The organism is Lentzea alba (assembly GCF_047445655.1).
In the GTDB taxonomy this organism is placed as follows: Bacteria; Actinomycetota; Actinomycetes; order Mycobacteriales; family Pseudonocardiaceae; genus Lentzea; species Lentzea alba_A.
The window spans coordinates 1-55,980 of sequence record NZ_JAJAEG010000003.1 but is presented as its reverse complement, the minus strand read 5'-3'; the positions used below and the strand labels follow the sequence as shown (position 1 = coordinate 55,980).

Below are 55,980 nucleotides of genomic sequence, written 5' to 3'. Positions count from 1 at the left end.
CGACCCGTCCGAGAACGTCACCCGCCCGTCGTCGATCACAGAAACCGTTGTCCCGTAACGAATCGGCGCACGAACGTCATCGCGGATCACCTCGGCCAGATCGCCGCGCAACAGGCTGATCACACCGTCGGCCACCGCCTCGTAGGCCTCGGTGGAGATCTCACTCCGCTTGCGCCCGCGCGGATCCACGCTGGTGACCGACGAGATCGGCGCCCGGCGCGCCTCCAACGCCGGCAGCAGCCCCATCCGCCGCGCCACCTCGTGACCCGGCCCGAAGAAATCGATCATGTAGCCGCCCGCGCGGAACACCGGCGCCTTCTCGACAACCAGCACTTTCCAGCCAGCCCGTTCGAGCCACCACGCCGTTGCCAACCCGGCGATCCCTGCTCCTACCACCAACGCTCGTTGGGCGTTCGACTTAGGCATATGCCCAATCTACTCACGGATGCTTCTTGCTGCTACTCCTCCCGCTGCTCCAGAACCACAGACCGGCCGCCACCGCCACCAGCACACCCAGGCTGAGCAGGCCATCCGGGATGCCGTCGCCGTCCTGCTGCTGGTTCTGCGCCACGACTTGCTGCCGAGGAGCAGGCACGGCGGGAGGCGCCGACGACGGTTTGGCCGGTGCCGCGACCAGCGCGATCGGGATCGCCTCCGTGTCGCTGAAGTCGACCATCCCGGTGACTTCCAGGACCGTCATGTGGTCGAGCACGGTGTCCATGCAGACCTTGGCGTAGTCGCGGATCGCGGTGTTGCGCGTGCCGGTCCGGACCGCGGCGAGGAACTTGTAGACACCACCGTGCGCCGCGCGCAGGCGGTTCGCGAAGACCCGGTCGAACTCGGCGCTGCGCGCGGGCGCGGCCTGCATCTCGTTCAGCCAGCCCTGCTGGTCGGCGTTGGGCTGCGTGGGCAGCTGCACGTTCAACGTGCGCGCGAGCTCGACGGTCCTGCGGTCGAGGTCGGCGTGTCCGTCGATCAGGTGCCGACCGGCCTCCTGGACCAGCGGGCTGGCCGACTTCTCCAGCCCCATCCGCCCGGCCGGCCCCTCCCACAGCCCGGCGAGCGCCACCTTCTGCAACAGGTCGCGCCCCGCCGGCCCCATCGGCCCGAACGGCGTCGGCGTGAAATCAGGTCCCAGGTTCGGCTGGGCGAACGCGGGTGGCGCACCTACCAGCACGATCATCAGGGTGATGAGCAGTTCCGCATGCCGGGAGGTACGGACGAATCGGGCGTCGCCGACCGTTGCACAGTGCAATGTTTACCGTTTCGTCATGTTCGGCCGACCCTGTAGAACTAGGCGGGTGAGCGATGTCGACGACCTGACCGACGCGGTCCTCACCGCGTCCCGCCTGCTGATCGCCGTGTCGGCACGCTCACTCGCGGCCGTCGAGGAGACGCTCACGCTGCCGCAGCTGCGCATGCTGGTGCTGCTGGAGAGCCGCGGCCCGATGAAGCTCACCGCGCTCGCGGATCTCCTGGAGGTCAACCCGTCCACGGCCAAGCGCATGATCGACCGGCTGATCACCTCCGGCATGGTCGACCGCGAACCGAACCCCGCCACCAAGCGCGAGGTCGTCGTCGTCGCGAGCGAGGCAGGCCAACGGGTCGTGCGCGAGGTGATGACGCGCCGGCGTGCCGAGATCAGCACGATCGTGTCGCGCATGCCGGAGCACCTGCGGCACGGCCTGGTCGAGGCGCTCGACGCGTTCGCCGCGGCCGGCGGCGAACCGCGCTGGTCAGCCCGCGACGAGACGCCGGAGCGGAGCCGCGACCGCGTGGAAGTCGACTGACTCGTCCAACGCGCGATGCAGCACCAACCCGTCGATGGTGGCGCCCAACAACAACGCGACCGCGTCGGCGTCCTTCACCCCGGCGTCCTGCAGCCAGGAGGCAACCCGCGACCGGAAGTCCGCGACCAGCGCGGCCAGCGACGCCCGCAGCTCGGGCAGGCGGTGCGCCGCCAGGAACGCCTCGGCCAGCAGCAACGACTCGGGGTCCGTGCCGGTGTAGCGGGACAGCTCCCCCAGCACCCGTCCGATGCCGTCAGCCGGTTCCGAACCCCGCAACACCTCCGCGGACTCGGCCAGGACCCGTTCGGCGAACTGCAGCGCGGCCGTCGACAGCAGCTCCGGCACCGACGAGAAGTGGTAGTGCACGAGCGCCGCGTTGACGCCCGCGCGTTCCGCGACCAGCCGCGTGGTCACCGCACCCCAGCCGACCTCGCCCACGAGTTGGGCGGCGGCGTCGAGCAGCTGTTCACGGGTGCGGCGACCGCGGTCGGCTGATTTTGGCACGCGCTTAACTTAGCTTTCGGCCTTCTTCTTGAACGCCTCGAACACCTGGGGCCACCCACCCGCGTTGTCCTCGTGCGCCTTCGCCCGCAGCTCCTCCGAGCCGGCCAGCGACGCGAACCCGCTCTCCACGACGCGCAAACGCGTCCCGGAGCCCTCGGGCGTGAGCGTGAACTCCACCAGCGTCGTGATGCCGTCCCGCAACTCCTGCCCCTCGAACGCGCTGGCCCAGCGGTAGGACACGAAGGTCCGCGGCGTCACGGTCTCGACCCGCACCGGGTAGTCGCCGTACTGCTCGTTCTTGCACAGGGTCGTCTCGCCCTCGACGGCCGTGCCCGACGGCTCGGAGGCCACCCACCAGCCGGGCTCGGTCACCAGCTGCCAGACCCGCTCCAGCGGTGCCTCGATCAGGGTTTCGCGTTCAATCCGGTCCACGGTCACGACAAGCTCCCAATGTCCGCCAACAAGTGCAACCACAGAGTTGCACATCCCTCAGCGATCTGCAACCCCAGGGTTGCATGACGGATCAGATCTCGCAGCCTCAGATCTCGGTGGGGAACGGATACCTGGCCGCGAACTCCGGGGCCGTCATGCCGAACAGCACCACGTCGTGATGGCGGCCGGCGAAGAACTCGTGGTCACGCAGCCGGCCCTCCTCCTGGAAGCCGAACTTGCGGTGGAACGCGAGAGAGGGCTCGTTGAACGCCCAGACACTCGCCTCGCACTTGTGGAACCGCCGCTCGGCGAACATGAAGCTCAGCAGCAGCCGCAGCGCGTCGGACGCATAGCCACGTCCTTTGTGGTCATCGCCGATCGCGATGCCGTACATGAACCGTCCGGCGCGCTGGTCGGCGAGCGCCGTCGTCAGCATGCCGGCCAGCGCCCCGTCGGCGAGCGACTCGATCGCGAGCATCAGCTTGTCGTCGTTCTGGTCCTTGAGGGCGGTCTTCTGCGCCCACTCCCGTTGCCCGGCGGCCGAGCGCGGCGGGTGGATGCGGTCCATCCTCCGCATGTCGGTGGTGTTCTGGTCGAACCGCTGGAAGTCCTCCCAGTCCTCCGGTTCCACGCCACGCAGACGGACGAGATCGCCGACCCATGCTGAGCTCATCCGCTGATCAAACGACCACCCGATCGTGTCCGGCAACCGGATTACTACTATCTGACCGGTGACCACCTACGACGATCTTGAGCACCTCGACACGTCGGTGCTGCCGGAGCGCCAGCAGAAGATCCTGGTCGCCATCCGCGACTGGGTGGTCGAGCACGGCTACTCCCCCAGCACCCGCGAGATCGGCGACGCGGTCGGCCTGCGTTCCTCCTCCAGCGTCTCCAAGCACCTGAGTGCGTTGGAGGACAAGGGTTTCCTCAAGCGCGGCGCGTCGGTGACGCGGCCGATGGACGTGCGGATCTTCCTGCACGAGACGACGTCGGCGCCGGTGTCGGAGGACTCGATCTCGGTGCCCGTCGTCGGTGACATCGCCGCCGGCACGCCGATCTCCGCCATCGAGCACGTGGACGACGTGCTGAACCTGCCGCGCGGCCTGGTCGGGCGCGGCAGCAACGTGTTCGCGTTGCGCGTGCGCGGTGACTCGATGATCGACGCCGCGATCTGCGACGGCGACATGGTCGTGGTCCAGCAGTCGCACGAGGCGTACAACGGGCAGATCGTCGCCGCGATGATCGACGAGGAGGCGACCGTCAAGGTGTATCAGCGCAAGGGCGGCCACGTGTACCTCGAACCGCGCAACCCCGACTACCCCGTGATCGACGGCGACAAGGCCGTCATCCTCGGCATCGTCGTGTCAGTGCTCCGGAGCGTCTGAGAACAGCTGCTGGGCGACGGTCGCGCACGCCTGGGCGCCGTAGTAGTAGCTGTTGGGGCGGTTCTGGAAACGGGTCAGGACCGCCAACGACCACCCCGCCCACACCGCGAGGCACGTGACCGTCCAGGTGTTGCCGTGCAGGGTCCAGCCGTTCTTGATCGAGAGCGGCTTGTCCCGCAACGCCGGCGCGTCCGGGATGCCGAACCGGCCGTCCGGGGAGATGTCGCGCATCATCGCGAGCAGCCGGTCCCTCCACTCCGGACTGATGCCGGGCCCGTTCATCAGGCACTGCCCGAGTCTGGCCGCGTCCGTCGCGCTGACCTGGGTCTTCGACCACCAGTAGGGCGTGATCGAGGTGTCGGTCAGGCCGCACGTGCTGATCATGCGCTGCACGCTCGCCCCGCCGCCGAGGTCCTGGTAGAGCCGTTGTGCGATCTGGTCGTCGCTCTCGCGGATCATCTTCGCCAGATCGGCCTCGTCGCGCCGTGACACCACCGAGCGTTTCGACGCGACGTGGTCCAGCGCGAGCCACGCCTTGATCATCGACTCGGTGTTCGTGCGCACCGTGCCTCCGCTCAGCACGAATCCGTTGCCGCGCAACGCCCACGCGTGCTCGCCGTCGAACTGGACCGACACCTTCGCCGGGTCCGGCTGCCACTTCCGCTCGACCACTTTGGACGGTGGCGCGGCGACCGGGAGCTCGGCGACCGGGAGCTCGGCGGCCGGCGCGGCCTGGCAGGCGGTCAGGACGAGGGCGAGAACGATCAGTCGCTTCATGCCGGCGATGCAATGCCGGTCGCGATGAAGAACCGACGAAGAGCCGGTCGCGGGGCCGTTCGATCGGGCGATTTCACGCCGCCCGGACAGCGGCTTCATCGAACCTTCACAGCCTTGCCGCACCATTGAGCGGTGAGCGCACGCATCCTCGTGGCCGAGGACGACCCCAAGCAGTCACACCTGATCAGGGCGTACCTGGAGCACGAGGGCCACCGCGTGCTGGTGGCGCGGGACGGCAGGGCGGCGCTGGACCTCGCCCGCTCCCGCGAGCCGGACCTCGTGGTGCTCGACGTGCTGATGCCCGAGGTGGACGGCCTCGACGTGTGCCGGGTGCTGCGGGCCGAGTCGCGGGTGCCGATCCTGATGCTGACCGCCCGGTCGACCGAGGCCGACCTGCTGCTCGGGCTCGATCTGGGTGCCGACGACTACGTGGTGAAGCCGTACAGCCCGCGCGAGCTGGTCGCGCGCGTGCGGGCGTTGCTGCGGCGGTCCGGGGCGGCAGAGGACGACGGCCCCATTCGGGTGCTCGACGTCGAGGTCGATCCCGCGCGGTTCGAGGTGCGGGTCGGCGGTGAGCTGGTGCCGTTGACGGCCAAGGAGTTCGAGCTGCTGCGGGTGCTCGCGTCCGCGCCGGGCAGGGCGTTCACACGGGGCCAGCTGCTGCAGGAGACGTTCGGGTTCGACCACAACGTGCAGGAACGGACCGTGGACGCGCACGTGATGAACCTGCGGCGCAAGATCGAACCGGATCCGGCGGCACCGCGGTACGTGCTGACCGTGCCCGGTCGCGGCTACAAGTTCGCCGGATGAGCCGCTTCGCACTGAAGGTCGGCGCGCTGGTCGTGGTGACAGTGGTGACCGCGGTAGCGGCCACGGCATGGCTGACGCTGCGCGAGACGACCAAACAGGTCGAGCAGTCCGCCGAGATCGCGTTGCAGGAGCTGGACGCCGTGGTGCAGGACATCACCGTCTACGGGCTGCTGCGCGGATCGTGGGACGGTCTCGACGCGCAGTTACCGGCGCTGGCGCAGCGGCTCGGCCAACGGGTGCGCGTCGTGCTGACGGACGGCACGGTGCTAGCCGACACGTTGCCGGGTACCGAGCCCCGGCAGAGCGTGCCGGTGCAGACCCGGTTCGACCTGCCGCACCTCGGCGCGACCGTGGCCGCCAAGTGGATCTACAACTACCGGGGCGAGCTCGAACTGGGCCGGTGCCTGCGGGACCACGGCGTGAAGGTGCGCGTCGTCACCCGTGAAGGCGGCGGGCTCGGCTTCGAGCGCGCGCAACAGCAGCAGACGGCCTGCAAGCCCCCGGACGGGCGCGTGTACAGGAGGGCTGACGAACTTCCCTGCCAGGAGACGGATCGCGACTGCGTGCAACGCGAGTTCACCTCCCGGCTCGCCGCGCTCACCCCGCCGCCGGTGCTGGTGCAGGCCGGCACGGTCGGCCAGCCGCAACAGGCGAAGATCGCGGCGCTGCCGATCCTGATCGGTGCCGGGCTGGTCGCCTTGCTGGCGCTGGTGGCGTCGTTGCTGATCACCCGGCGGGCGTTGCGGCCGATCAGTGCGCTGGCGGCGTCGGCGCGCCGGCTGGGTGCCGGGGATCTGTCCGGGCGGGTGCCGGAGAAGGGCAGCGGTGACCTGGTCGAGCTGACCCGCGCGTTCAACGCGATGGCGGACTCGTTGCAGCGCAGCCGCCAGCAGCAGCACGACATGATCGCGGACATCGCACACGAGCTGCGGACCCCGCTCGCGAACATCCGCGGCTACCTCGAAGGCGTGCGGGACGGCGTGCTGACCGCGGACGCCGAGCTGTACCGGTCACTGCACGAGGAAGCCCTGCTGCAACAACGGTTGATCGACGACCTGCAGGAGCTGGCACTCGCCGAGTCCGGATCGCTGGTCTACCACCGGTCCACTGTGGACCTGGCGGAGCTGCTGGCCACCTACCGCACGCCCGGCGTGGTGGTCGACGCACCGGAACCCGTTGTGGTGCAGGCGGATCAGGACCGGTTGCGGCAGGTCGTCGGCAACCTGGTGGCCAACGCGCTGCGAGCCGGCCCTTCTGTGATCACGTTGCGGTGCCGCGTTTCCGAGGAGTGGGCGGTGATCGAGGTCGTGGACGACGGCCACGGGATCGCCGCCGAGCACCTGCCGCGCGTGTTCGACCGGTTCTGGCGTGCGGACACGGCGCGCGGACGTGACACAGGTGGACGCGGGCTCGGGCTGGCGATCGCGCGGGAGATCATCACCGCGCACGGCGGCACGATCTCGGTCACGAGCACGGTCGGTGCAGGCACGACGTTCACCGTGCGGTTGCCGCGCTAGAGGACTCCCCAGTCCCGTGACTTCAAGTGCTCGACGACGCTGTCCACGAGTGGAGTCGACCCTCGGGTGACCACGTAGAGGGTGTTGAGCGGTGGGATCTCCGGGTGGTGCAGCAGTTCGACGGAACCGGCGGTGAGGGCGGGTTCGGCGAGGTAGCGCGGCAACGCGGACACGCCCGCCCCGGCGATCACGGCGGCCAGCACCGCGCGCAGGTCCGGCACGATGACAGCGGTCGGGTTCTTCGGGCGCTTGCCGAACTCGCTGCGCCAGTACCGGCGGATGATCGGCAACTCTTCCGAGTAGGCGACGAGCGGAAGGTGTTCGAGAGCGCGCGCCGGGTCTTCGCCGAGCAGGTCCTGGTCCACGGTCCTGGCCAGGATCGGCGGCCCGACCAGCTGGAACTCCTCGTCGGTGAACGGCGTCGCGGTGAGACCCGCGCCGGGGCGGACCGACGACAGCACGAGGTCGAGCTGTCCGGCCTTGAGGGTGGCCAGCAGGTCGTTCGCCAGGCCCAGGGTGACCTCGAACCGGATGCCGCGCTGAGTCAGCGGGACGAGCGCCGGCAACCCGCGAGCCGTCATGAACTCCGCCGCTCCCCCGATCCTGACCGTGCCTTCGAGAGCGGGCACGGGGTCGAGTGCGGACCTGAGCTGGTCGACGTGCGGCCCAGCGCGACGGGCCAGTTCGTCGGCTCTCGTCGTCGGCGTGACCCCGCGACTGCCCCTGACGAACAGCGGTTCGCCGAGCTCCCGTTCCAGTTTGGCGAGCTGACCGCTCACCGCCGGCTGGGTGAGGCCGCGCCTGGTCGCGGCGGCGGTGAGCGAGCCGCCGCGGTAGATCTCCAGGAACGTCGCCAGCAGATCCAGGTCTGTCAACCCCTCGGCCATAAGACAGCTTATAGCTCCGCCGACACGTTCTGCGGATTCGTGATGGAGTGAACGTCATGAAGAAGCTGCTGATGATCGTGTCCGGCGCCGACTCGCTGACGCTGGCGGACGGCACGAGCCACCCCACCGGGTTCTGGGCCGAGGAAGTCGTCGAGTCCGTGCGCGTGCTGCGCGAGGCCGGCATCGAGGTCACCGTCGCGACGCCGGGCGGTGTCGTGCCGACCGTCGACAAGGCGAGCCTGGACGGTAAGTTCGACCAGGCGGTCGAGGAGCTGGCCGACCTGCGCACGCCCGCGACGCTGGCTGAGCAGAAGGCCTCCGACTTCGACGCGATCTACCTGCCCGGCGGCCACGGCCCGATGGCGGACCTGGCGTTCGACCGGGCGCTGGGCTCGCTGCTCGCGGACTTCCACGACAACGACAAGCTCGTCGCGGCGCTGTGCCACGGACCGGCCGGCCTGCTGAGCGCGGTCCGGGCGGACGGCACGTTCGTGTTCGCGGGCAAGGAGATGGCCGTGTTCAGCGACGATGAGGAACGCCAGGGTGGCCTCGCCGTGCCGTACTCGGTGTCAGACCGGCTGGCAGAGCTGGGCGCGCGACTCGCGTCAGGTGAGCCGTGGTCGAGCACGGTGGTCGTGGACGGCAGGCTCGTCACCGGGCAGAACCCGCAGTCCACTGTGGCCACCGCGACCCAGGTCGCCGCGCTGCTCTAACGCAGTGCCGCGGCGACCTCCTGGAGCAACGCGAGCTCGTCCGCCTTGGTGACCGGCAGCTCCGTCGGCGCGTTGTCCCAGTCGATGTCGTCCATCTCCAGCACGGACTTGCGGTCGAAGTCGTACGCGCGGTCCCGCAGCTCGGGCAGCAGCAGATCGATGACGAGCCCCGTGTTCACTGTCGTGTGCCGCGCGAGCAGAGCCGCGTCGTACAGGTCCTTCGCCTGCGGGTAGGCGTCCGTCATGAGCCACTGGAGCTTCCACGCGAGCGACAGCTCCTGGTTCGCGGCGAGCAACGTCGCACCGGCGATCCGCACGGGCTCCGGGGCGAGCGGCAGGTCCTCCTCGAAGACCAGGTCGATCTGGATCCCCCCGTACGGCAGGCCCTTGACCTGGAACGGGCACGACAGCCGCAGACCCGGCACCCGTTCGTAGGTCCAGATCGGCTCGCGTTCGACCGGGCCGGGGCACAGCACCGGACCCGAGTCGGCGCGAACGGCGTCGCTGATGTCGTCGATCAGCTTTTCCGCCTGCGGGCTGCCGAACGCGATGTCGCGCGGCGTGACCACGAAGTCGAGGTCGCCGGGCTCGCGCGCGGCGTCGCCGAACCACTCCCGCATGACCGTGCTGCCGCGCAGCACGAGGTTCTCGGACCACGGCGACCTGGCGACGAGGTGCAACACGCGTGCCATCGCCGCGCGACGCCCGTTGCGCCAGCGCTCACCCTGCACGGGGTCACCGAACCGCGGGTCACCTGCCCGAAACGCGTGCGGGTACTGCTTGAGCGCCGGGTCGAACACGGCGCGCTGCTCGATGTCCTGGCCCGGCTTCACCTTGAGCGGGGTGTAGCTCAGCGGGAAGCCCCGCACGTTGTCGGGCGCCCGCCGCAGCCGTTCGTCGCGGCTGCGGTCGCTCGTCTTGCCGTGGATCCAGCCGTTGTCGATGTGCAGCGCGTCGTCGTCGACGACGTACTCCTCCTCGACCTCCAGCACCTCGAACTCGTGCAGGTCCGCCAGCAACGCCTCCAGCTTCGCCTTCGCGGTCTCCCGGCCCACACCGAAGCACCGCTGCGTGATGAACCGCTCCTGCGACCCGTCGTCGTACCTGCGCCGGGCGTTCCGGGAGATGTGCGCCTCGTGCCCGTTGATCGCCCGATACACCTGCGCGTGCCAGGTGTGCCAGTTCCCCACCATCAACACCTTGACGTGGTGCTCGAAGTACAGCTCGGGGTCGGCGTCCTCATCGGACCGGGGCACGCCCTCGTTCCACGGCGCGGCTTCGATCTTCACGCGCACCAGGTAGAGCTCGGCCTCGAACATCCTCGTGCGCCACTGCTCGACGACCGCCCGCACCTCGTCGATCGTGCCGTTGGCCCCGATCGTCAGCATCGGCTGCGACGGCACCTCACCGCCGTTCAGCTCGATGTGGCTGAACTTCACCTGGTGCTGCTCGGCGAACTTCGCCAGCTCGTCGACCTGCCACTCGGACCCGGTCAGGTGCAACTCGAACTCACCCGCGAACATGGCCGCAGACCTTAGCCGAGCACGACCTGCAAGACACACAACAAATACAGCAGCACCGGCCCGCGACTCAGCTGCAGCACCAGCCCAAGCGGCACCGGCCCGAGCACCCCGAAGTCGATCGCCGCGACGCCGTAGTCGAGCGGCGGCCGGGTCGCGATCCGGTAGGTGACCGCCACCGCTCCGATCGCTGACACCACACCGTTGAGCAACTCGACGTGCGGCGTGAACGGCACAGTCACCGCACACCACACCACCGCTCCGACGGTGGGCACGACGAGATGCGCGAGCCGCAAGGTTCTGTCCGGCACACCGAGCATCCGGCGGATCGACGCCGATCGGCACACCGCCTTGAGCCCGGCCGCCAGCCGATCCGTGGCGACGAACGCGGCGATCAGGTGCACGGCGGGTACCCAGTCGACCTCACCGCCGAGCGCCACCAGCGCGGGCAACGGCAGCAACCCGGCCCAGACCAGCAGCGCGTTCGGTGCTCGACGGACCCGCAACAGGTCCGTCCACACCAGGACGGTCAGTGGTGATCCGCGCAGCCGCGCTGACCGGACCCGGCCGATTGCGCGGGCGCGACGTTCGGCGAGGATCGAGCCGAGCAGCGCCAGGTCGAGCCACGCCACCGACACCCGCACGACTGCGGCCAGCGAGGCGCCGGCGGCCAGGTCGTTGCGGTTCAAGCGGCGCAAGGACGTGGCGGCGAGCACGACCAGAAGGACCGCCACCGGGGTCAGCCAGACCGCCTCGAACGTGACGGGTCCGGGGCGGAGGAACAACGCGACCACGGCCAGTCCGGCGAGAACGGTGAGCCAGGTCTGGGGGGACGCCCAGGTCCGAGGTCCCAGCCGGGTCCTCGGTCCCACTCCAACCGGCGGCCCGACTCCAGCCGGCGGCCCCACATCAACCCGCGGCCCCAGACCAGCCCGCAGCCCCGACCCGACCTGGGATCGGCCCAGCCAGGCGCCCTGCAGCACCACTGCCCCTGCCACCACCGCGACCCCAACCACCGCCGAGCCCGCAAACACCAGCGGCCCCTGCAGCGAGGTCACCGCACCCGGCACGCCCGACGACGGGGCCGCCCCCACCACCCCGAAGACAACCGCGGGCCACACCGCACCCACCGCCGCACCGAACCCGAGCAGCCCGAAGAACCTCGGCCGCAACAACGATCCCCGGTCCACCGGCGAGCTCAACACCCAGAACATCCGGTCCCGCCCCACGAACACCGGACCGAACGCCAGCAACACCTTCAGCAGCACGACCGCCGCCAGCACGGACAGCCACAACGCCGTCCACTCGCTCGCGCCGGACTGCCCGGTCTTCTCCAGCGCCTTCATCGCGACGCCCCAGCCGATCGCCCCCACGATCGCCACGTTGACCAGCCGCTCGTACAGCCGAGCAAGCCGAAACCGCCACGGCGCAGGAGGCCGCCTCAACCGCCGCCGAACATCCCCAGCCGTAGGAGTCACAGGACCACAGACCGGTCCGCGACCGCCTCCACGAGCTCCTGGTCGTGCGAGGCGAACACCACCGCCACCCCGGCCGCCTTCTCCGCCTTCAACCGCTCCCGCAGCCACGTCCGTCCCTGCACGTCGAGCCGCTGCTCCGGCTCGTCCAGCACCAGCAGCCCACGCGGCCGCACGAAGCACGAGGCGAGCCCCAGCCGGTGCCGCTGCCCACTCGACAACATGGGCGGCAACTGGTCCGCGACCTCGGACAGCCCCAGCTCGTCCAGCACCTCGGCCACCGAACCCTCCGACGAACCGTGCAGCCAGGCCTGCAGCCGCAGGTGCTCCACAACGGACACGTCGGGGAAGTAGTCGGCGTCGTCCAGCAAGGCAGCGGTCAGCGCGCGGAACGAGGCAGCGCTCTCATCCCGCACCACACCGTCCACCAGCACCGAGCCGGAGTCGTGGCGCTCGGCCCCGACCAGGCACTTGAGCAGCGTGGACTTGCCGGACCCGTTGCGCCCGATGATCGCCACCGCCTCACCGGCCGCAACCGTGAAGCTCAGCCCTGTGAGGACGGGGTCGTCGCCGTAGCTCTTGCGGACGTCCCGCACCTCCAGCATGTGATCAGCGTAATGGGAATAGCTCGCGGGCCTGTGCGTTAAGGTAGATGCAAACGCATAGAACTTGAGAGAAGAAGGAGGCGGGTGCCGTGCAGTTCGGAATTTTCTCGGTGAGCGACATCACCAGGGATCCGGTGAGCGGCGAGACCCCCAGCGAGGCCGAGCGCATCGACGCGATCGTCCAGATCGCGCAGAAGACCGAGGAGGTCGGGCTCGACGTCTTCGCGATCGGCGAGCACCACAACCCGCCGTTCTTCTCGTCCGCGCCCACGACGCTGCTGGCCGCCATCGCGGCGACCACGAAGAGGCTGATCGTCAGCACCGCGACGACGCTGATCACGACGAACGACCCGGTGCGGCTCGCTGAGGAGTACGCGATGCTGCAGCACCTGGCGAAGGGCCGCATGGACCTGATGCTGGGCCGCGGCAACACCGCGCCGGTCTACCCGTGGTTCGGGGCCGACATCCGGCAGAGCCTGCCGCTGGCGCTGGAGAACTACAACCTGCTGCACCGGTTGTGGCGCGAGGACGTCGTGGACTGGGAGGGCAAGTTCCGCACGCCGCTCCAGGGCTTCACGAGCACTCCGCGGCCGTTGGACGACGTGCCTCCGTTCGTGTGGCACGGCTCGATCCGCACGCCGGAGATCGCGGAGCAGGCCGCCTACTACGGCGACGGCTTCTTCGCGAACAACATCTTCTGGCCGAAAGAGCACTACATGCGGCTGATCAAGTTCTACCGCCAGCGGTACGCGCACTACGGCCACGGCACGGAGAAGCAGGCGATCGTCGGTCTCGGCGGTCAGGCGTACATCGCCAAGAAGTCGCAGGACGCGCTCAACGAGTTCCGTCCGTACTTCAACGAGGCCCCGGTCTACGGGCACGGGCCGAAGATGGAGGACTTCATGGAGATGACGCCGCTGTCGGTCGGCAGCCCGCAGGAGGTCATCGACAAGACGCTGACGTTCCGCGAGCACTTCGGTGACTACCAGCGGCAGATGTTCCTGATGGACCACGCCGGGTTGCCGCTCAAGACCGTGCTGAACCAGCTGGACCTGCTGGGCGAGGAGGTGGTTCCGGTGCTGCGCAAGGAGATCGAGGCTCGCCAGGACCCGGAGACCGCCAAGCCGCCGACGCACGCCCTGCGCGTCAAGGAGAAGTACGGCGACCAGCCCGCACGTCAGCCGAAGCCGAACGCCAACCGTGGCGACAACGTCACCGGAGGCTCGCCTTACCAGGACAACCAGTGACGCGTGCGAACGAGGCGTGGGAGTCCCTGATGAGGGCCTACGCCGTGCTGATGAAGCAGTTCGCCGCGGAGGACGTCTGGGGCGACCTGACGATGCGCGAGTACGACGTGCTGTACACGTTGTCCAAATGCGACGGTCCGCTGCGGATGAGTGAGCTGAACCGCCACGTGCTGCTGAGCCAGCCCGCGCTGTCCCGCATGGTCGACCGCCTGGTCGACCGCGGGCTGGTGGAACGCTGCCCGGATCCCGGTGACCGCCGGGGTGTGCGCCTGTCGCTCACCCCGGCCGGCCGCAAGACCCAGCTGGAGATCGGCCGTCCGCACGCCCGAAGCGTCACCAGGGCGCTGAACGTGTTGACGCCAGTGGAACTCGAGCAGCTCGCCGCGATCACCGCGAAGCTGGCCGGAAACGAGGAGAAATGACCACTCAGAAGCAGCTCGTCATCGTCTCGGCGGGCACGAGCGACCCGTCGTCGACGCGTCTGCTCGCCGACCGGGTCGCCCAGCGCGTCGCCACGCTCGGGATGCAGAAGCAGCTCACCGTCGGCATCCAGACGATCGAGCTGCGCGAGCTGGCCGGCGAGATCGCGAACGCCCTGGTGTCCAACCACATCGGCCCGAAGCTGCAGAAGGCGATCACCGCGCTGCAGCACGCGGACGGCATCGTCGCGAGCACCCCGGTCTACAAGGCGGGCGCCAGCGGGCTGTTCACGTCGTTCTTCCAGATCCTGGACAACGACCTGCTGATCGCGAAGCCCGTCGTGCTCGCCGCGACCGCCGGCACGGCCCGGCACGCGCTCGTGGTCGACGACCAGATGCGCGGACTGTTCGCCTACCTGCGGACCGTCGTGGTGCCGACGTCGCTGTTCGCCGCGACCGAGGACTGGACCGACCCCGCGCTCAACAAGCGCATCGATCGCGCGGCCCTCGAAGTCGTGGCGCTCATCGCCTCCGGGTTCGAGAAGCAGGTCCGCGACGAGTCGTGGGGCCGCTACCAGCACGAGTTCGGCAGCGCGGGCGGCACCGAGCTGTCGATCGACCTGGACTCGGACCTGATGCGGCTGGCCGCAGGCGGTCAGGCGTAGGGCACGACCTTCTTTTCGAGGTAGGCCAGGCCGTAGAACAGCGCGACGCTGATCACCGCGAGCAGGGCCATCGCCGCGAACGCCAGTGAGGTGTCGGCGCTCGCACCGGACGTGTAGATCACGTAACCCAGTCCGGCGCGGGCGCCGACGAACTCGCCGATCACCGCCCCGATCACCGCGAGCGAGATCGCCACCTTCAGCCCCACGAAGACCTGCGGCAGTGCGTGCCGGAACCGCAGCTTCAGGAACTCCTGCGGGCGGGTGGCGTCCAGCGACCGGAACAGCTCGACCAGCTCGTGCGGCGTCGACTTCATCCCGGACGCGGTCGAGATGACGATCGGGAAGATGCACACCAGCACCACCATCAGCACCTTCGACTCGATGCCGAACCCGAACCACACCACCACGATCGGCGCGATCGCGACCTTCGGCACGGCGTTGAGCGCCACCAGCAACGGGTAGAACATCCGCTCCAGCAGCTGGGAACCGACGATCAGCAACGCGATCGGCACACCGACGACAACCGCCAGTCCGAACCCGAAAACCGCCTCCCACAACGTGATCAGGGTCTGTTCGAGCAGATGGCCCGGCAGCTCCAGGAACGACGCGACGACGTCGGCCGGTGACGGCACGAGGAACGGCTCGATCCCGAACACGATCGTCGCCAGCCACCACACGCCGATGATCGCCAGCAGGCCGAGAACCGGCAGCACGACCTTCACGCCGTCACCTCCCCCAGCAGCCCGCGCAGCTCCCGGCTCACCTGGTCCAGCTCGACCCGTCCGAGCGCACGCGGCCGGGCCAGGTCGACCTCGACGATCTTGTGGATCCGGCCGGGCCGCGGGCTGAGCACCACGATCCGGTCGGCCAGCAGCACGGCCTCGTCGATCGAGTGCGTCACGAACACCACCGCGCGGGGAAGTTCCAGCTGAACCCGTTGCAGCTCCTCGGAAAGCTCGGTGCGGGTGATCGCGTCCAGTGCGGAGAACGGCTCGTCCATCAGCATCACCCGCGGGCTCTGGATGAGCGACCGGCACAGCGACACCCGTTGTTGCATGCCACCGGAAAGCTCGTGCGGCAGCCGTTGCTCGAACCCGCCGAGCCCGACCAGCTCCAGCAGCTCGTGCGACCGGTCCCGGTACTCGCGCCGGGCGAACCCGAAGATCTCGATCGGCAGCAGGACGTTCGACAGCACCGACCGCCACGGCAGCAAGGCCGGCTGCTGGAACATGAACGAAACGTCACGCCGCGGTTTGGTGACCGCTTCGCCTGCCACTTCCACGTGTCCGGCAGACGGCTTGAGCAGCCCGGCGATCAGGCGCAGCAACGTGGACTTGCCGCAGCCCGACCGCCCGATCACCGCGACGAACTCGTGCTCGCCCACCTCCAGGTCGATCCCGCTCAAGGCGTCGACGCTGCCGAAGCTGTGCGAGACCTGCCTGATCGTGATCACTTCGGCGTGAGCCCGAAGTTCACGAGGTCGTCGGGCCGCACCGACCCGGCGGGGACCGCACCCGCGTCCACGAGCTTGCCGATGATCTTCTCGACCCGCGGCTCGGTCAGCTCCCCGATCGGGCCGAGGAACGCGGTCGGCTTCACGTAGGGCGCCATCAACGACATCTCGGCGCTGGCCACCGTGGAGTCCTGGGTCGGCTGGTAATTCTTCAGGATCGGCCCCACCTCGTCGGGATGCTCGATCGCGTACCGCAGGCCCTTCAGCAGAGCATCCCTGAACGCCTGCGCCTGCTCGGACTTCGTGGCCGCGAACTCCCGCGAGGTCACCAGCGCGTTGCCGTACAGGTCGGGAACGAAGTCGCCGTAGGGCAGCACCACCGCCTTCTTGCCCTTGGCCGCGGCCTCGATCAACGGCGTGCCGACGACGAACTGCCCGATCCCGTCGACCTGCCCGGCCGCCAGCAGCTGCGGCAGCGCGGGCGGTGCGGACGGGACGAACTCGACCTTGGCCGGATCGATGCCGGCGGCCTTGGCGTAGACCGGGAACATCACCTGGTTCGTGGAGCCCGGCTGGTCGCCGATCTTCTTGCCCACGAGGTCGGAGGGTTTGCTGATCCCGTTGCCCTCCAACGCGACGATCGCGGCGAGTGAGCGCTGGTGGATCGCCGCGATCGTGGTGACCGGCAGCTTCTCCTTGGCCGTGGTGATCGCGGTGGCCGTGAAGTCCGCGATGCCGAAGTCCGCCCGGCCGGCCGCGACGAGCTTGAGCACGTCGACGCTGCCCGTGCCGGGAGTGATGGTGACCTTGAGCTTGGCCTCGTCGAAGAAACCCCTCTCCTGCGCGACGTACACGTACGCGTCGCGGCCGAAGGTGTTGAACGACGTCAGGTAGCTGACCTCGGTCGTCTCCGTCGAGATCTGCGGTGGCGTGCCGCAGGCCGTGACAGCCAGCAAGACCGCGACCGCTGAAATCGCTTTCCTCATGTTCCCTCCCCCGAAGGCGCCCTCTTCCGAGAACATAGAGGTCGGGGAGGACTTCATGAACACTCTGCCAGTCGCGGTCATCGGCGCGGGCCCGATCGGCCTGATCACGGCGCTCGGACTGGTCGCCCACGGAGTCCCCGTCGTCGTCTTCGAGGCCGGCGACGACCTGTCCGCCGAGACCAAGGCCGGGACGATCCTGTCGCGGACGTTGGAGGTCCTGGACCGGTACGACGCGCTGGGGCCGGTGCTGGAGGCGTCGCTGCGGCTCGACGAGATCGGCGAGCTGGACCGGGCGACCGGGACGTCGACCGGGAGCGTCCTGACCTCGGCGCTGGCGGGCGAGACGCGGTTCCCGTTCGTCGTCAACATCCCGCAGCACGAGCTGGAGCCCGTGCTGGCCGCGGTGCTGGAGGAACGCGCTCCGGGCGCGTTGCGGATGCGGCACCGGCTGGTGGACTTCTCGCAGCACTCGTCCGGCGTGACGTTGCAGTTGTCGACTCCGGACGGACCGGTCTCGGCGGAGGCCGCCTACGTGCTGGGGTGCGACGGCGGGCGGTCGACCGTGCGCGAACGGCTGGGTGTTCCGGTCACCGGGCACACGCTGGAGCAGCGGTACGTGCTGGTCGACCTCGTGTGCGACCTCGACGTCGGCAACCCGCGCGACTACCCGTACCTGGCTTACTTCGGCGACCGCGAGGAGTGGATGGTCCTCGTCCGGCAGCCGCACTGCTGGCGGTTCGTGTTCCCGCTGAGCGGACCTGAGCCCTCTGCGGACGAGCTGCGGGACAAGGCACTCCGGTTCATCGGCGAGGTCGACGAGCTGAAGGTGCTGGGCAGCAACGTCTACACCGTGCACCACCGCGTCGCCGAGCGGTGGCGGGACAGCCGGGTGTTCCTGCTGGGCGACGCCGCGCACCTGATCACGCCTATGTGGGCGCTGGGCCTGAACACCGGCGTGCTCGACGCGTCGAACCTGCCGTGGCGGCTCGCGTGGGTGTACCGCGGGTGGGCTTCGCCTGCGATCTTGGAGGGCTACGAACGCGAGCAGAAACCGGTGGCCGTCAACGGTTCCGGCGAGCTGGCGGAGGCCGCGCGGGCCGTGATGGACCGGCGGCTGGAGTCGGTCGCGGGCTGGAGTGACGCGATGACCAGGACGTTGCTCGGGGTGCGGCTGAGCGATTCGACGATGGTCCGCGCGCCCGGTCCGCTCCAGGTCGGCGACCGGGTCCCGGACCTGCGGGTCTTCGGTCCACGCGGCCCTGTGCACCTGCACGAGCTGTGCCGCGACTCGTTCGTGGCGTTGCACGTCACCGACGCGCGCAGGAGGCCGGTTCTTCGTGACCTCGACGGCCTGCGGCAGGTCGTCGTGAGCCGGTGGGACGCACCGCACGACTCCGGCCTTCGCGACCGCGCGTACTTCGACCCCGGCGCGACCGTGCGCGAACGCCTCGGTGACGTCGCCGTGCTGCTCAGACCGGACGCGCACGTCGCCCACATCGAGCCGTGGACCGCCGAGTCGTGCCAGCACATCCGCAACCGGTACCTGCAGGAGGTGTGCCTTGAGGGGTGACGTCGTGTTCTCGCCGTCCGGTGAGGAGATCGTGCTGGTCGACGTCGGCCAGCGGGTGCTCCACGACGACCCGGTGGTGCGGGTGTGGGAGGTGTCGCTCGAACCGGGCGAGACCCACCCGTGGCACCTGCACCACAACCCGTACGTCGTGCTGAGCATCGACGGCTCGCAGGGCCGGATGGACTGGCTCGACGGCAGCGAGCCGCGGTTCATCTCCGAGCACCGCGGCGGCTGGGTCTACCGGCCCGTCTCACCCGTGCACCGCCTGACGAACATCGGGACGTCCTTCTACCGCAACCGTCTCGTCGAGCTGAAGGACCTCGGCGAAAACGTGCCGTCGCCGTTGGACATCTCGCCTGACGACGTCGACGTGCGGACCGTCGCCGACTGCTCGTTGGACCTGGACGGGCCGCACGTCCTCGCTGCGCTGGACACCGAGGAGGTGCGGCTCCATCCGGGCGGATTCAGCAGGTTCGATGGCGAGTGGTTCGTCGTCGAGCTGAGTTACTTGTTCAGGTAGGGCTCGATGTCCTCGGCCTCGGCGACCTGGCGGACCTCGATCGACATCTCCTCGACGCCGGCGAAGCAGTCGATGTACTCCTCCGCGACCGCCGTGGCCTCGGCGAGGTCCGCGGCGTTGATCAGCAGGAACCCGCCGACGACCTCCTTGGCCTCGGCGAACGGCCCGTCGGTGGTCTTGATCGCGGCGCCGCGCCTGCGCACGGTCGCGCCGGTCTTCTGCACGCCCTCGGCGGTGAGCAGGACGCCGTTCGCCGTCAGCTTCCCGACGAACCCCTCCATCCGTTCGATGAGCTCCTGGTTCGGCTCCCACGAGGCCGGGTCGTCCTCCAGGACTCGGTGCACGAGCATGAACCGCATGTTCTCTCCTCGGTGTCGACTGACAGCGTTGGGCCGCTGCCACCCCTGCGTCGATCGACGTCACAGGGCTTTCGACATTTCGACATCATGACCCGGTGAACTTTTCCAGGCTGGTCGTTCCGCTGCTGAGCATGTGGTTCTTCGGCAACCTCTACGAGCAGGTCGTCTGGAACCCGCAGCTGCTGGCCGACCCGAGGCCGGGGTCGCTGGTCGGCGTGTTCGCGGCAGGCAGTCCGATCTACTACTACCTGCCGTGGGGCCCGCTCGCCGCGGTTCTGGCGGTCGTCACGCGCGCACCGCGGCCGGCACTCGGCTGTCTCGCGGCGTCGGTCGCGCTGAAGATCCTGCTGATCACGCAGATCAACCCGGTGTTCCGCGACCCGGCCGTCAGCCGCGACACCGTGCACGACCACGCGGTCGTGTGGGCGTTCGGCAACGGCCTTGTGGTGGTCACCGTGGCGGCCGCGATCCTGCTGGTTCAGCGCGCGCAACGCAGGTCGGCGTCCCCCGTGTAGACCGACACGAGGTGGTCGGCCGTGCGCAAGGCGAGCGCGGCCATCGTGATCGACGGGTTGGACGTGCCGAGCGACGGCATGCTGCCGCAGCCCACCGCGTACAGGTTGGGGTGGTCCCAGCAGCGTTGCCACTGGTCGGTGACGGAGCTCTGCGGCGACTCCCCCATCAGGTGCGTGCCGCCGCTGTGCCCCGCGCCCCAGTACCGCAGCGGTTCGCCGTCGTGTTCGAAGTACCGTTCCTCGTCCGGTTTGTACGCCGTGTAGTCCTCCGCCTTGAGCATCTCGAAGATCCGGTCCGACACGTGCTTCGCCGCCAGCAGACCGTCTTTGACGTACGTCGACAGTCTGTAGTGGATCGACGGGCGCGGGTTGCCCAGCGCGTCGCGGTTCGTCCGGTCGAGCGTGACGCGGTTCGTGGAGTCTGCTTCCTGCTCGATCTCGAACTGCAGCGCGAACTGCCGCCCGACGCGGTCCGCGACGGCCTGCCTGAGCGCTGTGCCTCGGAGGCCCGCCGCGACGAACTCGGCCGTGTCGGAGTCCGGACTGCCCGCCGACCAGCCCCAGCCCCAGTTGCCGATCTCGATCCGGAACGGCGCCCGCGTGCAGCGCTGCGGTCCCGTCCGGAACACCTCGATGCCCGTTGTCGACCCCGGACCGCGGAACGGCCCGACCGGCTGGGGCATCAACGCCCACGTCAGCAATGCCGGGTGGTCCATCAGGTTGCGGCCGACCTGGTCGCTGCTGTTGGCGAGGCCGGACATCAGCAGCAGCTTGGCGTTCTCGATGGCGTGCGCGGCGAGGACGACGACGTCCGCCTCGGCCTCGTGGAGGGTGTGCCTGCCGGTCGCGTCGTCCTCGTAGCGCTGATAGCTGACCTTCGTGATCCGCCCGAACTCGTCGGCGTGCACCCGGTTCACCACGCACCGGGTGCGCAGCTCGACGTTGTGCGACCAGCGTTTCTGGGTGCGCAGCGGCGTGTACTTGGCCTGCTCGGGACACACCGGCACACAGCTCGCGAACCCGGCGCACAGGTTCCCGTCCGGCCGGTAGCCCTTCACCGGCATCCCGTTGCGCGCCTGCGGTGTGCCGACGACCAGCAGCTCGTGCCCGTCGATGCTGGCACCATCCACAACGGACGCGATCACGTTGTCCAGATACGTGCGCGGCAACGCGTGCATCGGATACTGGTAGTTGTCCGCCACCGGGATGTGCTGGCGTTGCTCGTCGGCGTCGGCCGCGATGCCGATCTCCCACTCCGCCGCGCGGTAGTAGGGCTCCAGGTCGTCATAGGAGATGGGCCAGTTGCGCCCGCGCCCGAGATCCGCGGTGCGGAAGTCCTCGGGGTGCATCCGGGGCGTGATCCCGGTCCACACGGCGCCGGTGCCGCCGTTCATCCGCAGGTACGGACTCGGGTACGCGAACGGCCCGGTGTTGATCAGGTAGTCACTGGACGGGGCGGCCGCGGTTCTTCGGTACGGGGTCAGCGGCGTCTTGACCAGCGCGGTCTTGAACCTGGCCACGGCCTCGTCGTGCGCGGTCTCCGTGCCGGCCTCCAGCACGAGCACGCGGAACCCGTTGTCCCCCAGCACCTTCGCGACGAGCGAGCCGGCGAACCCGGCCCCGACCACCAGGGCCCGCATCAGACGCCACTTCTCGGTCTGCGCTCCCAGCTCCCGAACCCAGGCCCTTCCGTGCCCGGCGCGGCCACCCCGACCGCCTTCCACGCCAACCCTTCGGCATACGCGCGGGCGCTCGGAATGACACCGCGCCAAACGCCGGTGTACCAAAGCGCGATGATCTCGGCGTCCGACGCGTCGTGCGCCAGCACGCGGTACTGCTCGACCAGTCCGGTCGAGCTCAGTTCCTCCGCCGAGAACCCGGTCAGCTCGGCGGACAACTCCACGAAGGCGTCCATGCCCGCCATCCTCGACGGCCCGCCGGACCTACGCCCCGGTACTCACCCGCGTGGCCCAACCTCCATCTCGCCCAGCAACGACCAGTCGTCCTGCTCCAGCACCGCGTTCACGATCCGCGGCGTCTCCTGCAGGTACCGCGGCAGCTCCTTCTGAGCGTTCTTGAAGTGCTCCGACTGCACGTGCGCCGCCCCCGCGTCCCCGTCCCGGAACGCCTCGACCAGCACGTACTCGTTCTGGTCGTCGAGACTGCGCGACCAGTCGAACCACAGGCAACCGGGCTCGGCGCGGGTGGCCTCGGTGAAGCTGCGCGACACGTCCGGCCAGGCGTCGGCGTGCTCGGGCAGGACGCGGAACTTGGCGGTGATGAAGATCAAGACGGCCTCCTTCGCGTGAACGCCTCCGACCCTATGGGGTGACGCCCGGCCAGTGCGCGCCGAATCCGGCTGAGCTGGAAAATCGGCCTGTTCGGTGATCGGGACGAGCGAGCGCGCGGAAGCCCTGCAGCTCGGTCCGGCACGCCACCCTTCCGCAGCGCCGCCGCACATCGCCGAAGCCCACCAGCGCGCCTTCCCCGCAGAACCTCGTGCGGCACTCCAGCCACCCTGCGAGGTCGGGAAACCTGCGCGATCATCGCCACCGTGCCCGAGATCGACACCCGCAGGCGGAACCTGGTCGTGGCGGCCGTCCTGCTGGCCATGCTCCTGGCAGCCCTCGACCAGACCATCGTCTCCACCGCGCTCCCCACCATGGTCGCCGACCTGGGCGGCGGCGCGCACCTGTCGTGGGTCGTGACGTCGTACCTGCTGGCCGAGACCATCATGACGGTCCTGATCGGCAAGTTCGGCGACCTCTACGGGCGCAAGAAGACGTTCGTGGTCAGCGTCGTGCTGTTCCTGATCGGGTCGTTCTTCGCGGGCTGGTCGGAGTCGATGGGCATGCTCATCGCGTTCCGGGCGGTGCAGGGCCTCGGTGCGGGCGGCCTCATGGTCACGTCGACGGCGATCATCGCGGACGTCGTGCCGTTGAAGGAGCGCGGCAAGTTCCAGGGCTTCGCGGGCGCGGTGTTCGGCATCGCGACGGTCGCCGGGCCGTTGCTGGGCGGCCTGTTCGTCGACCACCTGAGCTGGCGGTGGGCGTTCTACGTCAACATCCCGCTCGGCATCGCCGTGGTGCTGGTCGCGATCTCCGCGCTGCCCACGATCAAGGCCGACGGCCACCCGAAGATCGACTACGCGGGCATCGCGCTGATCGCACTCGCCGCCACCGGGCTCACGCTCGTCACGAGCTGGGGCGGCACCGAGTACCCGTGGACGTCGCCCACGATCCTGTGGATGGCGGCAGGCTCGATCGTACTGCTGATCGCCTTCGTGTACGTCGAGCAACGCGCCGCCGAACCGATGCTGCCGATGCGGTTGTTCCGCAGCCGGGTGTTCACGGTGTCGGGTGTGCTGAGTTTCGTGGTCGGGTTCGCGATGCTCGGCGGCATCACCTACCTGCCGATCTACCTGCAGTACGTGCGCGGCGAGTCCGCCACCGCGTCCGGGCTCTGGATGCTGCCGCTCATCGCCGGTCTGATGGCCACCGCGCTGCTCACCGGCAACGTCATCAGCCGCACCGGCAAGTACCGGATCTTCCCGCTGCTCGGATCCGTCGGCCTGGCCGCAGGTCTGCTACTTCTGTCCTATTTGGACGCAGCAACGCCCTACTGGGTCATGGGCGCGTTCATGATGGTGCTCGGCGCCGGCATCGGCCTGGTGATGCAGGTTCCGGTGATCGTCGTGCAGAGCACCGCGAACTACACCGACCTCGGCGTCGCCACGTCCGGCATCAGCTTCCTGCGCACGATGGGCAGCTCGTTCGGCGTCGCGATCTTCGGCACGATCTACGCCAGCCAGCTCCCGCACCACCTCGTGATCCCGCCCGGCGTCGACCCGCGCGCGATCGCCAGCCCGGCCGCCGTCCACGCCCTGCCAGAAGCGATAAGGGCACCGATCGTCGCCGGATACGCCGAAACCGTGCAGACGATGTTCCTCATCGCCGCCCCGATCGGCCTCGTCGCACTGCTCGTGGCGTTCTTCCTGCCGGAGGTGCCGTTGCGCGACACCTCCCGTGCCGCCGCCACCGGCAACAGCGGCGTGGGCGAGAGCTTCGCCGCGCCAGGCTCGAACTCCTACGACGAGCTCCGCAAACTCGTCTCCACCGTCGTCTCGAAGTCCAAGGAAGATCCGGGCCTCGCGGTGCTTCGGAGGTCCGGCGTCGACCTGCCGCTGGAACAGGCGTGGCTGCTCGGCCGCGTCTACCGCGCCTCGACGGACGACGGCGTGGCCACGCTCGACGAGATCGCCGAGATGACCAAGGTTCCCGCAGGCATCTTCGAACCGACCGCCGCGCACCTGGTCCAGTCCGGGCACCTGGCGTTCACCGACGACGGCTACCGCTTCACCGACCGGGGCGCGGACGTCTTCACCCAACTCGTGCACGCGTGGCGCCGCTGGCTGCTCGACCAACTCGAAGACTGGCACGAACCCGACCAGCGCGACTTCGCCCAGGCGCTCGACTCGTTCACCGACGAGCTGATCGAGAGCGGACGACAGCTGAGCAGGGTCTAGCCGCACCGAAAGATCACCTGGTCGGACCTAACCCCTCCGGTGTATCCACATGCGACCCTGAAAGCGATGAGCACCACGCGAATCGGGTCGTTCAACGTGGAGAACATGTTCGAGCGCCCCAAAGTGATGGGCCGCAACGCAACCAAGCACGCGGCCCCGATTCTGGCCGCCCACGCCAGGTTCAACGAGCTCATCGCCGCCGAGACCTACACCCCCGAGGTCAAGGAAGAGCTCAAACAACACCTGGCAACGCTGGAGTTGCTGAGAAGTGACCGGAGCAAGTTCGCGATCCTGCGGCGCATCCGCGGCAGGTTCCTCGCCCGGCACAAGACCGGCGAAACCTCAGTCGTGGCAAGTGGTCGCGAGTCCTGGGTCGGCTGGGTCGAGCTCACCACCGAACCCATCAGCGAACTGGCCACCCGCCACACCGCCCAGGTGATGCGCGACGTCGGCGCGCACGTGCTGGGCGTGGTCGAGGCCGAGTCCCGCGAGCTGCTGCACATGTTCTCCGCCAGCATGCTCAAACACGTCGGCTGGACCCCGTACGAGGAAGTCCACCTGATCGACGGCAACGACGAACGCGGCATCAACGTGGGTCTGCTGACCCGCGACTCCCACGAGGTCATCACGATCCGCACGCACGTGTACGCCAAGGACACCTCCGGCGTGATCTTCTCCAGGGACTGCGCCGAGTACCACGTCCGCACCCCCGCCGGGCCCGAGGTGGTCGTGCTCGTGAACCACCTGAAGTCCAAGGGTTACGGCGCTCCCGGCGACCCGATCGGCGCACGCCGCCGCTTCCGTCAGGCGGTCCGCATCGCCCGCATCGTGAACCGCCTGCGCGACGAGGGCCACGAGTACATCGCGGTCGTCGGCGACCTCAACGACACCGCGGACAGCGAAGCCCTGCGCCCGCTGTTCCAACGCACCGGCCTGCGTGACATCAGCGAGCACGAGAACTTCGACTGGGACCACCGCAAGGGCACCTACCGCGGCGTCAACGAGAAGGGCAAGATCGACTACGTCCTGCTCACCCCGGAGCTGTTCACCAAGGCGACCGGTGGCGGCGTCTTCCGCAAGGGCGTGTGGCGCGGCCCGCGGACAAAAGACCGCTGGGACGTATACGAAACCATGACCGCCGACGTGCACGCGGCCAGCGACCACGCCGCGATCTACGCGGACATCGACTGGACTCGTTGAGAACAACGCCCGGACATATGGGGCCGAACAGGTGATGTGTCCGTCGTCGCATCACGTAATGGCCACTTCACCTTGATTGGCTCATTAGGTTAGCTTTACCTTGTCTGCGCCCTGTCTGACCTGGGGATTGGCCGAGGAGGACCGCCGGTGAGGCGTCGAGCACGGACCGTGACGTTGGTGGCTGCGCTGCTGGCGTCGACGTTGACCGCCTGCAGTTCGGCGAACGACCTGATCATTTACTCCGGCCGCAACGAACAATTGGTCGGCGCGCTTCTCGACCAGCTCGAGGACGCCGTCGGAATCGATGTTGAAATCCGCTACGGCGGCAGCGGTGAAATGGCCGCCCAGCTGCTGGAGGAGGGCCAGGGCACCGAGGCGGACGTGTTCTTCTCCCAGGACGCCGGCGCGCTCGGCGCGGTGGGTGAGCAGGGCCGCCTGGCCGAGCTGCCCGCGGACGTCCTCGGCATGGTGCCGGCGGGCTACCAGGCGCGCGACAAGAAGTGGGTGGCCACGAGCGCGCGGGCACGAGTCATCGCGTACGACCCGCGGGTGGTGCAGGAGAGCGAGCTGCCCAAGACGATCGACGAGGTCGTCGACCCGAAGTGGCGCGGCAAGGTCGGGTACGCGCCGACCAACGCGTCGTGGCAGGCGTTCGTCACGTCGGTGCGCGTGCTGAAGGGCGAGGACTTCGCCAAGGAGTGGCTGAAGAAGTTCGCTGCCAACGACCCCAAGCGCTACGACAACAACATCAACATCCTCAAGGCCGTCGACGACGGTCAGCTCCCGTTCGGACTGATCAACCACTACTACTGGTACGCCTCGGCCGCCGAGAAGGGCGCGGCCAACATGAAGGCGAAGCTGCACCGGGTCGGCGGCGGTGATCCGCTCGCGCTGGTCAACGTGGCAGGCGTGGGGGTGATCCAGGGCAGCAACCAGAGCGAGGCCGCGCAGAAGGCCGTGCGGTTCCTGTTGTCCGAACAGGCACAAAAGCACTTCGCCGACCAGACCGCGGAGTACCCGGCGAACCCGGACGTGAAGTCGAGCAAGCACCAGCTGCCGCCGATCACGGACCTCCAGGCACCCGACATCGACCTCTCCAAGCTGTCGTCGCTGCAGGAGACGGTGAAGCTGTTGCAGGAAGCGGGGTTGTCCTGAGGCCCGTGCACCGGGCCGCGCCAACGCTCACCACGCTCTCCCTCCTCGTCGCCACCGCGGCCGTGCTGCCGCTGGCGTACCTGGCGGTGCGTTCGTTCGAACGCGGCGGGGGCGTCGTGTGGGACGTGCTGGTGCGGACCCGGACCGCGGAACTGGCACTGCGGAGCCTGTCGCTCGCGGTGGCGGTGACGGCCGCGTGCCTCGTCCTGGGCGTGCTCAGCGCGTGGCTCGTGGTGCGCTCGGACCTGGCGGCTCGGCGGGCTTTCGGTGTGCTGCTGGTGTTGCCGCTCGCGGTGCCGTCGTACGTCGCCGGGTTCACCTGGATCTCGGTGCTGCCGGACCTCAGCGGGTTCGCCGGCGCGTTCGTGGTGCTGACGCTGGTGTCGTACCCGTACGTGTTGCTGCCGGTAGCGGCCGCGTTGCGCACGGCCGATCCGGCGGTCGAGGAGGTCGCGCGGTCGCTCGGCAGGACTCGTGGTCAGGTGTTCGTTTCCGTGACACTGCGACAGATCCGACCGGCTGCGCTCGCCGGCGGGTTGCTGGTGGCGCTGTACGTGCTGAGCGACTTCGGCGCGGTGTCGTTGATGCGCTACGAAGCCTTCACGCTCGGCATCTACACCAGCTACCGGGCGACGTTCGACCGCACACCGGCCGCGATTCTGGGCCTCATCCTCGTGTTGCTGGCGATCGCGTTGACGCTCGGCGAACGACGGGCCCGCGGCGTTGTCGCCCATCGAGGGCGTCGACGGCCGCTGACGGTTCCGTTGGGGCGCATGCGGATTCCGGCGCTGGCGGGGACTTTCGCGCTGATCCTGCTGACGCTCGGGGTGCCGGTGGTGAGCCTGGTGTGGTGGCTCGCGGCAGGCACGTCGACGTTCTCCGTGAGCGACGTGCTGGCGACTACCGGCAACACCATTGCGGTGTCGGCGTTTGGCGCCTTGCTGACGCTGCTGCTGGCGTTGCCGGTGGGGATCCTGGCCGCACGGCACCAGGGACGGCTTGCTCGCGGGGTCGAGCTGGCGAGCTTCGCCGGGCACGCGCTGCCGGGCATCACGGTCGGGCTCGCGTTGGTGTTCTTCGGGATTCGCTTCGCTCCCGCGCTCTACCAGACCATGCCGATGCTCGCTTTCGCTTACGCCGTGCTGTTTCTGCCGTTGGCGGTGGGGGCTGTGCGCACGGGTGTGGCGCACGCGCCGCCGGTGCTGGAGGAAGTGTCGCGGTCGCTCGGGCACAGCCGGTTCTTGACGGGTGTGCGCGTGACGGTTCCGTTGGCGGCGCCGGGGATTCTGGCCGGTACCGCGCTCGTTTTCCTGACCTGCGCCAAGGAGTTGCCGGCGACGTTGCTGCTGCGGCCGACCGGCGTGGACACGCTGGCGACCGAGCTGTGGACCCGCACCGAGGTCGCCGCGTACGCCGCGGCGGCGCCTTACGCGGCGGTTTTGCTCGTGGTGGCGGCGATTCCGGCCGTCGTGCTGGACAGGTTCCTGGGAGGTGAACGGTGAGCGGCTTGACGGTCAAACGGCTGGTCGCGGGCTACGGCGGGGAACCCGTGCTGCGCGAGGTCGACTTCGAGGTGCCGGAAGGCGGGCTGCTCGCCGTGCTCGGGCCTTCCGGCTGTGGCAAAACGACGCTGCTGCGCGTGCTGGCGGGCTTCCACCCCGTTGACTCGGGCGAGGTGTGGCTGGGCGGACGGCAGCTCACTTCGGAAGTACCGCCGGAGCAGCGCGGGATCGGGATCGTGCCGCAGGAAGGCGCGCTGTTCCCGCATCTCAGCGTCGCAGGCAACGTCGGCTTCGGCCTGAGCCGGACCGAACGGCGCGGCGGTCGCGTCGACGAGCTGCTGGAACTGGTGGGGCTGGCGGGGTTCGGCGCGCGCCTGCCCTCCGAGTTGTCCGGCGGCCAGGCGCAACGGGTCGCGCTGGCGCGTGCTTTGGCGCCACGGCCTGGAGTCGTGCTGCTCGACGAGCCCTTCTCCGCCCTTGACGCCGGTCTGCGCGAGGAACTTCGGGCGGATGTCCGGGCCACTCTGCGGGCGGCGGGGGCTACGGCGTTGCTCGTGACGCACGACCAGGAAGAGGCGCTCGGGATCGCGGACCTCGTTGCCGTGCTTCGAGATGGCGTGGTGGCGCAGCTCGCTCGGCCGCAGACCGTCTACAACTCGCCCGCTGATCTCGGGGTGGCGTTGTTCGTCGGCGAGGCGATGACTTTTCCCGGTGTGGCGCGATCTGGCGCTGTGGAGACGCCGCTCGGAGTGTTGCCGACGACTGGCGATGGAACCGGCACGGTGCTGCTGCGCCCAGAGCAGCTCGTTCTTGGCCCTACCGGCCTTGAGTCCACTGTGGACGACGTGCTGTTCCACGGTCACGACGCGACTGTGTTGTTGCGGCTTCCTTCCGGCATCCAGGTGCGATCTCGGGTGCAGGGCCGGGTTTCCGTGCGCGCTGGTGACTCCATCTCGGTCGCGGTTCACGGGCCCGCCCTGTTCTTCGGGGGCACGCCGTGACGGCCACGGCGGACCTCGGGTTCGCTGATCACCTCGCGGCGCACGGCGACCAACTCGCCCTGATCGTCCCTTCCGGTGAGCTCACCTATCGCGAACTCGACCAACTGGTTTCTGAGGCGTGCGAACGGTTGGGCACCACCCGGCGACTCGTGTTGCTGGCGGCCGAGAACGACGTCGAGTCGATCGTGACCTACCTGGCCGCGTTGCGCGGCCGGCACCCGGTGATCTTGGCTGCCACGGCCCAAATCCCCGCTCTGACCTCCGCTTACGACCCGGACGTGGTGATCGCGGGCTCGTGGTCCGAGCGCCACGAGGGCACCGTGCACGAGCTGCATCCCGAACTGGCGCTGCTGCTGTCGACGTCCGGCACAACGGGCTCACCGAAGCTGGTGCGGCTCAGCGCGGAGAACCTGGCCTCGAACGCGGCCGCCATCGGCGAGTACCTCGACATCCTCCCGACCGACCGCGCCATCACGTCGTTGCCGCTGCACTACTGCTACGGCTTGTCCGTCGTGAACAGCAATCTCGCGCGCGGCGCCGGCCTCGTGCTGACCGGACGTTCGGTGATCGAGCCGGAGTTCTGGGACCTGGTGCGTTCTGTGGGTGTGACGAGCCTGCACGGCGTGCCGCACACGTTCGGGCTGCTCGACGGCATCGGTTTCGCTTCCTTGGACCTGCCCAGCCTGCGCTACGTGACCCAGGCGGGCGGGCGGCTGGATCCCGCCGACGTCGTGCGCTACGCGTCGCTTGGTCTGGAACGGGGCTGGCGCTTCTTCGTCATGTACGGCCAAACCGAGGCGACCGCGCGCATGGCCTACCTTCCGCCCTCGCAGGCTTTGACGGACCCGTCGGCGATCGGCGTGGCTGTTCCTGGCGGTCATCTGCGCATCGACGACGGCGAGCTCGTTTACCGCGGCCCCAACGTGATGCTCGGCTATGCCCGCACGCCCGCCGATCTGGCGTCGGGCCGCACGACGTTCGAGCTCCGCACCGGCGATCTCGGCTCGGAGTCCTCCGGTCTGTTCTCCGTGACGGGTCGCAAGAACCGGTTCGTGAAGCCGTTCGGCCTCCGCGTCGATCTCGACCAGGTGGAGCGTTCGCTGGCTCTTGATGGCCTGCGCGTGGCCTGTGCCGGCGACGACTCCGGACTCGTGGTCGCGGTGTTGGGCTCCGCCGATCGCGCTTTCCGCTTGGTCCGCACCTTGACCGGCCTGCCCTCCGCCGCGATCCGCACCTACTCGGTGACATCTTTTCCCTTGCTGGCCAACGGAAAAATCGACTACCGGGCCGTCGCCGCGCCAGCTGACCGCTCGTCGACGTCGGTGCGCGAGGCGTTCGCCTCAGTTCTGGGCGTGCGCTCCGTGCCCTCAGACGCGACTTTCAACTCACTCGGCGGCGACTCGCTGCGCTACGTGCAGATGACCGTGCAACTCCAACGCCTGCTCGGCGATCTCCCGCCGACCTGGCCCACCATGCCCGTGTCCTCGTTGGAAAAGCTCCGCGCCACCCACCACCGCGTCCCGCTGATCGACACCACGATCGTGCTGCGCGCCCTGTCGATCCTGCTGATCGTCGGTTCGCACGTGAGCTTCTTCAACCTGATGGGCGGCGCCCACCTGCTGCTGGTGATCGCCGGCTGGAACCTGGCCCGCTTCCTGCTCCCCGCCCACCCACTGCGAATCCTGCGCGCCGCGGCCTTCATCGCGATCCCGACATCCCTCTGGCTCGTCTACCGCTCAGCCGTGACCGACGACGTGACCCTCGACAACATCCTGCTGGTGAACAGCTTCACCCGCGTCGGCGCCGGCGGCTACTGGTTCATCGAGGTCCTGGCCCACGTGCTCCTCGCGTGCGCCCTGATCTTCGCGGTGCCCGCGGTCCGCCGCTGGGAACAACGCCACACCTACGCGTTCGCCGTGATCGTGCTGGCCGCCTGCCTGCTGGCCCGCTACACCGTCGAGGGCGACTGGTTCGCCCGCAACATGACCACCCTCGGCGCCGCGTGGTTCATCGCCCTGGGCTGGCTGGCCCAACGCTCCCCCGCCCTGTGGCAAAAGTGCCTGGTCGTGACGGTCACGATCGCGATGATCCCCGGCCGCATGGAACTCCTCTCGCGCGAGATCATCGTGATCGCGGGCCTGATCCTCCTGCTGTCCCTCTCCCGCGTCCCGGTCCCCCGCAGCCTGCTCACCCCGATCAGCCTGCTGGCGAGCGCCTCGCTGGCCATCTACCTCACGCACTACGCGGTGTTCCCCCACCTGCTGCCCTTGGTGCCGACGCCGATCGTGTTCGTCGTGTGCGTCGCGGTAGGCGTGACAACCTGGCTGGCCATCACCAAAGCCCGCCCCCTGCTGACCGCCGGCCAGTCCCTGCTGCCACTCAGACAACCTCGACCGTCACCTCGATGACATCGCCCGGCGCCACGTCGTTCTTCTTGCGCACCGCGGCTTTGATCGGCAGCACGTAACAGCCCGACTGCTTGTCCGGGAACACCGACGTCGACCACGAGGACGCGCCCACCCCGACCCGGACCTTCACCGAGCCGAAGCCGGGGCCGGGCGTGGCGAGCTCGCGGATCTGGTCCGAGACGTCCTCGGGCAACGTCACGAACGTCCACGTGTCCATGCGGCGGGCGTCCCAGAGCCACAACTCCGCGTCGAAGACGAACATCGCCCCATTCTCCGTCAAAGCGGCGCGCTGATCTGAAAGTCCTCGTCGAACCGAGCCGCAAGTCGCTCACCCAGCCCGTTCGGCGCCCACTTCCGCACCAGGTCCAGGAACCCGATCAGGTCTTGCCTCACACCCTCCAGAAGTCCCGGCAGGTCGGCGGTCCGGATCTCACACGCGGGTCCGTCCCTGCGCGCACCGTCCTGCCACAACCTCACCACGCCGTCCGCGAACTCCACTCCTGGTTCCGACGAGTGCCCGAGCCACGGCGCCCGCCCGTCGAGCAGTTCCTGCCAGGCGCGCCAGTCCTCGAGACCCATGCAGCACCCGTGCTCGATCTCGACGCCGGTCACGGTGTCACGGACCCTGAGCCCGCCGGCCATGATGATCAGTTCCTCCTCCAGCACCGCAGGCAGCATCTCCGGGCTGTAGTCCTCGTCCTTGCCGTATTCGGCGATCGCGGCGAGCGCCGCGAACACGTCCTCGCGTGACATCCGCCCGGACAGCGGCACGTGCACGTCCCACGAAGGGCTCACGACGGCGGTCATCTCGATCACTCACCCATTGTGGTGACGAACGCCACCGACCATTTCGGTCGGTTTACCTACCGAACCGGTCGGTAAACGCCGTAAAGTCGGCATCATGCCACGACAGCTCAGGACCGGGGTCGACGAGCAGATCCTCGACAGCGCAGCCGCGTTGTTCGCGCGTCACGGCTTCGAGCAGACGTCGCTCAAGGCGCTCGCGGACGCCGTCGGCCTGTCCAAGGCCGGGCTCCTGCACCACTTCCCGAGCAAGGAAGCGCTGTTCGAGGCCGCCTGGGACCACAGCCGCGTGCTGAGCAGCCATGTGGCCGAGCAGGTAAGGCCGCTCCCCGCCGGACCGGCACGTGAGCGCAAGGCGCTCGAGCTGCTCACCGACATCGCGCTCGACCGGCCGGGCCTGGTCGCGCTGCTGTTCCGCAGCATGACCGCGCCCGGCGAGGACCCGCAGCAGGCGCAGGACGAGCTGCTGCTCAACGAGATGTTCGTCGTCGACCCCCAGCAAGAGCTGGAACGCGCGATCCGCATCGTCGGCGCGCTCAGTGCCATGGCCGTGCTGACCCTCCTGGCCAACCAGGAAGGCGACAAGACCACGTGGCGCCCGCTGATCCTCCGCACCTGCTTTGACGCACTCGGCCACCGTGACGCACCCGGCCACCACTGATCGTTCGCAACCTGTTTTGACGCACTCGGCCACCAGGAGGCCTGAACACCATGGCGAAACTGCTCTACCGGCTCGGCAGAGGTGCCCACAAGCACCGCCTTCCGGTTGTCCTCATCTGGCTGCTCGTGCTCATCGGGTCGGGGGTCGGTGCGTACGCGCTCGGCGGTGAGACGTCCAACGCGATGTCCATCCCCGGCCAGGAGTCGACCACCGCGCTCGAGCGCATCGAGCAGAAGTTCGGGTCCGGCGACAGCGCGTCCGCACGGGTTGTCGTCAAGGCGCCCGCGAACGAGAAGCTGCCGCAGCACGTCCAGGCGATCACCGAGCTCGTCAACGACGAGTCCGCGCTCAAGGGCGTCCGGAGTGCGACCAACCCGCTCGACCCGGCCGCGCCCAGCGTCAACAAGGACGTCAACGTCGGGTACAGCACCGTCACCTACGACGTGAAGCCCGGTGAGGTCACCGACGAGCAGCGGGCCGACCTGCTCAAAGCCGTCGAGAAGGCCAGGAACGCCGGCCTGACCGTCGAGGTCACCGGCACCGCGATGCAGGAGACGCCGCACGTCGGCGGACCCACCGAGGCCATCGGTGTCGTGCTCGCGCTGGTCGTGCTCGCGCTGACCTACGGTTCGCTCGTCACGGCAGGCATGAACCTGCTGACCGCCGCGATCGGCGTCGGCATCGGCACGCTCGGCATCACCATCGCCACCGGGTTCATGGACCTGCAGTCGACCACGCCGGTCCTCGCCTCGATGCTGGGGCTCGCGGTCGGCATCGACTACGCGTTGTTCATCATCAACCGCTACCGCCAGGAACTTCGCCGCGGCTCGGACGTCGGGCACGCCGTCGCGACCGCGGTGGGCACGGCGGGTTCCGCTGTTGTCACGGCCGGTCTCACCGTCGTGATCGCGTTGGTGGGTCTGGCGATCGCGGGCATCCCGTTCCTCACGCAGATGGGTGTCTCGGCCGCCGCCACGATCGTCGTCGCGGTGCTGATCGCCGTCACGCTGGTGCCCGCGGTGCTGAGCATGCTGGGCCGCCGGGTGCTGACCCGCAAGGAACGCGCGGAAACCGCCGTGGAACCCAAGGATCGCGGGATCATCAGCGGCTGGGCCAAAACCATCACCCGCAACCGCGTCGTCGCGCTGCTGCTGTCGGTCGTGGCGCTCGGCATCGTCGCCATCCCGGTGGCGTCGATGGACACCACGCTGATCCAGAAGCCCCCGGCCAACTCCACCCAGGAACGCGCCGACCAGATCCTGGCCCAGGGCTTCGGCGAGGGCTTCAACGGCCCGATCATCGTGCTGGTCGAGGGTGACGGCGCCGCGGCGACGGCCACCAAGGCCGCCGAGCCGATCGCGAAGATGTCCGACGTCGCACTGGTCACGCCGGCTCAGCCGAGCCCGGACGGCAGCGCCGCGATGGTCACCGTCATCCCGAAGTCCGGCCCGGACAGCACTGCCACGGAACAGCTCGTCGCCGACCTGCGCGCCGAACTGTCCACTCTCGACGGTGGCAGGGCCTACGTCACCGGCGCCACTGCGGTGAGCGTGGACGTGGCCACGTCACTGGACCGCGCGCTGCCTATCTACCTGGCCGTCGTCGTGGGTCTGGCGCTCGTGCTGCTGATCCTGGTGTTCCGCTCGCTGCTGGTACCGCTGGTCGGTGTGCTCGGCTTCCTGCTGACCATCGGCGCTTCGCTCGGCGCCACCGTCGCGGTGTTCCAGTGGGGCTGGCTCGCCGACGCGGTCAACCTCGACAGCACCGGCCCGCTGATCAGCCTCACGCCGATCCTGGTGATCGGCATCCTGTTCGGCCTCGCCATGGACTACCAGATCTTCCTGGTGTCCCGGATGCACGAGGCGCACCACCGCGGTGCCGCCCCGATCACCGCCATCACCACGGGCTTCCGCCAGGCGGCCCCGGTGGTCGTGGCCGCCGCGCTGATCATGTTCTCGGTGTTCGCGGGCTTCGTCCCCGCCGGCGAGGCGACCGTGAAGTCGATCGCGTTCGCCCTGGCCGTCGGCATCTTCGTGGACGCGTTCGTGGTCCGGATGGTGCTCGTGCCCGCCGCGCTGGCCCTGCTGGGCGAGCGCGCCTGGTGGCTGCCGAAGTGGCTGCGGTGGCTGCCGGAGCTCGACGTCGAGGGCACCGCGCTCGACGAGCTCGAAAAGCCGAAGGAGAAGCCGGAGCCCGTCGCGGTCGGCTGATCCACCCACCGGTCCGTCATGCCTGTGATCTGATCGCGGGCATGACGGACTGGTCCGCGCTCAGCCACGCTCACGGCAGCGCCGAGAACATCCCCGGCCTGCTCGACCGCGTGGCCACCACGAACGACCAGGACGCGTGGAGCGAGCTCTGGGGCGCGCTGTGTCACCAGGGCAGCACCTACCCCGCCAGCTACGCGGCACTCCCCCACCTCGCCGCCATCGACGACGTGCAGGCGGTCGTGCTGGCGGGCGGGATCGTCGCGGACGGCGGCGACGAGGTCCGCGCCGAGCACGCCGCGGCCATCTCGACGCTGCTGGCCAGGGCGAACGAGCTGCTGCCAGGCGCGGACGAGGAGACGTACGCGTATCTGGTCGAGAGCGTGCTGACGTTCGAAGGTCTCGTGGACTCGGTCGACGCGCTGGCGTGGGGCGTGGCCGACGAGGAGTACGAGATCGAGTGTCCCGAGTGCGGCACCGCGACGTTGATCCTCGTTGCCGAGGGCGTCAGTCGCGCTGACGACCACCCGGATCGCCCACTGCGACCAGCCGATCCCGCCCAGCTGACCGGCATCGGCCGACGCGTCTACGAGACCGCCGCGAACCACGGCAAGAAGAAGGTCGCGAGAGTGTTCCTGCACGCGTTCGGTCAGGCCACCTGCCCCGCGTGCGGCATCGAGGTCACGGTCGCTGACTTGCTGAGCTGAGCCCGCACCCACCGCGCGACCGTCGGCGCAGGCGGTTCCACCGGGCCCCCGAGGTGCGCTACCACCTGCAACGAAGCCGAGCCCGGCGCTTCCACCGCCAGCGCCCACCCGTGGCACTTCGTCCACAGCAGCGCCACGTCGTGGTCAGGGTGGCCGGGGAGCCTGCCGTCCACCGCGATGTACAGCCGCAGCGGGTTGTCCCGATCCACACAGGACGACTCACCGCTGAGCCCGAGCTCCCGCGTCACCCGGCGCGCGTACTGCCTTGCCACCACGCTGTTCACATGGCCCGGCTACCCGGTCGCGGCGGCCGCAACCCACTGTTCCGATCCAGGTTTCGGCCGCCGCGTCACGCACCGGTCACTCGCCGCCGAAGTCGCCGAAGTCCTCGAACGCGTCGTCGATCATCTCGCCCATCACCATGCCGCCCACGACACCCGCGGCACCGGCCGCGACGACCGTGCCCATGCCCATTCCACGGCCGTGGTGACCGCCGTGGTGACCGCCGCCGTGGAAGCCCTGCATCCCGCCACGCTCGGCGACCTGGGCCAGCCAGCCGTTGATGGACGTCGCCCAGTCGGCGACCTGAGCCTCCTGGTGCGACAGTCGGAAGTGGCCGAACGCGTCACCGCCCGACGAGAACATCCCGCCGCGCCGATCGGCTTCGAGGATCACGTACAGCTCGTGCGGCGACGCCACGAACGTGAGCTCCACCTGCTGCACCCGGCCGGCGAACTGGGCCGGCGGGAAGAACTCGATCTCCTGGTAGAAGCCGAGCTCCTGCGGCACGCCGTGCAGGCGGCCCGCCTCGACGTCGGCGCTGCGGAACGAGAAGCCGAGCTGCCCGAACGCGCTGAGCACCGCGTCCTGCGAGGGCAGCGGGTGGATCAGCACGGGGTCGAGGTCGCCCTTGTCCGGCGCGCCCGCGATCACGAGCTCGGTCCGCACGCCCACGGTCATGCCTGGCAGCTGACCGCCGCCGACCGCCGTGATCGGGGTCTCCCACGGGATCGGCAGCTGGAACGGGATCGACACCAGCTGACCGGCACCGACCCGCACACCCTGCTGCACCACGACCCGCAGGAACTCGGACACACCGCCGTACTCGTGGTCACCGTGCTCGACCTCGACCCGCGTGACCAGCGACAACACGACCTGGCCGATCTCGGCGTCCGCGCTGCCGCCCTGGATGCGCACCTGCCCGGTCACCAGCTGGCCGGGTGTGGCGTGCGGTGAGTCCAGGACGGTGTCGACCGATGGACCGCCGACGCCGAAGGCGCTGAGCATCCGCTTGAACATTTACCGTTTCCTCTCGCGGGTGTCGGTTTCGTCCTCGAAGTCGCCGATCAGCTCTTCGAGGAGGTCTTCCAATGCGGCGATGCCGACCACGCCGACATCCGAGGCGTCTTCGACCAACGCCAGCTGCGACCGCTCGGCACGCATCTCGGTCACGGCCCGCGCGACCGGCATCGACGCGGGCAACGTCAGCACCGGCGCCATGAGCTCCGAAGCCGCCGGGTCCTCGCCGCGCGCCGTGGCCCGCATCGCCTCACGGATGTGCACGAGGCCCACGTACCGGCCGCGCGGATCGGTGACCGGGAAGCGCGACCGTCCACACTGGAGGCTGCGCTGCTCGATCTCGCGCGCGGTCGTGTGCAACGAGACCGTCGACGTCTCGCCGATCGGCACCATGACCTCACGCACAGTCGTGCGCTGCACCTGCAGCATCCGGGTCAGCAACCGTTGCTGCCCCTCGGGAATCAGGCCGTGCTCGGCGGACTGACGCAGCAGCATCCGCAGGTCGTCGGGCCGATGTGCCTGCGCCAGCTCGTCCTGCGGTTCGACCTTCATCAGGCGCAGCAAGCCGTTCGTCGTCGAGTTCAGTCCACTGAGCAACCAGCGGACCGAGCGGGCGAACGCGCGGAACGGCAGCGCCAGGATCAGCGCGGACCGCTCGGGGTGCGCGATGGCCCACGACTTCGGCGCCATCTCGCCGACGACCATGTGCAGGAACACCACCAGCACCAGGCTGATCGCGAACGCCACGCCGTACGCGAACGCGTCCGGCAGGCCCGTCCACCGCAGCGCGGGCTCCAGCAGGTCCGCGACGGCCGGTTTGGCCAGCGCGCCGAGACCCAGCGTGCACAGCGTGATGCCCAGCTGGGCGCCCGCGAGCATCAGCGACAGCTCGCGCACTCCCGCCACCGCGGCGCGCGCCGCCCGTGACGTCTCGGCCGCCTGTTCCAGGCGGTGCCGCTTGGACGCGATCAACGCGAACTCGGCGGCGACGAAGAACCCGTTCAACGCCAACAAAATAACGGAGATCACGATGCTCATCCGGACAGCACCACCGTGTCCGGCACGTTGCGCGCGACCGAGGTGACCACGAGCTTCACGCCGTCCATCTCGATCTCGTCACCGGGCTCCGCCACCCGGCCGAGCTGGTGCAGCACCAGACCGGAGACGGTGTCGTACGCGTCGTCGCCAGGCAGCTCCACGCCGGTGGCGTCCTCGATCTCGTCGAGCCTCATCCGGCCGGGTACGCGCCAGTCGTCGCCGACCTTCTCGATCAGGGCCGAGACCAGGTCGTCCTCGTCGTGGATCTCGCCGACCAGCTCCTCGGCCAGGTCCTCCAGCGAGATCACGCCCGCGAACCCGCCGAACTCGTCGACCACTCAGGCGAGCTGACGTCGTTCGGTCCGCAGCCTCTCCAGCACCGCGGGCAACGGCAGCGTCGCCGGCACCACCAGCGCGGGCGACGCGATCTTCTCGATGGCGACCGACGAACGCTCCTCCGGCGTCAAGGTCAGCACCTCGGCCAGACCGACGATCCCACGCAGGTCGTCGCGGTCGTGGCCGACCACCGGGAAACGCGAGTTCCCGGTGTCCAGCAACGAGACCACGCGCGCGGCAGGCTCGTCGAACCATACTGTGTGGACGTTCACGCGCGGCGTCATCGCCTGGTCCGCGACGAGCTCGCGGAACCCGATGCCGTGCTCCAGCAGCCGGGTGAGCTCGGGGTCGAGATGCCCCTGCTCCCCCGCGTCCTCGACGATCTGCTTGAGGTCCGCCGACGTCGCGCCCTGCGGCAGTTCCTCGACGGGCTCGATCCCGAACGCCCGCAGCAACCGGTTCGCGGCCACGTCGAACAGCCGGATCACCGGCCCGGCGATCTTCAGGTACACCAGCGTCGACGAGCTCAGGGCCAGCGCCAGGCGTTCGGGCCGCGCGATCGCGAGGTTCTTCGGCAGCAGCTCACCGAGCACCATCTGCACGAACGTCGCGAAGACCAGCGCGATCACCATCGAGCCCGGCACGCCGAGCCCGGTGCCGAGCAACGGCTCGGCGACGTAACCCACGAGCAGCGCCGTCACCGTGATGCCGAACTGGGCACCGGACAGCATGAAGGAGAGCTTCTGAGTCACGCGCAGCGCACGTTCGGCGGGCTCGGAACCGGCCTCCGCCAACTGCTGCAGACGGCCGCGATCGACCGCCATGTACGCGAACTCCTGAGCGACGAAATACCCCGTGGCCACAGTCAGGACCACGATGGCGAGCAAGCCGGATGCGATCAACAAGACGCACCCGGCCACGTACTACAGCCGTCTATGTCGGCTTCATCAGGCATACTCCAACAGTAGCACGTAGCACTGTACGGTTCAGGGGACGGAGGTGGCCGATTTGTCCGAATCGCTCCTGAAGATCGGCGAGCTCGCCGCCCGCGCCGGAGTCAGCATCCGCACCGTCGACCACTACACGACGCTCGGCCTGATCAGCCCTGCTCAGCGCACCGCGAGCAACTACCGCCTCTACCGCACCGACGACGTCGAGCGCATCCACCTCGTCCAGCGCCTGGAAGTCCACGGACTGCCGCTGGAGGACATCGCGCGGGCGTTCACGGCGAGACCTGCCGACACGGCCGCCGTGCTCGGTCAGATCGACACCGACCTGCGCACGCTCCAGGAAGTCTGCGACGCCGCCTCCCCCGAGATGCACGGCCTGCTGTCGGTGATCGCGAACCGCGTCCACTCGCTGATCACCATCGCTCTGCAGCTGCCGCCCGACATGCCTCTTCAGTCGTCGAATATTCGGGGTTCGCCTACGGTCTTGCCGGGCCCTGTCGATCACGCCAAGGTGAACGAGCCGCCTCCGCCGCGCCTGGATTCCGGCAGGAAGTGAGCGCTTCGAGATGGAGTTCCCGAACACCCCCGCCACGCCCAGCGCCGTGAGCCGCCGCTGCTTCATCGGTGGTTGCGCCGCGGCAGCGACAGTTCTGACCGCCGGCACCGCCGCAGCCGCGACCGATGCCGCCGACACACAGCCGTGCGGGAAGCTCCCGCCCGGCACGGTCCTCGCGAAGAAGGCCGACGTCCCGTTGAACGGCGGTGTCGTCGTCTACTTCGATGACGAGACGTCAGTCGTCGTCGCGCAGCCGAAGAAGAACACCTACACGGCGTTCGACGCGAAGTGCACGCACGCCGGCTGCATGTGCAGCGAGGTCGACAACAACCTGATCATCTGCTGGTGTCACGACAGCCGGTTCAGCTCGGTCGACGGCAAGCGCAAGAGCGGACCGGCCAAGAAGCCGTTGCCGCTGATCAAGACCAAGATCAAGGGAGACGACATCGTGGTGGCGTAGTTTGTCGTCGAGGAGGCGTGCCGTGAGACTTCGCAGCGAGCAGTGGTACGCGGGTGACGACCGCAACGCCTACATCCACCGCGCCTGGATGCGCCGCGGTACGCCTTCCGACGCCTTCGCCAGACCGCAGATCGCCATCGCCAACACGGCCTCCGACCTCACCCCGTGCAACGCGCACCTGAACGAGGTCGCGGCCTCGGTGTCGAACGGCGTGCACGAGGCGGGCGGCATCCCGTTGAACCTGCCGGTGGTGTCGCTCGGCGAGACCAACGTCCGCCCCACCGCGATGCTGTGGCGCAACATGGCCGCGATGGCCGCCGAGGAGATGTTGCGCGCCAACCCCGTCGACGGCGTGGTACTGCTCGGCGGTTGCGACAAAACGATTCCCGCGCTCCTGATGGCCGCCGCGTCCGTCGACATCCCCGCGGTCGTGGTGCCCGGCGGGCCGATGCTGACCGGCACGTTCCGCGGTGTCCCGCTGGGCTGCGGCACCGACGTCTGGCGGCTGTCGGAGGAAGTCCGCGCCGGCACGTTGTCGCAGGAAGCCTTCATGCGCTCCGAGTCCGCGATGATCCGCAGCCGCGGCCACTGCAACACCATGGGCACCGCCTCGACTATGGCCCTGGTGGCGGAGGCGCTCGGCACCGTCGTCCCCGGCGTCGCGGGCACCCCGGCGCCGGACAGCAGGCTGCTGGAGGCCTCGCACGGCACCGGCCGGCTGATCGTCGAGCTGATCGAGAAGGACCGCAGGCCCAGCACCTTCCTGACGAAGGCGAACTTCCACAACGCGATCGTCGCGCTGGCCGCGATCGGCGGCTCGACCAACGCAGTGGTGCACCTGCTCGCGATCGCCGGCCGGCTGGGCGTCGACCTGACACTCGACGACTTCGACCGCATCGGCTCCGGTGTCCCGTTGCTGGTGGATCTCCAGCCAGCGGGCCGTTTCCTGATGGAGGACTTCCACCGCGCGGGCGGGCTTCTCGCCGTGCTGCGCGAGGTGCGTGATCTGCTCGACCCGGAAGCGTTGAGCGTCACCGGAAACCCGCTCGTCGACTACCTCGACGACGCCCCGATCTGGGACCCCGAGGTGATCCGCGCACGCGAGACCCCGATCATCGCCGAGGGCGGCATCGCGGTCCTGCGCGGCAACCTCGCCCCGTCCGGCGCGTTGATCAAACCGGCTGCCGCGTCCGCACACCTGTTGCAGCACCGCGGAAAAGCCGTGGTGTTCGACAGCATCGAGGACTTCCACGCCCGGGTCGACGACCCCGATCTCGACGTCGACGCGGACTCCGTGCTGATCCTGCGCGGCTGCGGCCCGCGCGGCTACCCGGGCATGCCAGAGGTGTCGAACATGCCGCTGCCCAAGAAGTTGCTGGAACAGGGCGTGCGCGACATGGTCCGCATCTGCGACGGACGCATGAGCGGCACCGCGTACGGCACCGTCGTCCTGCACGTGGCACCGGAAGCGGCCGCGGGCGGACCGCTCGGCCTGGTCCGCACCGGCGACGTCATCGTGCTGGACGTGGAGAACCGGCGGATCGACGTGGAGGCGCCGGACTTCCTCAGCCGCACCCCCGGCGAGGCGATGTCCCAGGCGTTCGCCGCACCGAAACGCGGCTGGGAGCGCCTCTACATCGACCACGTGCTGGGCGCCGACACCGGAGCCGACCTGGACTTCCTGGTCGGCTCCAGCGGCAGCGACGTCACCCGCGAGTCACACTGAGCAGGGTCACTTCAGCGGAGGGTCACTTCAGCCGATCGACCACCTGGGCCTCGTACAACGACGCCGGCACCAGCGGCCCGGTCTTGATCTCGATGCTCCCCCACGGCCCGGGGAAGTACGGCTGCGACCGCCGCGTGCCCTCGTTGGAGACGGCGTAGTTCTGCGCGGTCGGCGGCTTCTGGACGACCATTTCCTTGTTGTAGTCCCAGATCACCGAATGCGCCGCGCCCCAGCCGTGCGAGGTGCCGTAGTCGCCGCGGTTCATCAGCTTGGCCTGGTTGCCGCGGTTGCCGACCTCGCGGATGTTGTCGAACAGCAGGCCCTGGCTCCACCGCCGGTGCGCCTCGGCGTCACCACCGTCCACAGTGGCCCGATGCCACACGACGCCGGCGACGGAGTTGGCTCCGTTGCTGACGAACGCGTGCCGCGCCTTGGACGCGTGCAGGCCGGTGAACAGGATGAGGTGCGAGTTGGTGTTCGCGGCGAAGTTGTACATGCGGCCACCCGTGCGGACCGCCACCGGGTCCGTGGCCTGCGCGTCCTTCACGGTGATGCGCACGGATCGTTCGGTCACCACGCCCGCGTAGCCGAAGTAGCGCGTCTTGACGCCCCGCACCCAGCTGTTGTCCGCGCCGTACACCCCGATGGCGTTCCACGCGTGGTTCTCGTCCTCGCCGCCCTTGGTCTCGATGTCGACGCGCAGGCTCTCCACGCCGGCCTCGCTGACGAGGTTCCGCGCGGTCACCGGCGCGACCGTGGAGATGGTCAACGACCGGTCGAGGTGGTTGTAGATCGGCGCGTCGAACGTGAGCTTGCGGCCGTCGACGGCCTTGATCCGGCGCACCCAGTGGAGATCCATCGAGCCTGCGGTCCAATCCGGCGAGTTCACGGTGCCGCCGCCGTCGACCGCGTTGATCCACTTCTGGGACGACGGGTGCTTGACGACGACCTCCTGGCCCACCTTGAACTGCGTGGCGTTCGCGACCTCCAGGCTGAGCGACCCGACCTGCACGAACGGTGTGGTCACCTCGGTGGTCGCGCCGGTCGTCCACGGGGTCTTCGCGTCGCTGCCGAGCACGACGACCGTGCGCTGGTGCGGCGTGTCGCCGCGGCCGAACAACGTGGTGGCATCGCCGGATCCGCGGAGCACCACGCCGCTGTGCTTGATCCGCACGGTACCGCGGATGTCGTAGCGGCCGGCCGCGAGCTTCACCGCGCCGCGATGCCCGTTCGCGTCGGGGGTGCGGGCGCCGACCTGGTCGATCGCTTTCTGGATGTGGGCGGTGTTGTCGCCGGTGACCGGGTTGATCGTGAGCACGTCGGGCACGGTCGGCAACGGCTTCTCGCCGTGGTGGTAGCCGACGTAGCTGAAGTCCGGCACGCGGTTGCGCGCGCTGTCGGACGCGTACTTCAGCTTGCCGTCCGTGCCGTACGAGACGTGCGCCGACGACCACTGGCCTGGCTGGTTCGCCGGTGGGTAGCTGCCGCAGAACTCCTGCCAGCACGCCGGTGCCGCGTGGGCGACCGGGGTCAGGCTGCTGAGAAGGACCAGCGCCGCAAGGATTTTCGCCGATCGAGACACTCGCATTACTCCTGCCGCGTCAACGTGGAAGGCGGCAGTTGGCGCACAGCTTAGCCAATCGGGCGGATCAGGGACAGGCCGGCGAAATTCCGGCCGGCCTGTCCCAGCCGGCTCCGGTCACACCCCTTCGATCCACCACCACTGCTGCGACTGGAAGTTCTTCTGCCACAGCTGGGCGCGCGCACCGTTGCCCGGCACGTTGATGTCGCGGTCCAGCACGACGTTGTAGCCGGCGTGGAAACGCTCGTTGTAGATGGCGAGGTCATTCGCCCTCATGAACCACCTCTGCTGCGACTCCCAGTTGCACTGCCACAGCTGCACCTTGGTTCCGTTCGCACCCCCGCCGTTGGTGTCGGCGTCCAGGCACAGCGTCTGGTGCCGCCCGTTGATCAGCCTGAAGTTGTCGTCGGAGTACCACCGCTGCTCCGGCGAACCGTCACAGCGCCACAGCACGACCTGCTTGCCGTTGCCGGCCGCACCGGCGCCCCCGTCGAGGCACTGGGTGTTGCCGTTGTAGTGGCTGTGGATGACGACCCATCCGGCCTGGGCGACCAGCCGTCTGCTGTCCGCCGCCGTGGCGACCCCCGTTGTCGTGGCGAACACCGCGAGCACGGCGATTCCCAGTGCTGTCAGCTTTTTGAGCACGACCTTCTCCGCTCCGCGCCGAACGGCGCATCGAGACCCCCAGTCCTCGATCCGAGGACTGTCTCGTTGTAGCGCGGCGAAGTTGTTCAGGATCGGCAGGTGGAAGCTGAAGAAAAACTCTAATCAACGGGCATCGATTCAGCCGTTCCTGGTACCGCTCAGTGCGAGTGCTCGTGTTCCTCCACGTGCCCAGCGTCGTGCACGTGGGTGTGCGAGTGCGTCTCGCCGCCGTGGGTGTGGGTGTGCTCGTGCTCGACGTGTTCGTGTGAGTGAGCCCCGTGCGGATGCGTGTGGGTCATGTCGCCGTGGCTGTGCTCGTGTGAGTGCACTCCATTGGTCATGTGCCGGATGCTGGCACGTCTCCGACCAGCGCGCAGAGGTGCAAGGTCTTGCTTATTGCAAGTTTTTTGCTGTTAGCTGCTTCCGGCAACACGGACACCTGGGAGGAACTGGATGCGCCGAGCGGTATTCGCGCTGCTGACCGTCGTGCTGGTGGCCGGGTGCGCGTCCCCGGACGGCGAGGCGACCGGGACGGCGACGTCCATCGTGATCGGCGCGGGCAGTGAGCCGGAGAACCTCAACCCGATCCTCGGCTACGCCCCCGACGGCGCCGCGAAGATCTTCGACGGCCTGGTGACCAGGGACGCCTCACTGGCTCTGCGTCCGGCGCTGGCGGTCGAACTGCCCACGGCCAGTCCCGACGGCCTGACCTGGACCGCCAAGCTGCGCGCGGACATCACGTTCTCCGACGGCACCCCGGTGTCCGCCCAGGACGTCGTGTTCACCTACAAGTCCGTGCTGGACAAGAAGGTGAACTCCACGATCGCCTCCCGCTTCGACGCCCTGGCCGACGTTCAAGTGGTCGACCAGCACACCGTCACCTTCACGTTGTCCTACGCCTACGCGCCTTTCGCGGAGCAGCTGACGCTCGGCGTCGTGCCCGCGGCCCGGTTCGCCGGCACGGACATCAACAGCGCGCCCTTCAACACCGCGCCGGTCGGCACCGGCCCGTACACCGTCGCCGAATGGCGCAAGGGCGACCGGTTGGTGTTGCGCGCCAACGACAGGTACTGGGGCGGCGCGCCCGCGATCAAGACCGTGACCGTCGTCTTCGTGCCCGACGACAACGCCCGCGCGACCCGCATGGCCGCAGGCGAGTTCGACGGCACCGTCCTGCCGCCCAAACTCGCGCGGTCCTACGACACGAAGACCGGCTACCGGGTCATCCAGAACCCGTCCGCCGACTACCGCGGCCTCAGCCTGCCCTCGGAACTCCTGTTGACCTCCGATCCCCGCGTACGCCGGGCGATCAACCTGGGCATCAACCGCCAGGCCATGATCGACGCCGTGCTCGCCGGCTCCGGCAAGCCCGCCGCCACCCCGATCTCGCCCCACCTCAAGTCCTGGTACGACTCCAGCGCCACGTTCGCCTACGACGTCACCGAGGCCGAGAAACTTCTCGACGAGGCGGGCTGGCGCAAGGGCGCCGACGGCAAACGCACCCGCGACGGCCAGCCTGCCCGACTGCCGGTGCTCTACCCGGCTCCCGACGTGCTGCGCAAGGAACTGGCCCTGGCCGCCGCCTCCGACATCGCCAAGCTCGGCATCGACGCTCCCGCCGAGGCCACGACGTTCGACATCATGCTGCAGCGCCAGAAGGAGGCCGCCTCGATCTGGGGCGGCGGCGAACCCTACGACCCGGACACCGCGGCCTACACGCTGCTGCACTCCCGTTACGCGGGCCAGCCGGGCTACGTGAACATGTCGCTGTACCGCAACTCCACTGTGGACACCGCGCTGGACCTCGGCCGCCGCAGCCTCGACCCGGCGGTGCGCAAGCAGGCCTACCTCGACTTCCAGCGGGCTTACGTCGCCGATCCCGGCTGGGCGTTCCTGGTGTTCCTCGACCACACCTACGTGTTGCGCGACAGGTGGACCGGCCAGGAGACGCAGGTCGAGCCGCACGACCACGGGCTGGTGCACGCCGTGTGGTGGAACCTCGAGCGCTGGACACCGAAGTCGTGAGGGTCCGCGCCATCGGCAAGGTCGCCCTGCGCCGCCTCGCTTTCGCGGTGCCCGTCCTGCTCGTGGTCAGCTTCGCCCTGTTCGTGCTGGCCAAGGCCTCGCCCTTCGACCCGGTCGAGCGCTACTTCGGCGTGCGCATCATCGGCGCCTCCCCAGAGCGCGTCGCCCAGCTGCGCGCGAACTGGGGCGTCGACGAGCCGGTCGTCGCGCAGTACTGGGCCTGGCTGCGGCACGCGGTGGCCGGAGACCTCGGTGATTCCCTGTCACTGCAGCAACCCGTGTCGGCGGTGATCGGCGACCGTCTCGGGTGGACGGTGCTGCTGGTCTCGGTCGGCTTCACCCTGGCGCTGCTGCTGGGACTTCTCCTCGGCACGACGGCGGCGTGGCGGCAGGGCTCGTGGCTGGACCGGGCGGTCACGGGCGGCTGTTACGCGCTGGAGGCCGCGCCGGTGTTCTGGGTCGGGCTGGCGGTGCTGTACGTGTTCGCGTTGCAGCTGCGGTGGTTGCCGGGTGGCGGCGTGACGACAGGGGCCGAGCCGGTCACGGTTGGCGGGGTCGCCGTGCACATGGTGTTGCCGGTGGCGGTGCTGGCGATCTCGCAGGCGCCGTGGTTCGTGTTGTTCGTGCGGCAGAACCTGCTGGAGTCGTTCACGCAGGACCACGTCATCGGGGCGCGTGCCCGTGGCTTGCCGGATCGGCTGGTGGTGTCCGGGCACGCGTTGCGGACGTCGCTGCTGCCGTTCCTCACGTTGCTGGGGGCGCGGTTGCCGGAGCTGATCACGGGAGCGTTGCTGGTCGAGACGGTGTTCTCGTGGCCGGGCATTGCGCGCGCGACCGTGGAGGCTGCGTTGAACGTCGACTTCGCGCTGTTGGGGGCGTTGACGGTGATGGCGACCGGGGTCGTGCTGGTGGGCAACCTGCTGGCCGACGTCCTGTACGCGCTGGCTGATCCGAGGGTGGCGCTCGATGGCTGACCTGACCTGGCGCCCCGCACCGCGCTCGCGCCTCACCGCCGCCGGCCCGTCCCACTCACCACGCAGGCGTCTCATCCCCTCGGCGACGATCCTGGCGATGGTCGCGCTGGCCGTCGTGATCGTCCCGCTGGCCGTCGACCTCAACGAGCAGTACGTCGACCTCGCGATCGCCAACCAGCCACCCAGCGCGGGACATCTCTTCGGCACCGACGAACTCGGGCGGGACGTGCTGCTCAGGTGCGTCTACGCGCTAAGGGTCTCCCTCACCGTGGGGATCGTCGCCGCGGTCATCTCGGCGGTGGTCGGCACGGCGGTCGGGGCGCTGGCCGGGTCGGTCGGCGGCTGGTTCGACCGGGTGCTGATGCGGCTCGTGGACGCGGTCGCGTCGGTGCCGCACCTGTTGCTGGGCATCGTGATCGTCGCGATCCTGCGGCCCAGCCTGAGTGCGGTGATCATCTCGATCGCCCTGACGCACTGGCTCACCGCGGCGCGGATCGTGCGGTCGGAGGTGTTGTCGCTCAACAGCAGGCCGTTCATCGACGCGGCGATCGTCGGCGGCGCCTCTCGCACCCAGGTCCTCCTCCGCCACCTGCTGCCGAACGTCGCGCCGCAGATCCTGCTCGCGACGACGTTGATGGTGCCGCACGCGGTGTGGCACGAGACGGCGTTGTCGTTCCTGGGACTGGGGTTGCCGCCGCACGCCGCCAGCATCGGCAACATGATCAACGACGCCCAGCGGTCGTTGCTCATCGGCGGCTGGTGGATGTCGCTGGCACCCGGCGCGCTGCTGATCATCACCACCCTCGCGGTGTCCGGGGTGAGCGGTGTGTGGCGGGATCGGCTCAACCCCAAGCGGCGCACGGAGCTGACGTGGTGAACCTGGAGATCGACGGGCTGTCGGTGCGGTTCGCGCTCAAGGGCGCGACCGTGGAGGCCGTGAACGACGTGTCGATCGGCATCCGGCCCGGCGAGTGCGTGGCGCTGGTCGGCGAGTCCGGCTGCGGCAAGACGGTGCTGGCGAGTGCGCTTCTCGGCTTCCTGCCGGGCAACGCGGAAACCAGGGGCAGCGCGAGGCTCGGCGAAGTGGATCTCCTGCAGGCCACCGACCACGAGCTCGCGACCAAGATCCGCGGCAGGCAGATCGGGCTCATCCCGCAGAGCCCGGCGAGCCATCTGACCCCGGTCCGGACGGCCCGGTCGCAGCTCGAAGAGGCAGCCAGGATCCTCGGCGGCGACGCCCGGCGTGCCGCGGAAAGGGCTGGGCTGCGAGAAGAACACCTCGACCGGTATCCGCACGAGCTGTCCGGCGGCATGGCGCAGCGCGTCGCGAACGCGTTGGCGCTCGTCGGCGACCCGTGGCTGCTGATCGCGGACGAACCCACCACCGGCCTCGACCGCGACCTCGTCGACGGGCTGCTCGACGAGTTCCGCAGGCTGGTCGACGACGGGCACGCGGTGCTGCTGATCACGCACGACCTCGCGGCGGCGCACCGGATCGCCGACCGGATCGCGGTGATGTACGCGGGCCGGATCGTGGAGGTCGGGCCCGCCCACGACGTGCTCGACAACGCCAAACACCCCTACAGCCGCGGCTTGGCGAACGCGTTGCCGGACCGGGCGTTCGTCCCGATTCCCGGCCAGCCGCCCCTGCTCACCGACCTGCCGAGGGGCTGCGCGTTCGCCCCGCGCTGCGAGCAGGCCACCGAGATCTGCGAGGACCGCCCCGTGCTCACCGACGACCCGCACGCCGTCGCGTGCCACCAGCCGTGCTGACCGCGCACGACATCACCGCCGGCTACCAGAAGCCGGTGATCACCGGCGTGAGCCTGACCGTCCGCGAAGGACAGACGATCGGGCTCGCCGGCCCGAGCGGCTCAGGCAAGTCCACGTTGGCCCGCGTGCTCGCGTTGCTGCACAAGCCGTTCTCCGGAACCGTCAGCATCGACGGCGAGACCGTCACCAGGTTCCGGTTCAAGGCCGCCCAACGCACCAGCGTCGGCGTGCTGTTCCAGCAACCCAGGCTGAGCGTCGACCCGCGCTTCACCCTCCGACAGGCCATCGCGGAACCCTTGCCCCACAACGACGTCGAAGACCTCGCCGACCTCGTCATGCTCACCGCGGACCTGCTGGACCGCAGGCCGCACGAGGTCAGCGACGGCCAGCTGCAACGCGCCTGCCTCGCCCGCGCGCTCGCCCTCAAACCGAGGTACCTGATCTGCGACGAGATGACGACGATGCTGGACGCCTCCACCACGGCCGCGCTCGTGGCCGTGATCCGTGCCTACCAGCAGGAGACCAACGCCGGAGTGTTCGCGATCTCGCACGACAACACGCTTCTCGCCAGATGGGCCGACGAGACCGTCAGGCTTTCAGCACCGCTTCCACGATGACGTTGTTGCGGTAGCTGCCCGCGACCCGGTCGAAGTCGCCCCCGCACGTCACCAGCCGCAGCTCGGACAACGGCGTCGGCCCGTACACACCGGCGGTCGGGAACGCGGTCTTCTCCGTCGTGACCGTGTTGCTCACGACGAACGTCAAGGTGCTGCCGTCCTCCCGCTCCACCAGCACCTCGGCACCCGGCTTCAGCTCGGGCAGCCGGTAGAACACGCCCGGCCCGGTCTTCGAGTCGACGTGCCCCGCGATCATCGCCGGCCCGGCGTCGCCCGGCGCGACCCCCTTGGCGTACCAACCGGCCTTGTCCGCCCGCGTGGGCGGCTCCAGCGTCCCCGCGGAGTCCACCTTCAACGCCTCCAGCGAGGTGTCGACGCCGATCGACGGAATCCGCACGGTCACCGGCTCGGGCGCCTTCTCCGCGCCGGGGTCCTTCACGATGTAGATCAACGCGACCACGATGGCCGCGCCCATCATGAGCTTGCCCTTGCTCATCAGCCGGGACCTGTCAGCCGAACCGGAACAGCCGGCCGCGCACCGAGAACATCGCGACACCGACGATCAACGCGATGACCAGCGCCGTCAGCCAGTCCCAGCCACCGGCCATGCCGCCGAACCCGGTCTCCTGCCCGCCACCCGGCACGACCTCGGCGCCCTTGGCGTCCGTCCGCAGCTCGATCCGCCGCGCGCTGACCAGCAGCGAGTAGACCGCGCCGGCCTCCAGCGTCGCTTCGAGCCTCGTCGAGTCCTTGCCGCGCGGCAGCACCTGCAGGGCGTCCGAACCGGGCAGCATGACCGCGTATCCGGTCGTCGAGCTCGCCTGCACGTTGCGGTGCACGAACACGCTGCCGCGCAGGAGGTCCATCTCGGCGTCACCGGCGTTGATCACCCGCAGGCGCGCCTGCCCGTTCGGCGGCAGGCTGACGTCGTCCTCCAGGACCTTCATCGCGGAGGCGATGTCGATCGCCGTGTACGCCTTGCCCGCAGCAGCCGAGACCAGGACCGACCGCAGCACCGGCGAACCGGGGTCGGCCCCGGCGGTCCGGAACTCGACCACGTGATCCCCCGGCTCGACGCGCCGGTAGTCGTAGAGCTGGGCGTAGTCGAGCGTGCCGAGCCGCACGCCGTCGAGAGTGGCGTCGACCCGCGCCTGGTCCATCGAGAAGTGCCCCAGGCGCAGGTACGTGCCTGTCGCCGCCTGCGCGGGCGCGGCAGACAGCAGCAACAACAGCACGACAGCGAGCACTCGCACGCAGACCTCCCCTCACCGGACCACGTAACGGTATCGCGCCAGATCACAACCGGGTGAGGTTCGGCCGCCCACCGGGGTGCGCGACGGTGGCCCCGGAGGCCCGCACGGCCAGCTCAGCGGCCTCCTCGGGTCCGCGGTCGAGAGCGAACGTCAGCGCGGCCACGAACGCGTCACCGCCACCGGTCGTGTCGACCACTTCGGCGTCCCCGAGCGGCAACACGAGTTCACCCTCGTCCCAGGCGAACACATCGCCCACACCGTCCACAGCGAACGCCACCAGCCCGGGACCGTGCGCCATGACCTCCCGTGCCGCCCGGATCGCGTCATCGGCACCGGCGATCCGGCGGCCGGACAGCAGTTCGGCCTCGCGGTGGTCGGCCCGCACGACGTCCGCACACGCAAGCAGTTCGTCTCGCAGCCGTTCCGGGGACCCGTCGAGCACCACGCACCCCTGCGCCGTCCGTGCCGCCTTCAGCGCCACCTCAGGAGGCTGCTGCAGCTGCAGGATCACGGCGGCGGCACCCGCCACGACATCCAGGGGTATGTCCGTCTCCCTGAGCAGCACCCCGTCAGGGAGGTCTTCGAAGTAGCGCCAGCCGTCGGCCACCACGTTCACGATCAACCCGGTCGCGCAGCCCGCCCGCCGCACGACCGACTCGGTGCCGATCCCGTCCGCCGCCGCCCGCGCGATCAGCCGTTCGCCGACGTCGTCGTCACCGACCACGCCCACGAGCCGGACCGCCGCGCCGAGCTGAGCCAGGCCGACCGCGATGTTGGCGCCCTTGCCGCCGAGCATCTCGCGGCGCTCCCGCACCGGCGCCGCCTCACCGGGACCTGGCACGTCGTCGACGACGAGCACCAGGTCCCGCGCTATCTGTCCCACCACGACGATCTCGTCCACCGTGATGGACTACCCAGCGGCGATCAGATGAAGTCCCAGTTCACCCTGACCCGGCCCTCGTCCGGCCGGGCGATCTTGTTGAACGCGCCGGGACTGAGGTCGATGTCGCCGTCGGCGCAGGGCAGGCATCTGTTCGTCACCTTGGCGGTCACCGTCTGGCCACCCTTCTCGACCACGATCTCGGCGCCACACCCGTGCTCGTCGAATGCCTCGGCGGGCACCGAGGCGGTGTCCTCGAACAGCGGCGGCAGCAGACCGCACGTGGTCACCAGCGGGACGAAGAGCCCGGCCGTGCCGATGGTGATCGCCGAGGCCGGCGGCGCGACGGACACGGCGAAAACAGCGGCCAGGGTCGCTCCGAGAATTGTCTTCCCACGCATGAGCTACCTCCTCGATCGGAGAGCTGCACATTCAGTGAGGGCAGACGATCCTGCCCCACTTCCAAGTGGTCCACCATTCGAGGAATGCTCACGAGTATTGCTCATAAAAACGCGGCGCCATCGGAAGGTGACGCCGCGTTGAAATGCATGCATCAGCAGTACAGGTCAACACCCTCGGACGTGTCGAGGATCTTCACGAGCCCCGGGTGGCGAGACCGCATTTCTCAAAATCAACCGCGGCACCACCATTGCGCGGTTTCAGAAGTCGCAGCAGATCAGACTTTGAAACAGATGTGCACCCTCGACAAATGACGTACGTCTCAACACGCCTGGGTCGCGCAGCGTCGTTGGACTAAGGTGCGGCGAGTGCTGGTCACCATTCGCGTTCTGGGCGCACTGGACGTCCGGATCGGCGACACCGCAATCGACATCGGCGGCCCGGCACAACAGGCGTTGCTGGCCCTGCTCGCGTCCACAGTGGACGCACCGATCCCCGCCGACGACATCGCCCGCGCCCTCTGGGGCACCCGCCTCCCTGCCCGGCACCGCCAGCAGGTGCAAAAACGCGTGCACATGCTCCGCGCGAAGCTGGGCGCCGAGACCGTGACCACGGACGCCGGCGGCTACCGGCTGTCCTGCCCGACCGACCTGAGCCAGTTCACGCAACGCCTGACCAGGGCCAGGGCGTTGCGGTTGGCCGAGGACCTCCCCGCGGCTGCCGACGCGTACCGCTCGGCACTCGCCCTGTGGCGCGGCCCGGCGCTGGCCGGCGTCGGCCGGCTGCCCGATCTCGCCGCACACCTGGACGACCTGCGCAGCCAGGCCGCCGCCGAACACCAGGAGCTGGCGCAGACCGGACCGGCAGCCCTGCCTCCCGGCTCACGCACGTTCGTCGGCCGCTCGGACCTCCTGCGATCCCTGACCGGCCCGCTCTCGGTGATCATCGGTCCGCCCGGCGTCGGCAAGACCGCGCTGGCCGTCCGGTGGGCGCACGACGCGGACTTCCCCGACGGCAAGCTGTTCCTGAACCTGCACGGCTTCGGCACCGACAGCCCGGTCACGCCGTCCGAGGCGTTGCGAGAGCTCCTGCGCGCGCTCGGCGCACACCACCAACAGGTCCCGCGAACGCTGGACGACCAGGTGGCCCTGTACCGCAGCCTGCTAGCCGGCAAACGAGTGCTCGTCGTACTGGACAACGCCGCAAGCGAGGACCAGGTCCGCCCCCTCCTGCCCGCGGACCCGCGCTGCGCCGCCGTCGTAACCAGCCGCAACGACCTGCGCGGCCTAGTCGCCCTGAACGACGCCCACCGGGTGCCGCTCGGCGTGCTCACCGAGGCGGAGGCGTGCGCGTTGGTCACGTCACTGACCGGCAGCTCCGCCAACGCCGCCGAACTGGCCCACCTGTGCGGCCACCTACCCCTGGCCCTGCGCGTGGCCGCGACGAGCCGCGCCCCGATCAGCGACGCCGTGACCGCACTGGCCGCCGCACCCCTGGTCACCACCGCCTTCGAGTTCTCCTACCGTGCTTTGCCTTCTGCGGCCGCGCGACTCTTCCGCCTGCTCGGCCTCGTGCCGCGACCGTCGTTCACCCGGCAGGCAGCCGCAGCACTGCTCGGCACGGACCCGTCGGCGCTGGACGTGCTCGAACACGCGAGCCTCGTGGAACGCCACCGCCGCAACAGCTACCGCATGCACGACCTCCTGCACGCCTACGCCCGCGACCAACTCACCTCAGACGAACGTATTTCTGCCCTGCCGCGCCTGCTAACGCACTACCTGCACACCACGGACGCGGCAAGCGACCTGCTGGCCCCGAAAATGACCCGCCAACCGCGCGACACGCCCGTGACGTTCCACTCGACCACCGACGCGGTCGCGTGGCTGGACGACGAACACCAGAACGTCGTGGCCGCCGTCCTGTCCCGCCCGCACGGCTTCACCTGGCAACTGGCCGACGCCCTCCGCCGCCACCTGTGGCTGACCGGCCGCGCGGACCTCTCGGTGTTCGAGACCGGCCTGGCCGTGGCCGTGGAGGAAGGCGACCTCCAGGGCCAGGCCGCGATGCACCACGCCATCGGCACCGTGCGCATGGCCGACGACGGTTCGCTGGGCGCATCCGACTTCATCACGGCCGCAGCACTGTTCGAACAGGCTGGAGCCCAGGAAGGCCACCTCTACGCGCTGCAAAACCTCGCCCGCTGCCACAGCATGCGCGGCCGCTTCACCGAAACCCTGGCCGTCCTCCGCTCAGCCTCCGCCCTGGCCACGACACCCGAACAACACGCGGACGTCCACAACAGCATCGGCATGGTCTTCACCTACTCGGGCCGCCCAGCCGAAGCGCTGCGACACCACGAGGAGGAACTGCACCACCGCGGCCAAAGCGAGCAAACCGTGACGCTGCCGGCCACGATGATCGCGATCGCCGAGGTCACCCGCCAGCTGGGCCTGCTGGACAGAGCGTCCGCGATGATCGACCGCCTGAACCTCCTGGCCCAGGACACCGGCGCACTCCAGTGGCGAATGCAGGCGCTGAGCGCCAGCGCTCCCATGGCCCGCGACACCGGCCACACTCTCACCGCGATCGCCGAGGTCCAACAACTTCTGACCCTGGCCGCAGACCCGTCCGGCCTCCCCTACGAACCCACCGCACGCGCCCTGCTGGGCCAACTCCACGCCCACCAGGGCTCCGCCACCGCCATCGCCGAACTGGAACACGCCCTACGCCTCGCCAACGACCTGCAGTACACCCACCTGGCCCCCGGCATGCTCGTCGACCTCGCCCGCGTGCACCTGGCCTCGGGCGACCTCGACACCGCCCACGCCTTCGCCACTCGCGCCCTGGACGACGCCCGCACCCGTGACCTGCCGGTGCAGCAAGGCCGCGCACTCGTGACTCTTGCGCACCTCGGCTCTCGGGATCTCGCGGCAGAAGCGCTCGACCTGCAACGGAAGTCCGGCGATCTGCTCGGCCAGGCAGAGGCCCATCTCGCACTCGGCGAGGACGCACAGGCGGCGGCGATCTTCGCTCGGTTCACCGGGGACCCGAACCACGCACCAGCTGGCGTGCTGACGGGCCACCCGTGCTCGCAGTGCCAGGCTTGAGGGACTGTAAAAAGAGCGGTGTAACTCCCGATCATGGA

General features: G+C 69.2%; 60 protein-coding genes (1 of these 60 only partly in view). 29 read left to right on the top strand and 31 right to left on the bottom strand.

From position 1 onward, the window contains the following. Both LFM09_RS05820 and LFM09_RS05815 read right to left on the bottom strand, forming a co-directional pair. Positions 1–426, bottom strand: the 5' portion of a protein-coding gene (locus LFM09_RS05820; RefSeq protein ID WP_414095226.1) for an FAD-dependent oxidoreductase. It extends 726 nt beyond the left edge of the window; 426 of the gene's 1,152 nt are visible here — the first part of the coding sequence; its start codon is at positions 424–426; the stop codon falls past the left edge of the window. 13 nt (positions 427–439) lie between these two features. Beyond that, positions 440–1,177, bottom strand: coding sequence for a DUF4142 domain-containing protein (locus LFM09_RS05815; protein WP_414095225.1), 738 nt, complete (start codon positions 1,175–1,177; stop codon positions 440–442). Between the two features lie 124 nt (positions 1,178–1,301). On the opposite strand from LFM09_RS05815, the gene LFM09_RS05810 reads away from it, so the two are divergent. Continuing rightward, positions 1,302–1,790, top strand: a complete 489-nt coding sequence (locus LFM09_RS05810) for a MarR family winged helix-turn-helix transcriptional regulator (RefSeq protein WP_414095224.1) — start codon at positions 1,302–1,304, stop codon at positions 1,788–1,790. Here the strand turns inward: LFM09_RS05810 and LFM09_RS05805 are convergent. The 3 genes from LFM09_RS05805 to LFM09_RS05795 form a co-directional block, all read right to left on the bottom strand. Continuing rightward, a complete protein-coding gene (locus LFM09_RS05805) occupies positions 1,737–2,294 on the bottom strand; it encodes a TetR/AcrR family transcriptional regulator (protein ID WP_414095223.1) in 558 nt (185 codons plus the stop codon). The genes LFM09_RS05810 and LFM09_RS05805 overlap by 54 nt on opposite strands. 9 nt (positions 2,295–2,303) lie before the next feature. Then, complete coding sequence (locus LFM09_RS05800) at positions 2,304–2,732, bottom strand: SRPBCC domain-containing protein (RefSeq protein ID WP_414095222.1); 429 nt, start codon at positions 2,730–2,732, stop codon at positions 2,304–2,306. A 100-nt stretch (positions 2,733–2,832) separates the two neighbouring features. Then, positions 2,833–3,399, bottom strand: a complete 567-nt coding sequence (locus LFM09_RS05795; protein WP_414095221.1) for a GNAT family N-acetyltransferase — start codon at positions 3,397–3,399, stop codon at positions 2,833–2,835. A gap of 58 nt (positions 3,400–3,457) precedes the next feature. Between LFM09_RS05795 and lexA the strand changes: the two genes are divergently transcribed. Further along, entirely contained in the window at positions 3,458–4,114 is a 657-nt protein-coding gene (gene lexA, locus LFM09_RS05790) for a transcriptional repressor LexA (RefSeq protein WP_414095220.1), read from the top strand. Here the strand turns inward: lexA and LFM09_RS05785 are convergent. Next, positions 4,094–4,891, bottom strand: a complete 798-nt coding sequence (locus LFM09_RS05785) for a serine hydrolase (protein WP_414095219.1) — start codon at positions 4,889–4,891, stop codon at positions 4,094–4,096. The genes lexA and LFM09_RS05785 overlap by 21 nt on opposite strands. A gap of 132 nt (positions 4,892–5,023) precedes the next feature. Here LFM09_RS05785 and LFM09_RS05780 point away from each other — a divergent pair, with 132 nt between their 5' ends. Then, positions 5,024–5,701, top strand: coding sequence for a response regulator transcription factor (locus tag LFM09_RS05780; protein ID WP_414095218.1), 678 nt, complete (start codon positions 5,024–5,026; stop codon positions 5,699–5,701). After that, positions 5,698–7,218 (top strand): sensor histidine kinase, encoded by a 1,521-nt coding sequence (locus tag LFM09_RS05775; protein ID WP_414095217.1) that lies wholly within the window; start codon positions 5,698–5,700, stop codon positions 7,216–7,218. The genes LFM09_RS05780 and LFM09_RS05775 overlap by 4 nt, the downstream gene beginning before the upstream one ends. On the opposite strand, the gene LFM09_RS05770 is transcribed toward LFM09_RS05775, so the two are convergent. Continuing rightward, positions 7,215–8,105: a LysR family transcriptional regulator gene (locus tag LFM09_RS05770; protein WP_414095216.1), complete on the bottom strand. Its 891-nt coding sequence runs from the start codon at positions 8,103–8,105 to the stop codon at positions 7,215–7,217. The genes LFM09_RS05775 and LFM09_RS05770 overlap by 4 nt on opposite strands. 56 nt (positions 8,106–8,161) lie before the next feature. On the opposite strand from LFM09_RS05770, the gene LFM09_RS05765 reads away from it, so the two are divergent. Then, entirely contained in the window at positions 8,162–8,818 is a 657-nt protein-coding gene (locus LFM09_RS05765; protein WP_414095215.1) for a type 1 glutamine amidotransferase domain-containing protein, read from the top strand. On the opposite strand, the gene LFM09_RS05760 is transcribed toward LFM09_RS05765, so the two are convergent. The 3 genes from LFM09_RS05760 to LFM09_RS05750 form a co-directional block, all read right to left on the bottom strand. Further along, positions 8,815–10,341 (bottom strand): nucleotidyl transferase AbiEii/AbiGii toxin family protein, encoded by a 1,527-nt coding sequence (locus LFM09_RS05760; protein WP_414095214.1) that lies wholly within the window; start codon positions 10,339–10,341, stop codon positions 8,815–8,817. The two genes, LFM09_RS05765 and LFM09_RS05760, sit on opposite strands and share 4 nt — an antisense overlap. Positions 10,342–10,352: 11 nt before the next feature. After that, on the bottom strand, positions 10,353–11,711 hold the full coding sequence (locus tag LFM09_RS05755) for a DUF6297 family protein (protein WP_414095213.1): 1,359 nt from the start codon (positions 11,709–11,711) through the stop codon (positions 10,353–10,355). Between the two features lie 101 nt (positions 11,712–11,812). Beyond that, the gene (locus tag LFM09_RS05750; RefSeq protein ID WP_414095212.1) at positions 11,813–12,418 is read right to left on the bottom strand and encodes an ABC transporter ATP-binding protein; all 606 of its coding nucleotides are present in this window, start codon (positions 12,416–12,418) and stop codon (positions 11,813–11,815) included. An 89-nt stretch (positions 12,419–12,507) separates the two neighbouring features. On the opposite strand from LFM09_RS05750, the gene LFM09_RS05745 reads away from it, so the two are divergent. Genes LFM09_RS05745 through LFM09_RS05735 form a run of 3 tightly spaced genes read left to right on the top strand, consistent with a single transcriptional unit; the run spans position 12,508 to position 14,749 of the window. Continuing rightward, positions 12,508–13,665 carry an LLM class flavin-dependent oxidoreductase gene (locus tag LFM09_RS05745; protein ID WP_414095211.1) on the top strand — a complete coding sequence of 386 codons (1,158 nt, stop codon included), beginning with the start codon at positions 12,508–12,510 and terminating at the stop codon, positions 13,663–13,665. Beyond that, on the top strand, positions 13,662–14,087 hold the full coding sequence (locus LFM09_RS05740; protein ID WP_414095210.1) for a MarR family winged helix-turn-helix transcriptional regulator: 426 nt from the start codon (positions 13,662–13,664) through the stop codon (positions 14,085–14,087). Before LFM09_RS05745 ends, LFM09_RS05740 begins: the two co-directional genes overlap by 4 nt. After that, positions 14,084–14,749, top strand: a complete 666-nt coding sequence (locus LFM09_RS05735) for a CE1759 family FMN reductase (protein WP_414095209.1) — start codon at positions 14,084–14,086, stop codon at positions 14,747–14,749. The genes LFM09_RS05740 and LFM09_RS05735 overlap by 4 nt, the downstream gene beginning before the upstream one ends. Here the strand turns inward: LFM09_RS05735 and LFM09_RS05730 are convergent. Genes LFM09_RS05730 through LFM09_RS05720 form a run of 3 tightly spaced genes read right to left on the bottom strand, consistent with a single transcriptional unit; the run spans position 14,740 to position 17,188 of the window. Further along, positions 14,740–15,471 carry an ABC transporter permease gene (locus LFM09_RS05730; RefSeq protein ID WP_414095208.1) on the bottom strand — a complete coding sequence of 244 codons (732 nt, stop codon included), beginning with the start codon at positions 15,469–15,471 and terminating at the stop codon, positions 14,740–14,742. The genes LFM09_RS05735 and LFM09_RS05730 overlap by 10 nt on opposite strands. Beyond that, positions 15,468–16,202 carry an ABC transporter ATP-binding protein gene (locus LFM09_RS05725; RefSeq protein ID WP_414095207.1) on the bottom strand — a complete coding sequence of 245 codons (735 nt, stop codon included), beginning with the start codon at positions 16,200–16,202 and terminating at the stop codon, positions 15,468–15,470. Before LFM09_RS05725 ends, LFM09_RS05730 begins: the two co-directional genes overlap by 4 nt. Beyond that, on the bottom strand, positions 16,199–17,188 hold the full coding sequence (locus LFM09_RS05720) for an ABC transporter substrate-binding protein (RefSeq protein WP_414095206.1): 990 nt from the start codon (positions 17,186–17,188) through the stop codon (positions 16,199–16,201). The genes LFM09_RS05725 and LFM09_RS05720 overlap by 4 nt, the downstream gene beginning before the upstream one ends. A gap of 55 nt (positions 17,189–17,243) precedes the next feature. Between LFM09_RS05720 and LFM09_RS05715 the strand changes: the two genes are divergently transcribed. Continuing rightward, positions 17,244–18,758, top strand: a complete 1,515-nt coding sequence (locus LFM09_RS05715) for an FAD-dependent monooxygenase (protein WP_414095205.1) — start codon at positions 17,244–17,246, stop codon at positions 18,756–18,758. Then, positions 18,748–19,278 (top strand): hypothetical protein, encoded by a 531-nt coding sequence (locus tag LFM09_RS05710; RefSeq protein WP_414095204.1) that lies wholly within the window; start codon positions 18,748–18,750, stop codon positions 19,276–19,278. The genes LFM09_RS05715 and LFM09_RS05710 overlap by 11 nt, the downstream gene beginning before the upstream one ends. Here LFM09_RS05710 and LFM09_RS05705 read toward each other — a convergent pair. Next, positions 19,263–19,637 carry a YciI family protein gene (locus tag LFM09_RS05705; RefSeq protein WP_414095203.1) on the bottom strand — a complete coding sequence of 125 codons (375 nt, stop codon included), beginning with the start codon at positions 19,635–19,637 and terminating at the stop codon, positions 19,263–19,265. The two genes, LFM09_RS05710 and LFM09_RS05705, sit on opposite strands and share 16 nt — an antisense overlap. Before the next feature lie 95 nt (positions 19,638–19,732). Between LFM09_RS05705 and LFM09_RS05700 the strand changes: the two genes are divergently transcribed. Further along, positions 19,733–20,152: a hypothetical protein gene (locus LFM09_RS05700; RefSeq protein WP_414095202.1), complete on the top strand. Its 420-nt coding sequence runs from the start codon at positions 19,733–19,735 to the stop codon at positions 20,150–20,152. On the opposite strand, the gene LFM09_RS05695 is transcribed toward LFM09_RS05700, so the two are convergent. The 3 genes from LFM09_RS05695 to LFM09_RS05685 are packed head-to-tail and all read right to left on the bottom strand — an operon-like array spanning position 20,116 to position 22,442. After that, complete coding sequence (locus LFM09_RS05695; RefSeq protein WP_414095201.1) at positions 20,116–21,792, bottom strand: GMC family oxidoreductase; 1,677 nt, start codon at positions 21,790–21,792, stop codon at positions 20,116–20,118. The two genes, LFM09_RS05700 and LFM09_RS05695, sit on opposite strands and share 37 nt — an antisense overlap. Then, complete coding sequence (locus LFM09_RS05690) at positions 21,792–22,067, bottom strand: hypothetical protein (RefSeq protein WP_414095200.1); 276 nt, start codon at positions 22,065–22,067, stop codon at positions 21,792–21,794. The genes LFM09_RS05695 and LFM09_RS05690 overlap by 1 nt, the downstream gene beginning before the upstream one ends. 42 nt (positions 22,068–22,109) lie before the next feature. Continuing rightward, complete coding sequence (locus tag LFM09_RS05685; RefSeq protein WP_414095199.1) at positions 22,110–22,442, bottom strand: putative quinol monooxygenase; 333 nt, start codon at positions 22,440–22,442, stop codon at positions 22,110–22,112. Positions 22,443–22,706: 264 nt separating this feature from the next. Between LFM09_RS05685 and LFM09_RS05680 the strand changes: the two genes are divergently transcribed. The 6 genes from LFM09_RS05680 (at position 22,707) to LFM09_RS05655 (ending at position 31,943) form a co-directional block, all read left to right on the top strand. After that, on the top strand, positions 22,707–24,677 hold the full coding sequence (locus LFM09_RS05680) for an MDR family MFS transporter (RefSeq protein ID WP_414095198.1): 1,971 nt from the start codon (positions 22,707–22,709) through the stop codon (positions 24,675–24,677). Between the two features lie 66 nt (positions 24,678–24,743). Beyond that, complete coding sequence (locus LFM09_RS05675; RefSeq protein ID WP_414095197.1) at positions 24,744–25,877, top strand: endonuclease/exonuclease/phosphatase family protein; 1,134 nt, start codon at positions 24,744–24,746, stop codon at positions 25,875–25,877. A 147-nt stretch (positions 25,878–26,024) separates the two neighbouring features. Next, positions 26,025–27,032, top strand: coding sequence for an iron ABC transporter substrate-binding protein (locus LFM09_RS05670; protein ID WP_414095196.1), 1,008 nt, complete (start codon positions 26,025–26,027; stop codon positions 27,030–27,032). A gap of 5 nt (positions 27,033–27,037) precedes the next feature. Beyond that, complete coding sequence (locus LFM09_RS05665; RefSeq protein ID WP_414095195.1) at positions 27,038–28,534, top strand: ABC transporter permease; 1,497 nt, start codon at positions 27,038–27,040, stop codon at positions 28,532–28,534. After that, positions 28,531–29,535, top strand: a complete 1,005-nt coding sequence (locus tag LFM09_RS05660; protein ID WP_414095194.1) for an ABC transporter ATP-binding protein — start codon at positions 28,531–28,533, stop codon at positions 29,533–29,535. The genes LFM09_RS05665 and LFM09_RS05660 overlap by 4 nt, the downstream gene beginning before the upstream one ends. After that, positions 29,532–31,943 (top strand): AMP-binding protein, encoded by a 2,412-nt coding sequence (locus LFM09_RS05655; RefSeq protein ID WP_414095193.1) that lies wholly within the window; start codon positions 29,532–29,534, stop codon positions 31,941–31,943. Before LFM09_RS05660 ends, LFM09_RS05655 begins: the two co-directional genes overlap by 4 nt. Here LFM09_RS05655 and LFM09_RS05650 read toward each other — a convergent pair. Beyond that, positions 31,915–32,205 (bottom strand): DUF1905 domain-containing protein, encoded by a 291-nt coding sequence (locus tag LFM09_RS05650; protein ID WP_414095192.1) that lies wholly within the window; start codon positions 32,203–32,205, stop codon positions 31,915–31,917. The two genes, LFM09_RS05655 and LFM09_RS05650, sit on opposite strands and share 29 nt — an antisense overlap. 14 nt (positions 32,206–32,219) lie before the next feature. Beyond that, positions 32,220–32,759 (bottom strand): hypothetical protein, encoded by a 540-nt coding sequence (locus LFM09_RS05645; RefSeq protein WP_414095191.1) that lies wholly within the window; start codon positions 32,757–32,759, stop codon positions 32,220–32,222. An 85-nt stretch (positions 32,760–32,844) separates the two neighbouring features. On the opposite strand from LFM09_RS05645, the gene LFM09_RS05640 reads away from it, so the two are divergent. The 3 genes from LFM09_RS05640 to LFM09_RS05630 are packed head-to-tail and all read left to right on the top strand — an operon-like array spanning position 32,845 to position 36,322. Continuing rightward, complete coding sequence (locus LFM09_RS05640; protein WP_414095190.1) at positions 32,845–33,408, top strand: TetR/AcrR family transcriptional regulator; 564 nt, start codon at positions 32,845–32,847, stop codon at positions 33,406–33,408. A gap of 50 nt (positions 33,409–33,458) precedes the next feature. Next, positions 33,459–35,618: an MMPL family transporter gene (locus tag LFM09_RS05635; RefSeq protein WP_414095189.1), complete on the top strand. Its 2,160-nt coding sequence runs from the start codon at positions 33,459–33,461 to the stop codon at positions 35,616–35,618. 41 nt (positions 35,619–35,659) lie between these two features. Further along, entirely contained in the window at positions 35,660–36,322 is a 663-nt protein-coding gene (locus tag LFM09_RS05630; RefSeq protein ID WP_414095188.1) for a hypothetical protein, read from the top strand. Here the strand turns inward: LFM09_RS05630 and LFM09_RS05625 are convergent. The 5 genes from LFM09_RS05625 to LFM09_RS05605 all read right to left on the bottom strand — a co-directional run bounded on the left by LFM09_RS05625 (position 36,265) and on the right by LFM09_RS05605 (position 39,897). Next, on the bottom strand, positions 36,265–36,594 hold the full coding sequence (locus LFM09_RS05625) for a DUF6292 family protein (protein WP_414095187.1): 330 nt from the start codon (positions 36,592–36,594) through the stop codon (positions 36,265–36,267). The genes LFM09_RS05630 and LFM09_RS05625 overlap by 58 nt on opposite strands. Positions 36,595–36,682: 88 nt before the next feature. Beyond that, positions 36,683–37,621 (bottom strand): sporulation protein, encoded by a 939-nt coding sequence (locus LFM09_RS05620; RefSeq protein ID WP_414095186.1) that lies wholly within the window; start codon positions 37,619–37,621, stop codon positions 36,683–36,685. Then, positions 37,622–38,659 (bottom strand): hemolysin family protein, encoded by a 1,038-nt coding sequence (locus tag LFM09_RS05615; RefSeq protein WP_414095185.1) that lies wholly within the window; start codon positions 38,657–38,659, stop codon positions 37,622–37,624. Then, entirely contained in the window at positions 38,656–38,997 is a 342-nt protein-coding gene (locus LFM09_RS05610; RefSeq protein ID WP_414095184.1) for a transporter associated domain-containing protein, read from the bottom strand. Before LFM09_RS05610 ends, LFM09_RS05615 begins: the two co-directional genes overlap by 4 nt. Continuing rightward, positions 38,998–39,897, bottom strand: coding sequence for a hemolysin family protein (locus LFM09_RS05605; protein ID WP_414095183.1), 900 nt, complete (start codon positions 39,895–39,897; stop codon positions 38,998–39,000). A gap of 106 nt (positions 39,898–40,003) precedes the next feature. On the opposite strand from LFM09_RS05605, the gene LFM09_RS05600 reads away from it, so the two are divergent. Genes LFM09_RS05600 through LFM09_RS05590 form a run of 3 tightly spaced genes read left to right on the top strand, consistent with a single transcriptional unit; the run spans position 40,004 to position 42,687 of the window. Beyond that, positions 40,004–40,501: a MerR family transcriptional regulator gene (locus tag LFM09_RS05600; RefSeq protein ID WP_414095182.1), complete on the top strand. Its 498-nt coding sequence runs from the start codon at positions 40,004–40,006 to the stop codon at positions 40,499–40,501. Positions 40,502–40,511: 10 nt separating this feature from the next. After that, positions 40,512–40,961 (top strand): Rieske (2Fe-2S) protein, encoded by a 450-nt coding sequence (locus tag LFM09_RS05595; RefSeq protein WP_414095181.1) that lies wholly within the window; start codon positions 40,512–40,514, stop codon positions 40,959–40,961. A gap of 22 nt (positions 40,962–40,983) precedes the next feature. Next, complete coding sequence (locus LFM09_RS05590; RefSeq protein ID WP_414095180.1) at positions 40,984–42,687, top strand: dihydroxy-acid dehydratase; 1,704 nt, start codon at positions 40,984–40,986, stop codon at positions 42,685–42,687. Between the two features lie 22 nt (positions 42,688–42,709). On the opposite strand, the gene LFM09_RS05585 is transcribed toward LFM09_RS05590, so the two are convergent. From LFM09_RS05585 to LFM09_RS05575, 3 genes are all read right to left on the bottom strand, one after another. Further along, positions 42,710–44,269, bottom strand: a complete 1,560-nt coding sequence (locus LFM09_RS05585; RefSeq protein WP_414095179.1) for a hypothetical protein — start codon at positions 44,267–44,269, stop codon at positions 42,710–42,712. 117 nt (positions 44,270–44,386) lie between these two features. Continuing rightward, the gene (locus tag LFM09_RS05580) at positions 44,387–44,914 is read right to left on the bottom strand and encodes an RICIN domain-containing protein (protein ID WP_414095178.1); all 528 of its coding nucleotides are present in this window, start codon (positions 44,912–44,914) and stop codon (positions 44,387–44,389) included. 158 nt (positions 44,915–45,072) lie between these two features. Next, a complete protein-coding gene (locus LFM09_RS05575; protein WP_414095177.1) occupies positions 45,073–45,255 on the bottom strand; it encodes a zinc transporter Slc39a7 in 183 nt (60 codons plus the stop codon). 112 nt (positions 45,256–45,367) lie between these two features. On the opposite strand from LFM09_RS05575, the gene LFM09_RS05570 reads away from it, so the two are divergent. Genes LFM09_RS05570 through LFM09_RS05550 form a run of 5 tightly spaced genes read left to right on the top strand, consistent with a single transcriptional unit; the run spans position 45,368 to position 50,303 of the window. Further along, positions 45,368–46,939 carry an ABC transporter substrate-binding protein gene (locus tag LFM09_RS05570; protein WP_414095176.1) on the top strand — a complete coding sequence of 524 codons (1,572 nt, stop codon included), beginning with the start codon at positions 45,368–45,370 and terminating at the stop codon, positions 46,937–46,939. Beyond that, on the top strand, positions 46,936–47,913 hold the full coding sequence (locus LFM09_RS05565; RefSeq protein ID WP_414095175.1) for an ABC transporter permease: 978 nt from the start codon (positions 46,936–46,938) through the stop codon (positions 47,911–47,913). Before LFM09_RS05570 ends, LFM09_RS05565 begins: the two co-directional genes overlap by 4 nt. Continuing rightward, on the top strand, positions 47,906–48,790 hold the full coding sequence (locus tag LFM09_RS05560) for an ABC transporter permease (protein ID WP_414095174.1): 885 nt from the start codon (positions 47,906–47,908) through the stop codon (positions 48,788–48,790). Before LFM09_RS05565 ends, LFM09_RS05560 begins: the two co-directional genes overlap by 8 nt. Further along, a complete protein-coding gene (locus LFM09_RS05555) occupies positions 48,784–49,686 on the top strand; it encodes an ABC transporter ATP-binding protein (protein WP_414095173.1) in 903 nt (300 codons plus the stop codon). Before LFM09_RS05560 ends, LFM09_RS05555 begins: the two co-directional genes overlap by 7 nt. Further along, on the top strand, positions 49,668–50,303 hold the full coding sequence (locus LFM09_RS05550; RefSeq protein ID WP_414095172.1) for an ABC transporter ATP-binding protein: 636 nt from the start codon (positions 49,668–49,670) through the stop codon (positions 50,301–50,303). Before LFM09_RS05555 ends, LFM09_RS05550 begins: the two co-directional genes overlap by 19 nt. Here the strand turns inward: LFM09_RS05550 and LFM09_RS05545 are convergent. The 4 genes from LFM09_RS05545 to LFM09_RS05530 are packed head-to-tail and all read right to left on the bottom strand — an operon-like array spanning position 50,275 to position 52,837. Next, complete coding sequence (locus LFM09_RS05545; RefSeq protein ID WP_414095171.1) at positions 50,275–50,799, bottom strand: class F sortase; 525 nt, start codon at positions 50,797–50,799, stop codon at positions 50,275–50,277. The genes LFM09_RS05550 and LFM09_RS05545 overlap by 29 nt on opposite strands. Before the next feature lie 13 nt (positions 50,800–50,812). Continuing rightward, entirely contained in the window at positions 50,813–51,556 is a 744-nt protein-coding gene (locus tag LFM09_RS05540) for a DUF4397 domain-containing protein (protein WP_414095170.1), read from the bottom strand. Positions 51,557–51,599: 43 nt separating this feature from the next. Beyond that, complete coding sequence (locus LFM09_RS05535; RefSeq protein ID WP_414095169.1) at positions 51,600–52,457, bottom strand: PfkB family carbohydrate kinase; 858 nt, start codon at positions 52,455–52,457, stop codon at positions 51,600–51,602. Positions 52,458–52,480: 23 nt separating this feature from the next. Beyond that, positions 52,481–52,837 (bottom strand): RlpA-like double-psi beta-barrel domain-containing protein, encoded by a 357-nt coding sequence (locus tag LFM09_RS05530; protein WP_414095168.1) that lies wholly within the window; start codon positions 52,835–52,837, stop codon positions 52,481–52,483. A 366-nt stretch (positions 52,838–53,203) separates the two neighbouring features. Here LFM09_RS05530 and LFM09_RS05525 point away from each other — a divergent pair, with 366 nt between their 5' ends. Continuing rightward, positions 53,204–55,942, top strand: a complete 2,739-nt coding sequence (locus LFM09_RS05525; protein WP_414095167.1) for an ATP-binding protein — start codon at positions 53,204–53,206, stop codon at positions 55,940–55,942. The last annotated feature ends 38 nt before the right edge of the window (positions 55,943–55,980 follow it).

Bases quoted from the DNA above. Each gene is read 5' to 3' on its own strand.
- LFM09_RS05695 (WP_414095201.1), bottom strand. From the start codon at position 21,792: ATGCGGGCCCTGGTGGTCGGGGCCGGGTTCGCCGGCTCGCTCGTCGCG.
- LFM09_RS05785 (WP_414095219.1), bottom strand. From the start codon at position 4,891: ATGAAGCGACTGATCGTTCTCGCCCTCGTCCTGACCGCCTGCCAGGCC.
- LFM09_RS05735 (WP_414095209.1), top strand. From the start codon at position 14,084: ATGACCACTCAGAAGCAGCTCGTCATCGTCTCGGCGGGCACGAGCGAC.
- LFM09_RS05770 (WP_414095216.1), bottom strand. From the start codon at position 8,105: ATGGCCGAGGGGTTGACAGACCTGGATCTGCTGGCGACGTTCCTGGAG.
- LFM09_RS05795 (WP_414095221.1), bottom strand. From the start codon at position 3,399: ATGAGCTCAGCATGGGTCGGCGATCTCGTCCGTCTGCGTGGCGTGGAA.
- LFM09_RS05630 (WP_414095188.1), top strand. From the start codon at position 35,660: ATGACGGACTGGTCCGCGCTCAGCCACGCTCACGGCAGCGCCGAGAAC.
- LFM09_RS05575 (WP_414095177.1), bottom strand. From the start codon at position 45,255: ATGACCAATGGAGTGCACTCACACGAGCACAGCCACGGCGACATGACC.
- LFM09_RS05595 (WP_414095181.1), top strand. From the start codon at position 40,512: ATGGAGTTCCCGAACACCCCCGCCACGCCCAGCGCCGTGAGCCGCCGC.
- LFM09_RS05570 (WP_414095176.1), top strand. From the start codon at position 45,368: ATGCGCCGAGCGGTATTCGCGCTGCTGACCGTCGTGCTGGTGGCCGGG.
- LFM09_RS05620 (WP_414095186.1), bottom strand. From the start codon at position 37,621: ATGTTCAAGCGGATGCTCAGCGCCTTCGGCGTCGGCGGTCCATCGGTC.
- LFM09_RS05560 (WP_414095174.1), top strand. From the start codon at position 47,906: ATGGCTGACCTGACCTGGCGCCCCGCACCGCGCTCGCGCCTCACCGCC.
- LFM09_RS05650 (WP_414095192.1), bottom strand. From the start codon at position 32,205: ATGTTCGTCTTCGACGCGGAGTTGTGGCTCTGGGACGCCCGCCGCATG.
- LFM09_RS05775 (WP_414095217.1), top strand. From the start codon at position 5,698: ATGAGCCGCTTCGCACTGAAGGTCGGCGCGCTGGTCGTGGTGACAGTG.
- LFM09_RS05615 (WP_414095185.1), bottom strand. From the start codon at position 38,659: ATGAGCATCGTGATCTCCGTTATTTTGTTGGCGTTGAACGGGTTCTTC.
- LFM09_RS05675 (WP_414095197.1), top strand. From the start codon at position 24,744: ATGAGCACCACGCGAATCGGGTCGTTCAACGTGGAGAACATGTTCGAG.
- LFM09_RS05530 (WP_414095168.1), bottom strand. From the start codon at position 52,837: ATGCGTGGGAAGACAATTCTCGGAGCGACCCTGGCCGCTGTTTTCGCC.
- LFM09_RS05750 (WP_414095212.1), bottom strand. From the start codon at position 12,418: ATGCTGGAGGTGCGGGACGTCCGCAAGAGCTACGGCGACGACCCCGTC.
- LFM09_RS05715 (WP_414095205.1), top strand. From the start codon at position 17,244: ATGAACACTCTGCCAGTCGCGGTCATCGGCGCGGGCCCGATCGGCCTG.
- LFM09_RS05720 (WP_414095206.1), bottom strand. From the start codon at position 17,188: ATGAGGAAAGCGATTTCAGCGGTCGCGGTCTTGCTGGCTGTCACGGCC.
- LFM09_RS05705 (WP_414095203.1), bottom strand. From the start codon at position 19,637: ATGCGGTTCATGCTCGTGCACCGAGTCCTGGAGGACGACCCGGCCTCG.
- LFM09_RS05765 (WP_414095215.1), top strand. From the start codon at position 8,162: ATGAAGAAGCTGCTGATGATCGTGTCCGGCGCCGACTCGCTGACGCTG.
- LFM09_RS05760 (WP_414095214.1), bottom strand. From the start codon at position 10,341: ATGTTCGCGGGTGAGTTCGAGTTGCACCTGACCGGGTCCGAGTGGCAG.
- LFM09_RS05640 (WP_414095190.1), top strand. From the start codon at position 32,845: ATGCCACGACAGCTCAGGACCGGGGTCGACGAGCAGATCCTCGACAGC.
- LFM09_RS05635 (WP_414095189.1), top strand. From the start codon at position 33,459: ATGGCGAAACTGCTCTACCGGCTCGGCAGAGGTGCCCACAAGCACCGC.
- LFM09_RS05545 (WP_414095171.1), bottom strand. From the start codon at position 50,799: ATGAGCAAGGGCAAGCTCATGATGGGCGCGGCCATCGTGGTCGCGTTG.
- LFM09_RS05690 (WP_414095200.1), bottom strand. From the start codon at position 22,067: ATGGACGCCTTCGTGGAGTTGTCCGCCGAGCTGACCGGGTTCTCGGCG.